Below are 55,222 nucleotides of genomic sequence, written 5' to 3'. Positions count from 1 at the left end.
GTCAACCTCTCCCCGACCCAGCTGCACCATCCCCGGCTGGTCGCCGAGACGGTCGACGTGCTGGAGCGGTCGGGGCTCGACCCCGGGGCGCTCTGCCTGGAGGTCACCGAGTCGGCGCTCATCGGCGCCGACGACGACCTGCTCAAGCCGCTGCGGCAACTGGCCGAGATGGGTGTCGACATAGCGCTCGACGACTTCGGCACGGGGTACTCCAACCTGGCGAATCTGCGTCGGCTGCCGGTGAGCGTGCTCAAGCTGGACCGTTCCTTCACCATGGGCATGCAGCAGCACCCGGCGGATCCGGTCGATCTGAAGATCGTCGAGGGCATCGTCTCGCTGGCGCACAGCCTGGACCTCGCGGTCACCGTGGAGGGCGTGGAGACCGGGGCGCAGGCGGAGCAGCTGCGGAAGCTGGGCTGCGACACGGCCCAGGGCTGGTACTACGCCCGGCCGGGTGCGCCGGACCGGATCCACTCGCTGCTGCTGGCCGACGCGGTGTGAGGGGGCGGGGTACGGGACCGTTCCCGTGCCCCGTACCCCGCCGCCGGGCGGGTTCAGGCCCGTCCGGCGGCGAGCAGCACCCTCTGCAGCTCACGTGCCGCACGCGGCGGAGCCACGTCGCTGCGGTGCGCGAGCGCGATGGTGCGCCGCAGGCCCGGCCGGGCCAGCGGTGTGGTCCGCAGGCCGTGGCCGGAGCGGACGGCGACCATGCTGGGCACCACCGCGATCCCGAGCCCGGCCCGGACGAAGCCGAGCACGGCGTCCATCTCCCCGCCCTCCACGGTGAACGACGGCTCGAATCCCTCCGCCCGGCAGGCGGCGACCGTCAGCTCCCGCAGGTCGTAGCCGTGCCGGAACATCACCAGGGGCGCGCCCTGGAGGTCGGCGATCCGTACACGCCCGCCCCGGCCGGGCCGCGGTGCCCCGGCCGACGACACCACGACCAGGTCCTCCTGGAGCAGCTCGACCGTCGTGAGCGCGGGGGACGCGGCGGGCAGCGGCAGCACCACCAGGGCCAGGTCCAGTGCGCCGCGTGCCAGCTCGCGGACCAGGTCGAGCGAGCCGCCCTCCTCCAGCAGCAGCTGGATGCCGGGATGCCGGTCGTGGAAGGCGCGCAGCACATCGGGGAGCAGACCGGTGCAGAGGCTGGGCGTGGCGCCGAGCCGGACCCGGCCCCGGCGCAGCTGGGCCAGCTCCTGCACCTCGTGGCGTGCGGTGTCCGCGTCCGCGAGGATGCGGCGGGCCAGCGGCAGCAGGGCCTCGCCCGCGTCGGTGAGCGTGATGTTGCCGCGCGCCCGGCTGAACAGCTCCGCCCCCAGCTCGCTCTCCAGCGCCCTGATCTGCTGGGAGAGCGAGGGCTGGGAGACATGCACCTCTTCGGCGGCGCGGGTGAAGTGACGGGCCTCGGCCACGGCCACGAAATACGTCAGCTGCTGGAACTGCACGAACCCATCCTAGCCCGCTCGATAGCCTCAGCCTATGGACATGAGCTGCTCCATGTCTTGGACTGATGAGGTGGATCGGTCCTAGCGTCGTGTCCATGGCATTGGCAACCCGAACGGACCGACGGCCGTCCATGACGCGTACGCTCTGGGACTCGTCCGTCGGCAAGAAGACGGTCATGGCCGTGAGCGGTCTGATCATGCTGCTCTACTTGGTCGTCCATATGATCGGCAACCTGAAGATCTTCTTCGGGTCCGGCGAGTTCAACCACTACGCGCACTGGCTGCGGACCATGGGCGAGCCCTTCCTCCACTACGAGTGGGCCCTGTGGATCGTGCGGGTCGTGCTCGTCGCCGCCGTGGTGCTGCACGCCACCTCCGCGTACCAGCTGAGCCGCCGCGACATCCGGGCGCGCCCCGCCTCGTACGTGCACCGCAAGCCACGCGCCGGTTACGCCACCCGCACCATGCGCTGGGGCGGGATCATCCTCGCCCTGTTCATCGTCTGGCACATCCTCGACCTGACGACGGGCACCGTGCACCCCGGCGGATTCCAGTCCGGGCACCCGTACCAGAACGTCATCGACACCTTCTCCACCTGGTACGGCAACACGATCTACATCGTCGCGATGCTCGCCCTCGGACTCCACGTCCAGCACGGCTTCTGGAGCGCCGCCCAGACCCTCGGCGCGGGCAACGCGGCCCGTGACCGCGCCCTGAAGGCCCTCGCCAACGCCCTCGCCCTGGTGCTGACGCTGGGCTTCATCTCCGTACCCGTCGCCGTCATGACCGGAGTCGTGAGCTGACATGACCGACCACCCGCACTACGCGCACTACGGGACCGGCGCGCCCGTCGTCGACACCAAGGCCCCCGAGGGACCCGTCGCCGAACGCTGGGACACCCGCCGCTTCCAGGCCAAACTGGTCAACCCGGCCAATCGCCGCAAGCACACCGTCATCGTCGTCGGCACCGGCCTCGCCGGCGGATCGGCCGGTGCGACCCTCGCCGAACAGGGCTACCACGTGGTCCAGTTCTGCTTCCAGGATTCGCCCCGTCGCGCCCACTCGGTCGCCGCCCAGGGTGGCATCAACGCCGCGAAGAACTACCGCAACGACGGCGACTCGATCCACCGGCTCTTCTACGACACCGTCAAGGGCGGCGACTTCCGCGCCCGCGAGTCCAATGTCCACCGGCTCGCCCAGATCTCCGTCGAGATCATCGACCAGTGCGTCGCCCAGGGCGTCCCCTTCGCCCGCGAGTACGGAGGCCTCCTCGACAACCGCTCCTTCGGTGGCGTCCAGGTCTCCCGCACCTTCTACGCCCGGGGCCAGACGGGACAACAGCTCCTGCTCGGCGCCTACCAGGCGCTGTCCCGGCAGATCGCCGCGGGCAACGTCGAACTGCACGCCCGTACCGAGATGCTCGACCTGATCGTCATCGACGGCAAGGCCCGCGGGATCGTCGCCCGCGACCTCGTCACCGGGAAGATCGACACCTACTTCGCCGACGCGGTCGTCCTGGCCAGCGGCGGCTACGGCAACGTCTTCTACCTGTCGACGAACGCCATGAACTCCAACGCCACCGCCATCTGGCGTGCCCACCGGCGCGGCGCGTACTTCGCCAACCCCTGCTTCACCCAGATCCACCCCACCTGCATCCCGCGCACCGGCGACCACCAGTCCAAGCTGACGCTGATGAGCGAGTCGCTGCGCAACGACGGCCGGATCTGGGTCCCGAAGGCCAAGGGCGACGACCGGCCCGCGAACGAGATCCCGGAGGGCGAGCGCGACTACTACCTGGAGCGTATCTACCCGGCCTTCGGCAACCTCGTGCCCCGGGACATCGCCTCCCGCGCCGCGAAGAACGTCTGCGACGAGGGACGCGGCGTCGGCCCCGGCGGACAGGGCGTCTACCTGGACTTCGCCGAGGCCATCCGGCGGATGGGCCGGGACAAGGTCGAGGAGAAGTACGGCAACCTCTTCGACATGTACGCGCGGATCACTGCGGAGAACCCGTACGAGACCCCGATGCGGATCTACCCGGCCGTGCACTACACGATGGGCGGTCTCTGGGTCGACTACGACCTCCAGACCACTGTCCCCGGCCTTTTCGCCATCGGCGAGGCCAACTTCTCCGACCACGGCGCCAACCGGCTCGGCGCCTCCGCGCTGATGCAGGGCCTCGCCGACGGCTACTTCGTCCTCCCGTCGACGATCAACGACTACCTGGCCCGCAATCCGCACCACGACGAGGTCGACGCCTCGCACCCCGCGGTCGAGGAGATCGTCGCCGACACCGAGGACCGGCTGAACCTGCTGCTCGCCGTCGACGGCGACCGCACCCCCGACTCCTTCCACCGCGAGATCGGTGAACTCATGTGGGAGCACTGCGGAATGGCCCGCACCGAGGAGGGGCTGCGCGAGGCGCTCGACCGGATCCCGCGGATCCGCGAGGAGTTCTGGCGCCGCATCAAGGTGCCCGGAACCGGCGACGAGTTCAACCAGTCGCTGGAGAAGGCCAACCGCATCGTCGACTACCTGGAGCTCGCCGAGCTCATGTGCCTGGACGCGCTGCACCGCGCCGAATCCTGCGGAGGCCACTTCCGCGAGGAGTCGCAGACCCCGGACGGCGAGGCCGCCCGCCGGGACGAGGAGTTCTCCTACGCCGCCGCCTGGGAGTTCACCGGCACCGGCGAGGCCCCCGTCCTGCACAAGGAAGACCTGGTCTTCGAGTACGTCCACCCCACCCAGCGGAGCTACGCATGAAGCTCACCCTGCGCGTCTGGCGCCAGAAGAACGCCGACGCACCCGGAGCCATGTCCACCTACGAGGTGGACGGCATCTCGCGGGACATGTCGTTCCTGGAGATGCTCGACACCCTCAACGAGGAACTCATCCTCGAAGGCGACGACCCCGTCGCCTTCGACCACGACTGCCGCGAGGGCATCTGCGGGGCCTGCAGTCTCGTCATCAACGGCGACGCCCACGGCCCCGAGCGCACCACCACCTGCCAGCTCCACATGCGGTCCTTCGAGGACGGCGACACCATCGACATCGAACCCTGGCGCGCCTCCGCCTTCCCGGTCGTCAAGGACCTGGTGGTGGACCGCTCCGCCTTCGACCGGATCATCCAGGCGGGCGGCTACATCTCCGCACCGACCGGCACCGCCCCCGAGGCGCACGCCACCCCGGTGCCCAAGCCGGACGCCGACTTCGCCTTCGAGCACGCCGAGTGCATCGGCTGCGGCGCCTGCGTGGCGGCCTGTCCCAACGGCTCGGCGATGCTCTTCACCTCGGCGAAGATCAACCACCTCAACGTCCTGCCGCAGGGCGCCCCGGAACGTGAGACCCGGGTCCTCGACATGGTCGACCGGATGGACAGCGAGGGCTTCGGCGGCTGCACGCTCACCGGCGAATGCGCCACCGCCTGCCCCAAGGGCATCCCGCTGCCCTCGATCTCGGCCATGAACAAGGAGTGGCTGCGGGCCGTCCGCAAGGTGCGCCGCTGAGGGCCGGGCGAGTTCCTGGTCCCGGAGGCCGCCCACCCCCGGGACCAGGAAGTCTCATCCGTTCCGGTGGATCAGGACGTCACGGAGATGTCGTCGCCGTAGACCGTGCCCTGTGCGTACCAGCCGTGCAGATAGACGGTCACCGTGCCCGTCGAACCGGTGGTGAACGCCACCGACTGCTTCGCGTAGCCGCTCGACGAACCCCAGACGCTCGCGGTCGCGTCGCCGCGCACCCCGAGGTATCCGTAGTTGCCCTGCACCCAACCGCTCAGGGTGTACTTGGTGTTGGGGGACAGGGTGAGGGTCTGCGCGCACTCGCCGGTCTGCGACGCGGTGGCCGCCGCGGCGAGCGCGTGCGAACCGCCGTGGACCGGTGTGGAGACGACCGCGCCACCGGCGTCGCACGTCCAGGGGCTCAGAGAGCCGGTCTCGAAGTCACCGTTCACCAGGGCACCGGTGCCGCCGCCCGGACCCGACACCGTCAGGGTGAAGGTCACCGCGTGGCTGAGGCTGCCCGAGGCGCCGGTCACATTGATCTTGTACGTGCCCGGAGCCGTGGACGCCGAGGTGACGACCGTCAGCTTCGACGCCTCGCCCGCGGTGACCGAGCTCGGGCTGAGCGTCGCCGTCACTCCGGCGGGCGCCCCGCTCGTCGTCAGCGCCACGGTCTTCGCGCTGCCGGAGGTGACCGCGGTGTTCACCGTCGCCGTGGCGGTGCCGCCGGGGGCGACCGTCGCCGAACCCGGGGCGACGGCCACCGAGTAGTCGTCGGTCACCGGACCGGTACCGCCGCCCGTGAACGGGGCGAACGTGTGGCTGAAGTACCAGGTGTCCTGCGCGATGCCGGAGCAGGTGTCGCTGCCCCCGGTACCGGGGCAGCCGCCGTTGTCGCGCTGGAGCGCCCAGAACGACAGGGTGCTGAGCCCCTTGGAGACGGCCCAGTCGTAGACCGAGGTGGCATCGGCCGTGGTGAACGTCTCGGCGGGGCCGTAGTCGTCGATGCCCGGCATCTCGATGACACCGGTCATGCCCCACAGCTGGGCGTCGCTCTTCAACGGATACAGGTCGGCGAGCTGGCCCTTGAGACCGGTGATCGCCGTCTGGGTGTCCTGCGCCATGTTGTGCGAGGCACCGTCGTAGTAGTCGAACGTCATCAGGTTCACGACATCGACCTTGGCGCCGTTGGACACGGCGTTCTCCAGCACCGCGAGACCGCTGTCGGCGAGGCCGCTCGTCGTGGTCGGCAGGGTGTACGAGATCTGCACCGAGCGCCCGTTGGCGGCCGCCCAGTCCTGGACCTTCTTGATCGCCTTGTTGCGGCGGTCGATGCCGGCGCTGTTCTCCAGCGAGTTGTCCTCGATGTCCATGTCGAGGCGTGACACGTCGTAGGTCGTGATGACCTTCTCGTAGGCCGCCGCGATGGAGTCGACGTTCGTACAGCTGTCGGCGATCTCGGTGCCGCCGTTGTCGGCCGTGTACCCGCCGAACGAGGGGATCACATCGCCGCCGCGCGAGCGCATGGTGGTGAAGTCGGCGCCGAACTCGGACTGGGCGATGGGCGTGCTCGAATCGCCGTTCCAGTAGGGGGTGCAGGAACCGCGGGCCTCCGTCTGGATGAAGGCCATGGTCAGGTACTTGGCGCCGGACGCCTGGGAGAGCGCGGCCGGGCTGTCGCCGTTCCACGCCTCGAAGTACGGGGCGAAGACGTGCGCGGGCAGGGGAGTGGCGGCGGCGGGGGCGGCCTGCGCCCCGGCGCCTGACCCGAGGACCAGGCCGGCGGACGCGACGGTCGTGGCCAGGGCGCTCAGGACTGTGCCGAGTGCTCGTGGACATCTCATGGGGGTGCTCCCAGCGGGTGAGACAACGGGCGGATCGCACGGCTCGGCCGCGCCCGCTCGGGGGCGCGGCCCGTTCCTGTGAAACCCGGCCGGGGGTCACACACCGCACGGTGTGGAGCGGCCGTGAGGCATGCCCATGATTGGTCTGGACCAGCTCGCGGTCAATGCTCTTTGCCGTTTCATTCCCCATTGCTTGCCTGATGCGGCAACTCGGCGTGGGTACGGGGAAGTTGATCCCGGACGGGCCGTCAGGGCCGACGCAGGGCCGCGGCCAGGTACGGCGCCGTACGGCTGCCCGCGGCCCGAGCCACCTCGGCGGGCGTTCCCGCCGTCATGATCCGGCCGCCCCGGTCACCGCCGCCGGGCCCGAGGTCGATCACCCAGTCGGCGCCCGCCACCACCGCCATGTCGTGCTCCACGACCACCACCGTGCTGCCCGCGTCGACGAGGCCGTGCAACTGCCGCATCAGCACCTCGACATCGGCGGGGTGCAGCCCCGTCGTCGGCTCGTCCAGCAGGTACAGGGTGTGGCCCCGGCGGGTGCGCTGGAGCTCGGCGGCGAGCTTGATCCGCTGGGCCTCGCCGCCCGACAGCTCCGTCGCGGGCTGCCCGAGCCGCAGATAGCCGAGCCCGACATCGAGCAGGGTCCGCAGGCTGCGTTCGGCGGCCGGTGTGTCCGCGAAGAACCCGGCCGCCGACTCCACCGTCAGATCCAGCACCTGCGCGATGTCCAGGCCGCGCAGCGTGACCTCCAGCGTGCGCGGGTTGTACCGCGCCCCGTGACAGTCCGGGCAGGGCGCGTACGTACTGGGCAGGAAGAGCAGCTCCACGGAGACGAACCCCTCCCCCTGGCAGGTCTCGCACCGCCCACCCGCCACGTTGAAGGAGAACCGCCCGGCCTTGTACCCGCGCTCCCGGGCCGTGTCCGTGGCGGCGAACAGCTTCCGTACCACGTCGAAGAGCCCGGTGTAGGTGGCGAGATTGGACCGGGGGGTACGGCCGATCGGCCGCTGGTCGACCTGTACGAGACGGTCCACCGCCGCCAGCCCCCGCGCCGACACGCACCAGGCGGTGGGCGGCTCGGCGGCCAGGTCCGCGGGGGCGGCGGCCTGACGGTCGGCGAGCACACCGGCCAGGACCTGACCGGCCAGCGTCGACTTCCCCGACCCCGAGACCCCCGTGACGGCCGTGAACACCCCGAGCGGGAAGGCGGCGTCCACGCCCCGTACATTGTGCCGGTCTACCCCGTCCAGCCGCAGCCACCCCGACGGCGCCCGCACCTCGCGTACCGGCGCGGGCCCTTCGTCGAAGAGGAAGCGCCGGGTGGCCGACTCCGCCACGCCCGCGAGCCCGGCCGGGGGGCCGCTGTGCAGCACCCGGCCCCCGTGCTCACCGGCCAGCGGCCCCACGTCCACCAGCCAGTCCGCCCGGCGCACCACATCCATCTGGTGTTCCACGACGAAGACCGAGTTCCCGGCCTCCTTGAGCCGCCCCAGCACCCCCAGCAGCGACTCGGTGTCCGCCGGATGGAGACCGGCCGACGGTTCGTCCAGCACATAGACGACCCCGAAGAGGCCCGAGCGCAGCTGGGTGGCGAGACGCAGCCGTTGCAGTTCGCCGGAGGACAGCGTCGGAGCCGTGCGGTCGAGGCTGAGATAGCCGAGACCCAGCTCGGTGACCGTCCCGATCCGGGCGAGCAGATCCGCCGTCAGCACCCGCGCCGTCTCGCTGCCGCCCGCCGTGCGCAGCAGCTCCGCGAGCGAGGTCAGCGGAAGCGCGGCCAGCTCCGCGATGGTGCGGCCGGCGAAGGTGACGGCCAGCGCCTCCGGGCGCAGCCGGCTGCCGTGGCAGGACGGGCAGGGGGCACTCGTCAGGAACCGTTCGGCCTTCGCCCGCAGGGTGCGGCTCCTGGAGTCCGCGAAGGTGTGCATCACATAGCGGCGGGCGCTCATGTACGTGCCCTGGTAGGGGCGTTGGATGCGTCCCGCCTCCCGCACCGGATGGACCGTCACCACCGGCTGCTCGTCGGTGAACAGGATCCACTCCCGCTCCTCGGCGCCCAGTTCGCGCCAGGGCCGGTCGGTGTCGTGGCCCAGCGCGTCCAGCACATCGCGCAGGTTCTTGCCCTGCCAGGCCCCCGGCCAGGCGGCGATCGCCCCGTCCCGGATCGACAGCGAGGGGTCGGGGACCAGCAGCTCCTCGGTGGTGCGGTGGACGAGGCCGAGCCCATGGCACCGCGGGCACGCCCCGGCCGCGGTGTTCGGTGAGAAGGCGTCGGAGTCCAGCGGTTCGGCGCCGGCCGGGTACTCACCGGCCCGCGAGAACAGCATCCGCAGGAAGTTGGAGAGGGTGGTGACCGTCCCGACGGACGAACGGGCGCCGGGCGCCGAGCGGCGCTGCTCCAGGGAGACGGCGGGCGGCAGCCCGGTGACCTCGCCGACCGCGGGCGCGCCGACCTGATGGATCAGCCGGCGGGCGTAGGGGGCGACGGACTCGAAGTAGCGGCGCTGGGCCTCGGCGTAGATCGTCCCGAACGCCAGGGAGGACTTCCCGGAGCCGGAGACGCCGGTGAAGACGGTGAGGGTGTCGCGCGGGATGTCGACCGAGACGTCCTGGAGATTGTGCTCACGGGCGCCGCGCACCCGGACGTACGGATCGTGGGGGGTGGACATGTGCGCGGGGACTCCGTACGGATCGGGGCAGGCCGTCGGCCGGGGGACAAACACTCCGATTCTAGGCACGGGGACGGCGGACACCGCCCAGGCCCGCGACGAGGGTGGGCCCCGCCCGGGTCCGCGACGACCGGAGGCCGGTCCTGGCGGACCGGCCTCGGGGATCAGTGCGGGCGCGGGCTCATCGGGAGGGGCGCAGGGCGCGCTTGATGGGCCTTCCCACGACGCTGCGGGCGCGCTGGTACGTGGAGCGCTGGGCGGGCAGCGAGGCGCTCTTCAGGAGCTTCCGCCTGAGCTGGGCGTTCTCGGTGGTGAGTTCGGCCAGCTGGGACTGGAGCCAGTTCAGCCGCGGTGCCATCGTGCCGGCGTCGGTGCCGACCCAGGGGCGGACGCCCGGAGGGAAGGCCAGCTTGCTCATCCGGGTCTCGAAGGCCGCGCCGCCGTCACCGTGGGTGAAGGTGTTCTCCAGGCCGTTCTTGTCGAGGAAGTTCATGAACCGGTCGAACCGTTCCTGGTGACCGCGCATCAGCGGCCCGAAGTCCGCCGAGGCGTAGAGATCGGCGGGGTCGAGGTCGGCCGGGACCTTGGTGAGCATCCGGTGGGGGATGTCGAAGTAGCGGCACAGCTCCAGCGTCCGGGAGTCGCCGCAGAGCACGGTGGCCGGCGTCCCGGCCAGCAGCGCCGCGATGTTGCCGTGGATCCGGGAGCCGAAGGAGAAGTCGAAGCCCCGCAGGTCGGCCATCCAGGTGACGGGGTCGATGTAGACCCGGACCTTGTCCTCCCTGTACATGGGGTGGTCGGGGTGGGTGGGGATGCCGGTGACCGCGGCGTTCGGATGGGACAGGTCGCGCCAGTGCAGCTGACGGGCGTCGGAGAGGTTCTGGCCGATGAACCGGAGGTGGGGGTAGCGCGCATGGGTGCGGTCGATGATCTGCCCGAGCTTGTGCTTGCGCACCGCGTCGTGCGATCCGTTGACGGCGATGCGCGACTCGGGGCCGAGCGTCCGGCCGTCCTCCCGGATGACGAGTCTGCTGCCGTGCAGGAACATCGACGGACAGCCGATGACCTCCACGTCGCGGAATCCCATGTCCCGGAGATACCGCTCGGTGAACTCCCCGCGCACGCCGATGGAGGCGCTGTGGTCGAGCACGGCGGAGACGAAGGCGTAGACCGAGGGCTGCATCGGCTTCAGCCGGTCCGCGGAGTAGTTGACGCCGGTCTGGGCGCCGACACCCGGGACGACCACCGGGATCTTCAGCTTCGAGATGAGCTGGGTGAGCCGCTTCAACTGCGGCTCGAAGGACGGCCGGAAGGCGTTGGCGAGCGGGATGACGAAGACGTCGTACTCGCTGTTGATGCGGTCGGCGTCGGCGACCTTGGTGGTGATGCCGTTCGACACCACCTCGGAACGTGGCGTCTCAAGGATCTTGTGAGCGGCGTCGCTGAAGATCAGGTTGCCCGAGTTGGTGGCGAACACGTCCTCGTGGAGAGCGCGCTCGACGGGGACGACGTCGTAGGGGCTCTTGCCTGAACGCAGGAGTATTCGCTTCACATGGTTAACGTTGGATGCCACAAACCTGAATATAGCTTTGCGAACGCTTTTGATTCCATGCACATCCTGTACAACCTTTTGCGATCTTCGCGGAACGCAAGCATCCGATCACCCATCCACGCGCGCGACCGGGCGCGCGCGGAGTGGTCAACGAGTACCGGGTGAGCCCCGTCGTCCGCCCCCGTACGCCCTCTTGAAGGCCGGGCGGCCCCGCCCGTACGCTGCCCCGGGCGCGCGGGCGCGCCGACCAGGGGAGGTGGAAGCACCGTCATGGCCGAGTCACTGTCCGAGGACGATGTCCTCGAAGCGATCGCCCGGCACATCGGCCGCCCGGGGCAGGGGCCGCAGTTGCGGCGGACCGGCGCCGACATCGCCCGGCTCCCGATGCTCGACCTGCGCGTCGTCCGCAGTGTGGAGACCCGCACCACCCGGCCGGAGACCAGGCCCGGCAGGTACGACATCTCGGGGCTGCCGACGTACGAGGGGAAGCTGCGCGACCATCCGGTCGAGCCGCCCAGGAACCCGGCCCGGCCGCGACGGGTGGAGCTGGTGCTCAGCGGCTCGGTGCGGACGGTGGACTGCGGCTGCGACGAGGGACGGCAGCCGTGCTCGCGCTGCCGGGCCAAGGGGAAACTCGGCTGCGACATCGGTCCGTCGTGTCCCGCCTGCAAAGGCGTGGAACCGTGCACCTGGTGCGACGGCACGGGCGAACGCCGCAAGGACCGGGCGACGCCCGGACCGGCGCGGGAGAAGAGTCCTTCCGAGCGGACCACCTGTCTGGAGTGCCGCAGACCCCGTACCGCCTGTCCGCGGTGCCGCGGCCGGGGCACCGAGCAGTGCCGGAGGTGCGACGACACGGGCTTCAGGGTCTGCCCGGTCTGCGCGGGCGAGCGGTCCACGCAGCACGCCCCGTGCGAGGGAACGGGTCTGATGACCCGGTGGACGGCCGGGTCGGTCGGACACGCCCCGGAGCGGAGCGCGGCCAGACTCCCCGACCCGGCTCCGCCGCTCCGGGTCCGGCAGCAGGCCGGGCGCAGTGGCGCGTGGGAACGGGCCACGCTGACCTCGGCCGACGAGCCGCTCCCCGATGCCCTGGACCCCGCCCATGTGAAGGTGGCCGCATCGGCGCTGGAGCCCCGGCCGGGCGAGGTGGCCCGACGGGTCGACATCGGGTGGCTGCCTCTCATGTCGGTCGCGGTCCCGGACGACCCCGACCACGTCTTCTACGTCTTCCCCGGCTCCGGCGGCCTGGAGGTGCTCCCGATCTGGTCCAGGCGCCGCTCCCTGCGGGTCGCCGCGGTGGTGGCCGGAGTGGTCGTGCTTCTGCTGCTGGTGGCGGCGCTGGTCTGATGTGATGGGGGCGTGAAGAGCGACCACCGGCCCCTGGCCGTATTCGACGTGGACGGCACGCTCGCGGACAGCGGCCACCGGCAGCACCACCTGGAGGGGCGGCGGCGCGACTGGAACGCCTTCTTCGCCGCGGCCGTCGACGACCCGCCGCTCCCCGAGGGCGTACGGCTGGCGCTGAGCAGCGCCGAGCAGTGCGAGATCAGATATCTCACCGGACGGCCCGAGCGGTGCCGCCGGGACACCGTCGCCTGGCTGGCGGAACACGGGCTGCCCGAGGGGCGGGTGTACATGCGCCGCAACGACGACCGCAGACCGGCCCGGCACACCAAGCTGGAGATCCTGCGGGGGCTGGGCCGGGAGCGTGAGGTGCGGATGCTGGTCGACGACGACGAACTCGTCTGCGACGCCGCTGAGCAGGCGGGTTTCGCCGTGGTGCGGGCCCGCTGGGCGAAGGCGTCGGCGGCGCTGCGGGACGCGCAGGAGCGCGAGGGCCGTACCTGAACCGGCCGGACCAGCACCTGAACCCGGCCGGATCAGCTCGTCTCGTCGAGCCGGAAGCCCACCTTCAGGCCCACCTGGTAGTGCTCGACCCGGCCGTCCTTGATCTCGCCGCGCACCTGTGTGATCTCGAACCAGTCGAGATTGTGCAACGTTTCCGAAGCTCTTGCGACGCCCCTGCGGATGGCATCGTCGACCCCTTCATGGGAGGTTCCCACGATTTCGGTGACCCGATAGGTGTGGTTTGACATCTTATGTCTCCTCTCGTCCCTACCACGGTGCCCCACCCGGCCCGAGTCCGCGAGGGATCGACGTGCAGAATGTGCAGTGAACGGGCCTTGACCAAATCATTGGTCCATACCAAAATCCAGCCACGCCCGTGCGAGCGCCGCCCGCAGTCCCCCACACCGGGTCCCTGAATTCAGTCGTGCCGTTTCGCAGAAGGTGAACCTGGTGAAGAACCGCATACTCGTCGGAGCCGTCGCGCTCGTTTCCACTTTTGCGCTGGGCGGATGCGGATTGGGGTCGGGCTCGGCCGCATCGAGCAGCAAGAAGGTCACGATCTGGCTGATGAAGGACAGTGTCTCCGCTGATTTCCTGAAGCGGTTCACCAAGGCTTATCAGGACGAGCACCCCTCCATCGAGCTGGAGTTCAAGTTCCAGAGCTGGAGCGGAATCGGTCCGAAGGTCATCGGCGCCCTCAAGGGCAAGGACACCCCCGATGTCATCGAGGTCGGCAACACCCAGGTCGCCCAGTACGCGGAGAGCGGCGGCCTGCGGGATCTCACCCTGGAGTCCGTACGCGACCTCGGCAGCGAGGAGTGGCTGCCGGGCCTCGCCGACCCGGGCAGCATCGACGGCATGCAGTACGGCATTCCCTGGTACGCGGCCAATCGCGTGGTGATCTACAACAAGGAACTCTTCGAGGACGCGGGCATCAAGAATCCGCCGAAGACCCGGGACGAGTGGATCGCCGACAGTCAACTCCTGAACCGGAACGGCAATCAGGGCATCTATCTCGCGGGCCAGAACTGGTATGTCCTCGCCGGATTCATCTGGGACGAGGGCGGCGAACTGGCCGAGGAGAAGGGCGGCGCGTGGGAAGGCGCCCTGGACAGTCCCGCCGCGATCCGGGGGATGAGCTTCTACAAGCAACTCCAGGCGCTCGGGGACGGTCCCAAGAACGCGGACGAGGAAAAGCCCCCGCAGGCCGATGTGTTCGCCGAAGGGAATGTCGCACAGATCATTTCGGTGCCCGGCAGCGTCGCGCAGATCGAGAAGAAGAATCCCGAACTCAAGGGAAAACTGGGCTACTTCCCGATTCCGGGCAAGACCGCGAAGGAGCCCGGAGCCGTCTTCACCGGCGGCTCCGACCTGATCGTTCCGGACAAGGCGGACCAGCGCGCCGAGGGCATCGAGGTGATCAAGGCACTCGCGGGGCGGAAGTGGCAGGAGGAGCTGGCCAGAACCATGAGCTACGTGCCCAACAAGCCCGGTCTCGCGAAGGTGATCGTGGGCCAGGAGGGCACCGCGGCGATGGCCCGTGGCGCCACGCAGGGCCGGGCGACGCCCAACTCGCCGCAGTGGGCGGACGTCGAGGCAGACAACCCGATCAAGCCGTACATGACGGCGGTGCTCGAAGGCGGTGACCCGCTCGCCGAGGCGAAGTCCGCCTCGGAGAAGATCACCTCCAAGCTCGCCGGCAGCTGACCCGCGCGACCCCCGCTCGGCAGCCGGGCGGGGGTCCGAGCCGGCCACCCCCGGGATTCAGCCTTCGCACATGTCGGCGCTCCCGGGCGGTCATGTCGAATCCAGCCGGTCGCGGAAGAAGTAAGGGGCCGGGCCTTCGCACACGGTGCGGGGCCCGGCGGCCGCCCTTGCCGATCCGTCCCCGGAGATTGTCATGAACGCGCTGCCCGCTACCCCTCTCCCCGCCGCCCCCGTCGTTCCCACGCAGCCCGTCACCCCCGCCACCCCGCACTACCGGGTGTCCCTCGCCGCCGACCAGGACGAGGTCCGCGCCGCCCAGCGGCTGCGCCACCTGGTCTTCGCCAATGAGTTCGGCGCCCGGATGGAAGGACCCGAACCCGGCCTGGACAGCGATGCGTTCGACGCGTACTGCGACCATCTGCTGGTCCGGGAGGAGGCCACCGGCGACATCGTCGCCACCTACCGGGTGCTGCCGCCCGACCGGGCGCGCATCGCCGGGCGCCTCTACGCGGAGAGCGAGTTCGACCTCGGCCGGCTCGGCCCGATCCGCGACGACCTGGTCGAGGTCGGCCGCTCCTGTGTCCACCCCGCCCACCGGGACGGCGCCGTCATCGCGCTGATCTGGGCCGGACTCGCCCGCTACATGGAACGCACCGGGCACAACTGGCTGGCCGGCTGCTGCTCGATCCCCCTCGGCGACGGCGGCATCGCGGCGGCCGGGGCATGGGAGACCGTACGGACCAAGTACCTGGCCCCCGAGGACCAGTGGGTCACCCCCCACCGCCTCTGGCAGCCCACCGGGGGAGGGGCGCCGGTACCCACCGGACTCGCCACGCTTCCGCCGCTGCTCCGGGGCTATCTGCGCCTCGGCGCCCGGGTGTGCGGGGCGCCCGCCCACGACCCCGACTTCAACGTCGCCGACCTGTACGTACTGCTCTCGCTGCGCCGCACCGACCCGCGCTACCTGCGCCACTTCCTCTCCCTCGCCCCGCTGCGATGAACCCCTGGCTGCCCACCGCACCCTGCACCCCACGCACCTGCGCCGGTCACGAGGGCCGGGTGCGCGGCCGGCCGGCCGCCGCGGCCCTGCTGCTCGCCGGGTGCGCGTGCATCCTGGCCGGTGCGCTGGGTGCCCCGCTCCTGCCACTGCTCGGCGCGGCCCGCAGGGAGCGGCTGATCAGGCGCTGGGCGTACGGGGTCGTGCGCGCCTTCGGGGTGCGGGTCCGGATCGTCGGCACACCCGGCACACCCGGCGCCCCCGACAGGACGCCCGGGACACCCGGCACGCTCGTCGTCGCGAACCACATCTCCTGGCTGGACATCCCGCTCGTCGCGGCCGTGTTCCCCGGCCGGATGCTGGCCAAGAGCGAGATCCGCGGCTGGCCGCTGCTCGGCCCGCTCGCCGCACGGGGCGGCACGCTCTTCGTCGAACGCGACCGCCTGCGCGCGCTGCCCGCGACCGTACGGACCATCGGTGCGGCGCTGCGCGGCGGATCACGCGTGGTCGTCTTCCCGGAGGGCACCACCTGGTGCGGGCGCGGCCCCGGTGGCCGGTTCGGCCCCGCCGTCTTCCAGGCCGCGATCGACGCGCACGCCACGGTCGTGCCGGTACGCATCACCTACCGCACGGCCCCGGCAGAACACACCACCCCGGCAGGACACAACGCGACGGCGGAGCACACCGCCCCGGCCGGTGCGGCCGCGTTCGTCGGCGACGATCCGCTCGTCGCCTCGCTGTGGCGGGTGGTGACGGCGGCGGGCCTGACCGCCGAGATCCGCGTCCTGCCGCCGATCCCGGCGGACGGCCCGCCGGACCGCCGCGCCCTGGCCCGCCGCGCTCAGACCGCCGTCGCCAACGACAGCGCGAACCGGCCGCCGGAATCCGTCCACCACTGATCCAGCCGCAGACCGGCCGTGTCCAGTTCCGCCCGGACCCCCTCCTGGCGGAACTTGGCCGACACCTCCGTGCGCATCTCCTCACCGGCCTCGAAACCCACCAGCAGATCCAGGGCCGGGATCTTCACGGTGTGCGCCCGGCGGGCCCGCAGTCGCATCTCGATCCATTCGTGCTCCGGATCCCAGAGCGCCACATGATCGAAACCGGCCGGGTCGAAGTCCGCGCCCAACTCCCGGTTCACGACCTTCAGTACGTTCCTGTTGAACTCGGCGGTCACCCCGGCCACGTCGTCGTACGCGGCGACCAGCACCTTCTCCTCCTTCACCAGATCGGTGCCGAGCAGCAGCGCGTCGCCGGGCGAGAGCAGCGACCGTACGGACTTCAGGAACGCCGCCCGCCCGTCGGGCAGCAGATTGCCGATCGTGCCGCCCAGGAACGCGATCAGCCTGGGCCCCGGCGTGCCCGGCAGTGCCAGCCCGCCCGTGAAATCGGCGATCAACGCGTGTACGGAGAGCTCGGGCCGCTCGGCGAGCAGGGCCTCGGCGGCGCCGCGCAGCGCGCTCTCGCTCACATCGACCGGAACATAGCTGTGCAGCGCGGGCAGCGCGTCCAGCAGGTGCCGGGTCTTCTCGGACGAACCGGACCCCAGCTCGATCAGGGTCCGCGCCCCGGACGCCCGCGCGATCTCGTCGGCGCGGCCGATCAGGATCTCCCGCTCGGCGCGGGTCGGGTAGTACTCGGGCAGCCGGGTGATCTCCTCGAACAGCTCACTGCCGTGCGCGTCGTAGAACCACTTGGGCGGCAGCGTCTTAGGATGCCGGGTCAGACCGTGCAGGACATCGGCGCGCAGCGCCGCGTCCGTCGCGTCCACCGGCAGGGTGCGGGTCAGCAGAAAGGGACTCACTCGGCGGGCTCCTTGAGCGGGGTCAGCAGAACGTCGGTGCGGGTCGCCGTCAGCAAGGTGCGGTCGGGGACCGTGCGCCAGCGCGGATCGTCGTCGTACGGCTCCGAGGCCACGACCGTGCGCAGGCCCGGTTCGGCGAGATAGGACAGGGTGTCGCCCCAGGCCGTCGCGATGATCGTCGAGCCGTCGGTCAGCAGCAGATTCAGCCGGGACCCCGGCGCCGCGCCCGCCACGTCGAGCACGGTGTCGGCGACGGCCTGCGGCAGTGCGTCGCCGTCGGTCAGCCGGTGCCGTACGAGGGCCCAGACGAGCGCCGAGTCGCAGCGCGCCGTGAGGGTGAGCAGTTCGGCCGGCGGCAGCGCGGCGGCCAGCGGCGCCACCGAGTGCGGCCAGCCCTTCACCGCACCGTTGTGGCTGAACAGCAGCGGCCCGGCGGCGAAGGGCGCGGCCGCCGCCTCGCCGTCGGCGCCCGCCTCGGTGGCGTCCCGGACGGCGGCGAGCAGCGCCGTGCTGCGCACCACCCTGGCCAGGTCGGCGAAGGTCTCGTCGCCCCAGACAGGGCCCCGGCGCCGGTAGCGTCCGGGCACCCGGTCACCTTCCGCGTACCAGCCGACGCCGAAACCGTCCGCGTTGACGGTTCCGTACCGCTGGTGCCGGGGCTCCCAGGACTGGCGCACCAGGGAGTGGGGCGGTCGTGTCAGCAGTTCACCGAGGGGCACCGGCGGTCCCAGATAGGCGATATGACGGCACATCAGGCATCCCTCGCGGTGCGGAACCCGGAGAAGATCTGACGCCGCACCGGCAGGTCCCAGTTGCGGAACGTCCCCCGGCAGACCACCGGGTCCACGGCGAACGAACCGCCGCGCAGCACCTTGTGGGCCGGGCCGAAGAACACCTCGGAGTACTCGCGGTACGGAAACGCCGAGAAGCCGGGATAGGGGAGGAAGTCGCTCGACGTCCACTCCCACACATCACCGATCAACTGCCGTGCGCCGCAAGGGGAACCGCCCCGCGGATACGCCCCCGCGGGCGCGGGCCGCAGATGGCGCTGACCCAGGTTCGCCAGTTCCGGCGCCGGGTCCTCGTCGCCCCAGGGATAGCGCCGGGAACGCCCCGAAGCCGGGTCGTGGCGCGCCGCCTTCTCCCACTCCGCCTCCGTGGGCAGCCGGCGCCCCGCCCAGCGGGCGAACGCGTCCGCCTCGTACCAGCTGACGTGGAGTACCGGTTCGCCGGCCGGCACCACCTCGGTGATGCCGAAGCGGCGGCGCAGCCACTGACCCGTGTCCTGGTGCCAGAACAGGGGAGCGGTCAGTTCGTGTTCCCGGACCATCGCCCACCCCTCGGGCGCCCACCAGCGCTGCTCGGTGTAGCCGCCGTCCTCGATGAACTCCTGGTACGCACCGCAGGTGACCGGGGTCGTGTCGATGAGGAAACCCGGTACGTCGCGCACGTGCGCCGGGCGTTCGTTGTCCAGGGCCCATGGCTCGGTGGACGTCCCCATGGTGAACGGGCCACCAGGGACCAGGACTTCGGCGGGGAGGTCCGCCGCGTCGGAGGCGGCGGGCGGCACGGGCGCGGTCAGCACGGCCGGTCCCGACCGGAGCTGATGAGTGATCAGCATCGTCTCGTCGTGCTGCTGTTCGTGCTGGGCGATCATGCCGAAGGCGAACCCGGACCGCACCAGCGGACGGCCGCCCTCCAGCGCGGTGCCGTCCAGGACGTCCAGGGCCCGGCCGCGCACCTCCGCGGCGTACGCCCGCGCCTCGGCGGGCGGCAGCAGGGGAAGCGAGGGACGGGCCGCCCGGGGATGCTCGAAGGCGTCGTACAGCCCGTCGATCTCCGGGCGCAGCGCCTCCCGCCCGGCCACTCCGCGCAACAGCCACAGCTCCTCCTGATTGCCGATGTGCGCGAGGTCCCACACCAGTGGGGACATCAACGGCGAGTGCTGGGCGGTCAGTTCGTCGTCGTCCACGCTGTCGGTGAGCAGCGCGGTGCGTTCCCGGGCGGTGAGCAGCGCGGCGAGGGCGCGCCGCCGCAGCGCCTCTGCGTCCACCTCGTGGGGCGCGGATCCGATGGGGGTGGGGGAGTCGGTCATGAGCAGGGCTCCTCGGAGTGGTGGCCCGGACCGCCGGGCGGAGCCGACGCGAGCAGCCCGGGGAGATCGTCGGCCGGACATCGGCCCCGGGCCACGAAGCGGTCGGTGAAGCCGGCCACGGCGTTCTGCACGGCGTCCGAGGCCCCCAGCCGGGGCAGTGCCGCCAGGGCGGCCTCGAAGCAGGTGACCGCCGCCGCCCCCAGCTCGGGATCGGTCAGGCCGTCGCGGGCGGCACGGACCCAGAGCGGATTGCGTGGCGCCGGCTCCGCCCCGGCCGTCTCGGCCAGTGGTTTCACGGTGCGGTACACGGTCTCGGCGGCCTCCGGGTCGTCGAACATGGCGGTGGTGACGGCGAGCGGCACCAGCCACCCGTCCGTACCGTGCTGGGCGTCGATCATGCGCAGCTCCAGATGACCGCGCGGGCGCACGGGCGGGAAGAGCGTGCTGATGTGGTAGTCGAGATCGGCGCGCACCGGTGGTCTGGGCGCGCCGGTGCGGATCCAGTCGCGGAACGTCAGCCCCCGAGGCACGGCCCACGGGCCCGCGTCCTTCCGGATGCACATCACCGGGGTGTCCAGCACATGTGCGGTCCAGTCGTCGCGCGGCGGCAGAAGGCCGGGCGGTGCCAGCGGCCGCCATGGGTCGAGGTCGGCCCAGAGCGACTGCCGGGCGGACCGCCACGGCGTCGGGCGGCCCAGCCGGATGGGCGAGTTCGCGAACGCCGCCACCAGGACCGCGCCCAGCAGATGACACAGCTGCCAGCGCCGCCCGTAGCCGAGCGGACCGGGTTCCTCCTCTCCGGCGTCCAGGCAGACCTGGACGGACGCGGTGGTGCACATCATGGCGCGGCCGGCCGGTCCCGACCGGTCGAGCGCGACCTCCATCGCGTCGTAACGGGGCTCGCGCAGCAGACGGCGCGGCGGGTGCCACGGGTCGACGCCGAGACCGACCGGTGCGAGCTCCACTCGGTCCAGGGCGTCACGTACGGCGGTGAGATCGGCGGCGGTGGCATCGACACACGCCATCAGGGAGTCGGCGGGGCGCGAGCTGAGCTCCAGCTGGCCGCCGGGTTCAAAGGTGAGCGCCGCGCTCAGGGGCAGGGCCCGCAGCAGGTCGGCGGCCGCTTCGAGACGGTGGTGCGGGACGGGGACGCGGGGATGATTCCGGTCGTGGATGAGCCATTCGAGTTCTACGCCGACCTTGCGGGGCGGTCCCGTCTTGAAACAGATGCAGCGCAGTAAATCCTCGGCCTCTCCCTCGCCCAGGGGCGGGGGCTGGCCGGGCGGACCGTGGTCCCCGGGGGTGTCGCACGACATGCCGGGCCTCCTTCTCTCGGTGCCTCCCCACCACCCAAACCCGTACGGATGGATCGCACAAGAGCGCCCCCGCGCGAGGAAAACCGGTTGCGCCCATCGAACGGGGGCGCCGAGCATGTCCCGTATGCACCACACGGGGGAGTACCGATGAGCGCACGGCTGCGCTCCATCGCGCGTGAGACCGAGGCCATCGTCGAGGCCGGCCACTACCGCACGCAGGACGGCCGGGAGGTGAGCATCGAGCGCGCGCTGACCGCCGCACTCTCGGCGACCAGGCTGTACGGACCGGAGCCGGTGCCGGTGCCGGTCGCCGCACTGGACTCCGACCGCACCCCGCGCGTCGAGGTCACCGCGGAGAGCAGCCTGCAGGCGGCGCTCCGGATGACCGGCGAGGCCCCTGGCAAGGTCGCCGTGCTGAACTACGCCTCGGCCCGCAACCCCGGCGGCGGATACCTCAACGGCGCACAGGCCCAGGAAGAGGCCCTGTGCCGGGGATCGGCCCTGTACGCCACCCTGCTGCGCGCCCCCGACTACTACGCCCACCACCGCGCCGAACGCAGCGCCTTCTACACCGACCGGGTGATTCACTCACCGGGCGTGCCGGTGTTCCGCGACGACCGGGGGCGGCTGCTCGACACCCCGTACACCGCGGGCTTCCTGACCTCCCCGGCGCCCAACGCCGGTGTCATCCACAGCCGCACCCCCGAGGAGGCCCACCGCATCCCCGCCGCGCTCGCGTCCCGGGCGGAGCGGGTGCTGGAGGTCGCGGCGGTGCGCGGGTACCGCAGGCTGGTGCTGGGCGCCTGGGGCTGCGGTGTGTTCCGCAACGATCCGGCGCGGGTGGCCGGTGTGTTCCGGGCGCTGCTCCTGGATGGCGGCAGGTTCGCCGGGCACTTCGAGCAGATCGTCTTCGGCATCCTCGACCGGGGCCCCGGATCCGTCACCCGTTCCGCCTTCGATCAGGTGTTCGGTGGAGAGGGGCCTCAGGACCCGACCTGACCGGCCCGGCCGGACTCGGTCGGGCCGAGCCGTTACCGCCAGTCGTAGAGCTCCCGCAGCCGGTCGGCGACCAGGTCGAACCTGTCCCGGTCCAGCGCGCACGCCTCACGCCGCATCCCGTCCTCGTGCAGCCGCAGCACCCGGTCCAGATCGACCCACGACGGACGGCCGGAGCTGTCCCAGGGACCGGCCCCGAGCGCCACCCACTCGCGGTCCTGGTCGTGCCGCTTGCTGGAGAGCTGCACGGCGAGCAGCGTGCCCGCCGCCTCGCGCGCCACCACCAGGACCGGCCGGTCCTTGCCGCGCCCGTCGTTCTCCTCGAACGGCACCCACGTCCAGACGATCTCCCCGGGGTCGGGGTCGCCGTCCCGGTCGGGGGCGTACGCGGTGCGGACCGGCCCCACGTCGCGCGGGTCGGCCTCCGCGGTGGCGGTCGGGCCGGAGCGGCCCGGGAAGTCCGCCGAGTGGTCGATGCTCTGTTCACGGTGCTGGATGGTCATCCCCACACCGTAGGACCTGTCCGGCCGATTCCGTGGAGCGGGGCCGGTGCCCGCCCCGGACGAGGGGTGCGCACCGGCCGCCGTCCGGACCGGTCAGGAGGACGAGCCGCCCTCCTGATCGTCCGTCACCGGAATCCGCTCGCGCGACGGTGGCGGGGTGGCCGGTGCCACTCCGTTCACCCGCGGCGCGGGTTCCGCCGGGCCGCCCTGACCCATCGTCGCCAGCAGCTGCCGGGCCAGCCCCAGGCCCGTGCCGCCCATGGTCAGCGCCTTCGCGAACATGTCCGACATGCCGTCGGCCCCGTTCAGCAGCACCATGTGGTCGACACTGCCGAAGGCCCCCGCGCCCGCCTGCACGATCTCCGGCCACTTCTCGGCCAGCTGCTGGGCGACGACCGCCTCCTGATTCTCCGCCAGGGCCGCGGCCCGCGCCTTGATGGCCTCCGCCTCGGCGAGACCCTTGGCGCGGGCCGACTCCGCCAGCGCCAGCCCCTTGGCGTGGGCGGCGGCGGCTTCCGCCTCGCCCGTCGCCCGGGTCGCCGTCGCGGAGGCGGCGCCGCGTGCCTTCGTCGCCTCGGCCTCGGCGAGTGCCGCCGTCTTCACCCGGTTGGCCTCCGCGACCGCGGCGAGCTCCGTCTCCCGCGCCTTCGCCTCGGCGGCCGAGATCCGGGCATCGCGCTCACCCTCGGCCAGCGTGCGCTTCTCGTACGCCTGGGCGTCCGCGGGCTTGCGCACATCGGCCTGGAGCTGCTGCTCGCGCCGCTGGGCCTCCAGTTCGGCGACCCTGGTCTCCTGGACCACGACCTCCTGCCGGGCCGCCGCGTCGGCCAGCGGACCCGCCTGCCGGGAGCTCGCCGCCGCCTTGTCGCGCTCGGCCTGGTACCCGGCCTGGAGGATCTCGCTGTCCCGGGTCGCCTCCGACATCCGGGCGGCGGCCTGCTGCTCCGCCTCGGTGGCCAGCCGGTTGGCCTCGGCCTGCGCGATCCGGGCGTCCCGCTGCACGGCCGCCGCGTGCGGCATCGCCAGGTTCTTGATGTAGCCCGTCGGGTCCTCGATCTCATGGATCTGGAGCGAGTCGACGATGAGCCCGAGCTTCTCCATCTCGGTACCGCACGCGGCCCGGGTCTGCCCGGTGAGCTTCTCCCGGTCCCGGATCATGTCCTCGACCGTCAACCCGCCCACGATGGACCGCAGATGACCCGCGAAGACGTTGTGCACCCGCTCCGCCATCAGCTTCTGCTGATCGAGGAAACGGCGGGCCGCGTTGGCGATCGACACGAAGTCGTCGCCCACCTTGAAGATGACGACGCCCCGCACCCGCAGGGGAATCCCCTGATGCGTGACGCAGTCGACGGACAGCTCGGTCTCGTTGAGATCGAGTGACATCTTCCGCACCGCCTGGACCCCGGGCAGGACGAGAGTGCCGTGACCGGTGACGATCCGGAACCCCATGCCCTGCCCCAGGCCCTCGGTCCGGTGCTTGGACCCCGAGATGACCAGTGCCTCGTTCGGCTCGGCCACCCGCCACATCAGTTTGAACAGACCGAACAGCACCATGATGGCGGCGAGTACGAGACCCGCCGTGACGCCGATGACCATCGGCATGCGCCCCCTTATCGCGGCACCCCGCCGGCGCCGCTGGACACGGGAGTCTTCTCCTGCTCGCGACGGTGCAGAAGACGCGTGCGGATCCTTGCCGAATTCTTGACGACGAATGCCGTCAAGAAGCCCGCGCGCGGGCCTCAACTCCCGTACGCGGGAGCCACATAGACCGTGCGCGGCGGCAGATGCTCGATCACCGTCACCACCGTGCCCACCTCGATGCGCTCCCGCGCCGAGGCCGGATGCGCGAGAAAGTGCTCGGCGCCGCCCCGGATCCGTACCATCACCTCGCCGACCAGCCCCGGCCCCACCGTTCCGGTCACCCGGCCGAGCAGCCCCACCATCGAGGATTCATCCATGCCCCGGAGCGTACCCACGCACCACGGGTCTGGAAGACTGCCCGACGCCATGAGCCAGTTACCGAACCAGCCCACCGAACGCCCCGTCCCCACCAGCGCCGACGTCGCACGGCGCGCCGGGGTCTCCAGGGCCACCGTCTCGTACGTGCTGAACAACAACGCCTCCGTACGGATCAGCGACACCACTCGTCGCCGGGTCAGGGAGGCCGCCACCGAACTGGGCTACGTGCCGCACGCCGCGGCCCGGAGCCTGCGCGCCGGACACACCCGCATGGTGCTGCTGCCCACCGTGAACCTCCCGGCCTCCCCGCTCCACCACCGCTTCTTCCACGAGCTGGAATCGGGGCTGCGCCGACTCGAATACACCGTCGTCCAGTACGGCAGCACCGGCCTGGACCCCGACGACGCACCCCGGGCCTGGGCCGAACTCCGCCCGGTCGCCGTCATCGCTCCCGGCACGATCGACCTCACCCCGAACGGGATATCCGTGCTCCGGCGGTCCGGGGCCAAGGCCGTGATCACCCTCGGCCCGCGGCCGGTGCCGGGCGCCCACGCACTGGTCATGGACCAGCGGGAGGTCGGCGCCTGCGCGGTGGGACATCTGCTGGAGAGCGGCCGGCGCCGCATCGGTGTGGTCATGCCCGAGGACCGCGGACCCGGCCTGTTCGCCGAACCCCGGCTGACCGGGGCCCGGCAGGCCGCCCTTCCCCACGGGGCCCGGGTGGAACCGCTGGCGCTGCGGTACGACGAGGAGTCGGCAGCCCGGCTGGCCGCCCGCTGGCGCACCCTGGACCTCGACGCCGTGTTCGCCTACAACGACGACTACGCGATGCTCCTGATGCGGGCCCTTCAGGACGCGGGCATCGACGTGCCCCGCGAGACCGCCGTGATCGGCGCCGACGACCTGATGCTGGGCAGGCTGCTGCGGCCCCGGCTCAGCACCGTACGTATGGAGCTGGCCACGGCGCAGCCACTGGCGGACCTGGTGGACCGGCTGGTGCGGGACCCCGGCGGCGCCCCGGAACACCACGACCTGCTGCGGGTCAGGGCCGTCCGGCGCGAGTCCGCCTGAGGCGCCGGGGCCGGACCCGACGGCCGGGCCGCACCGTGCGGCAGCGCGGCAACGTGCGGACCGCGTGCCGCTTGCCTAGCGTCATGACCATGAGCCATCCGCAGAGTTACGAGATCCTGCTGGTCCCCGGGTTCGCCGAGGACACCACCGACGCCCCCGAGTCCGGCGGCGCCATCCGCTCGGCGGTGGTGGCGGCCACCGGCGAGACGGGGGCATCCGGCTACCCCCGGTACGCCGGCGAAGGCATCGTCGCGGACATCGACCCCGCGACACGCTCGGTCGAGGCCCTGCTGGTCGACGGAGCCGAGCTGTCCTACGGCCTCTCGGCCCGGGTCAAGGAGCGGGACACCGCAACCGGCGCCGACAGCTGAAGCCGCCCCACGCTCCCGTACACGGTGAGGGCCCGGCCGACCGGCCGGGCCCTCACCGTCGCCACACGGAGCGCGCAGGCCCTATTCCTGCCCCTTCTGCTGCTCCTCGATGGACTTGCGGACCTCGTCCATGTCCAGCTTCCTCGCCTGCCCGATCACATCCTCAAGCGCCGCCTCCGGCAGCGCCCCGGGCTGCGCGAACACCGCCACGTTCTCCCGGACGATCATCAGCGTGGGAATGGACCGGATCTCGAAGGCCGCCGCCAGCTCCTGCTGCGCCTCCGTGTCGACCTTGGCGAAGACCAGGTCGTCATGGCGCTCCGAAGCCGCGTCGTAGACCGGCGCGAACTGCCGGCACGGGCCGCACCAGGAAGCCCAGAAGTCGATCAGGACGAAGTCGTTCCCACTGACGACCTGATCGAAGTTTTCCTTGGTGAGCTCAACGGTGCTCATGTGTTTGTTACCTCTTCCTGTGCCCGCTCGGACCTGTCCGGACAACGGTGCCTGCACCTGCCCTATTCCGCCTGCCCATGTGGCCGCCGCGCACACCCGCGACCAGACTGTTCCCATGACAGATGCTTCCCAGAACGCCGAGTACGACGTCGTGGTGATCGGAGCGGGTCCGGTGGGCGAGAACGTCGCCGACCGGGCGCGGGCCGCCGGGCTGAGCGCCGCGGTCGTCGAGGCGGAACTCGTCGGCGGCGAATGCTCCTACTGGGCCTGCATGCCCAGCAAGGCCCTGCTGCGCCCGGTGGTAGCCCGCGCCGACGCCCGCCGCGTCCCGGGCCTCAGCGACGCCGTCCAGGGGCCGCTGGACACCGCGGCGGTCCTCGCCCACCGCGACACCTACGCATCGCACTGGAAGGACGACGGCCAGGTCGCCTGGCTGGAGGGCATCGGCGCGGACCTCTACCGCGGCCGGGGCAGACTCACCGGCGTGAAGGCGGTGTCCGTCACCGCGCCCGACGGCACCGGGCACCGGCTCACCGCCCGCCACGCCGTCGCCGTCTGCACCGGCAGCCGCGCCGTCGTGCCCGACCTCCCCGGCGTCGACGGGGCCCGCCCCTGGACCAGCCGGGAGGCGACCAGCGCCAAGAAGGTGCCGGGCCGGCTCGTGATCGTCGGCGGCGGAGTGGTCGGGGTGGAGATGGCCACCGTCTGGCAGGCCCTCGGCGCCCGGGTGACGATGCTGATCCGCGGCAAGGGACTCCTGCCGAAGATGGAGCCCTTCGCCGGCGAACTGGTCGGTCAGGCCCTCACCGAGGCGGGCACCGACCTCCGCACCGGGGTCTCGGTCGCCGCCGTATGGCGCGCGGTCCCGGACGGCCCGGTCACCGTGGAGCTGGCGGGCGGTGGGCACGTCGAGGCCGACGAGATCCTCTTCGCCACCGGACGGGCCCCGCGCACCGACGACCTCGGACTGGAGACGGTGGGCCTGGCGTCCGGCTCCTGGCTCACCGTCGACGACAGCTGCCGTGTCGAGGGCACCAGCTGGCTCTACGCGGTCGGGGACGTCAACCACCGGGCGCTCCTCACCCACCAGGGGAAGTACCAGGCGCGCATCGCGGGCGCCGCGATCGCCGCCCGCGCCGCCGGCGTACCGCTGCTGGAGACCGACCGCTGGGGCGCCCACGCGGCCACCGCCGACCACGCGGCCGTCCCCCAGGTCGTCTTCACCGACCCGGAGGCCGCCTCGGTCGGCCTCACCCTCGCCGAGGCCGAGCAGGCCGGACACCGGGTACGCGCCGTCGACCACGACCTCGCCGCGGTGGCCGGCTCCGGCCTGTACGCGGACGGCTACCGGGGCCGCGCCCGGATGATCGTGGACCTCGACCGGGAGATCCTGCTCGGCGTCACCTTCGTCGGACCGGGCATCGGCGAGCTGCTGCACTCGGCGACGATCGCGGTCGCGGGCGAGGTCCCCATCGAGCGGCTCTGGCACGCCGTCCCCGCGTACCCGACGATCAGCGAGGTCTGGCTGCGGCTGCTGGAGGCGTACCGGGACGCGTAGGCACTCCGGGAGGGGCGGCATCCGTACCGGCCGTGAGGGCGGCCGCGAGCAGCGACTTCGTGTACGGGTGCCGCGGTGCGTCGAACACCTCCTCGGCCGTGCCCTCCTCCACCACCTCCGCGTCCTTCATCACCAGGACCCGGTCGCTGATCCGCCGGATCACCGACAGATCGTGCGAGACGAACAACAGGGCCGTGCCCAGGCGCTGCTGGACGTCGTCCAGCAGATCCAGGACCTGTGCCCGCACCGAGGCGTCGAGTGCCGAGACCGGCTCGTCGCACACCAGGACGCCGGGGGACGGGGCCAGGGCACGGGCGATGGCGACGCGTTGGCGCTGGCCGCCGGAGAGCTGGTCGGGGCGGCGGTGCAGATGTTCGGGGCCGAGACCCACCAGGCCCAGGAGTTCGCGGGTGCGGGCGGCCCGGTCCTCGTGGCGCGGGATGCCCTCGGCGATGATCCGGGACACCGTGAAGCGCGGATCGAAGGCGCTGTACGGGTCCTGGTGGATCAGCTGGATCCGGGCCCGGCGCGGCCGCCGCAGGCGTTCGGGCAGCTCGGACCACGGCTCGCCGTCCAGCCGCACGGTGCCGGAGTGCGGTCGCAGCAGACCGGTCGCGAGCCGGGCCACGGTGCTCTTGCCGGAGCCCGACTCACCGACCAGCCCGACCGTTTCACCCGCGCGCAGTGTGAAGGAGACCTCGCGGACCGCCGTGCGCGCCCCGTACGACAGCGACACCGCGTCCACCTCCAGCACGGTCCCGGTCCGCTTCGGGGCGCGCGGCGGGGAACGCAGCACGGACGCCGCCACCAGGGCGCGGGAGTACGGGTGCCGGGGCGCGGCGAGCAGTGCGGGCGTCGGCCCCGTCTCCACGACCTCGCCCCGTCTCAGCACCGCCGTGCGGTCCGCGATCCGCGCCACGACACCGAGGTCGTGACTGATCAGCAGCAGCCCCGTGCCGTCCTCCTTCGCCGTGGCGAGCAGATCGAGGATCTGCGCCTGCACGGTCACATCGAGGGCGGTGGTCGGCTCGTCCGCGATCAGCAGCCGGGGGCCGGCGGCCAGCGCCGAGGCGATCAGGGCCCGCTGCCGCAGCCCTCCGGAGAGCTCATGCGGATACTGCGTCGCCCGAGCCTCCGGATCGGGGACGCCCACCCGGCGCAGCAACTCGACGACCCGCGCACCGATCCGCGACCGCTCCGCCGTACCGTGCAGCCGCATCGGTTCCGCGATCTCGGCCCCGATCCGGCGCAGCGGGTCCAGCGACACCAGCGCGTCCTGGGCGACCAGCCCGACGACCCGGCCCCGCACGGAGCGCCATTCGCGCGCCCCGAACCCGGTCACGTCCCGCCCGTCCACCCGCAGGGTCCGCGCACTCGTCCGCGCCCCGGCACCGGCGAGCCCGAGCAGGGCACGCGCCACCGTGCTCTTGCCGGAGCCCGACTCCCCGACCAGGGCCAGGCATTCGCCCGCGGCGACGGAGAAGCTGACGTCCCGCACGGCATGGACCGGGGCCGCCCCCGCTCCACCGCGCCGCGGCCCGAAGCGCACATCGAGGTTCTCGACGGTCAGCAGCGCGCTCATGCCCCGGCCCCCTTCGGCGTACGGGACCGCAGCGACCGGACCAGTACCGTCACCGAGAGGACCACCGCGACGATCGCCAGCCCCGGGAAGGTCGCCGTCCACCACGCGGTCGCCAGGAACTCCCGGCCGTCCGACAGCATCGACCCCCACTCGGCGGCCGGTGGAGGGGTGCCGAGCCCCAGGAAGCTGAGCGCCGAACCGGAGATCACCGCCGTCCCGGTGCCGATGGTGGCCAGGACCAGCAGCGGCCCCGTCACATTGGGCAGCACATGCCGCAGCACGATCACCGGCCGCCGCACCCCCAGCACCACGGCCGCCTCCGCGTAGGGGGACCCGATGACCGGCAGCGCCTGGCCCCGCACCAGCCGCGCGTACGTGGGCACGGCCGCGATGCCGATCGCCACCAGCACGTTCGCCGTACCCGAACCCACGACCGTGACCACCAGCAGCGCCAGCAGCAGTTCGGGAAAGGCCAGCAGCACATCGAGACCACGCATCAGCGCCCGGTCGACCACGCGCGGACCCGTGGCCGCCAGCAGCCCGATGGCGAGGCCGGCCAGCACGCCGAGCGCGGTCGCACCGAGCCCGATCGCCAGCGACGGGCGCGCCCCGTACACCACCCGGGACAGCACATCGCGTCCCAGCTCGTCCGTGCCGAACGGGTGCCCGCCGCCGGGTGGCCGGAACGCCGACACCACATCCGTGTCGTTCGGCGGGTGCGGGGCGAGCAGCCCGGGGAAGACCACCGCCACGCCCAGCAGAACCAGCACCGCCGCGGCCACCGCCGGGGCCACCCGCCGGCCTACCCTCCCGCCGGCCGGCCCGCCCCATGTCCGCGCGACCACGCTCATACGCCCGCCCCTTCCGTACGCAGCCGCGGATCGATCACCAGATAGGCGAGATCCACCAGCAGGTTCACCACGACGAACGCCGCCGCGGACAACAGCACCAGCGCGGTGACCACGGGGATGTCCTTGGACGTCACCGCCGTCACCAGCACCCGGCCGAGGCCCGGCCGGGCGAACACCGTCTCGGTGAGCACCGCCCCGCCCAGCAGGCTGCCGACCACCCACCCGGACAACGTGGCCACGGGCAGCGCCGCATGACGCAGGGTGTGCCGCAGCAACACCGTCCGCTCGGTCGCGCCCCGGGCCCGAACCGTCAGCGCGAACGGCCTGGCCAGCGCCTCGTCGAGCTCTTGCCGCACGACCCGGGCCAGCACCCCGCCGATCGGCAGCGCGAGGGTGAGCGCGGGCAGGACCAACGCCGCCGGACCCTGATCGCCCGCCGCCGGAAGCAGCCGGAAGCGGTACGACAGGAACGTGAACGCCAGGATGCCGAGCCAGTACGACGGCACGGACACCGCGAGCAGCTCAAGACCCGAAGCCACCGCGCGGGCGGCCCGGCCCCGGCCCGCGGTGGCGACGGCCGCCACGAACGCGATCAGCAGCGCCAGCACCGTCGCCGCGAGCGCCAGCTCCACCGTGGGCCCGATCTGACCCGCCAGCACATCGCCGACCGGCAGACCCTGCTGGTACGAGCGGCCCAGATCACCGGTCAGCAGACCGGCCAGCTGCCGCAGATACTGCACCGGCAGCGGATCCCCGAGTCCGTAGTCGGCCCGGATCCGCTCACGCAGCTCGGGCGTAGCAGCCGTCGAGGGGCCGAGCACCGTGTCCACCACATCGCCCGGAACGAGGTGCAGCACCAGGAACGAGACGGTGGCCGCGCCCCACAGCACCAGCACCCCCGAGCCGAGCCGGCGCACCACGGGCACCGCCCACCGACGCATGACGGACATCAGCTGCCGTCCACCCACGCGCCCTGGAACAGCGGCCACGCAGAGGCGTCGAACGCCACGTCGTGCGCCCGGCCCCGGACCCCCAGCTGGCGGGTGCCGACGAAGGCGGGCAGCGCGTAGCCCTGCGCCACGATCCGCTCCTGCACCTTCGCGTACAGCGCCTCGCGCTCCTTGCGCCCGGTGGTCGCGGTCGCCGTGTCGAGCCAGCCGTCGATGCGTGGGTCGTGCAGCCGGGAGCCGTTCGCCCCGCCGTCCGCGAGCTGACTCCCGGAATGGAAGACCGTGCGCAGCAGGTCCGGGTCCGAGCCGCCCCAGGCGAAGGCGATGATGTCGTACTCCCCACGATCGCGCACAGGGGTGTAGCTGCCCGCGTCCAGCGGCTTGAGGACCAGCTCGATGCCCGCCTTCTTGAGGTCGTCCTGGACCGCGGTGTCGAAGGTGCGCCGCTCGGACTTGGTGTACGCCGGGACGTACAGCAGGGTCAGCCGGAACCGTCTGCCGTCCCTGGTCCGGTAGCCGTCGGCGTCACGGCCGGTCCAGCCGAGTCCGTCGAGCAGCGCGCCCGCCCGCGCCGGGTCGTGCTTCCAGCTGTTCTCCACGGCGGCGGCGTAGCCGGGTGTGGACGGGCTGAGCGGGCCCCAGGCCCGCCGGTACTGACCCGCGAAGACGGCCTTGGTGATGGCCTCCGTGTCGACGGCGTGCAGCACGGCGAGCCGGGCGTCCCGCTGGTCGAACGGGGCGCGTTCGGTGTTGAGAAAGTACGAGTAGACGATGCCGGGCGAGTCGTGGCTGCTGATGGAGAGGCCCGGCTGTGACTTCAGCGCGGCGATCCGGTTGGCCGGCAGGGCGTCGGCGACATCCGCCTGGCCGGAGGTCACCGCGCCGACCCGGGTGGCGTTCTCCGGCAGGAACGTGACGACCAGCCGCTCCAGATGGGCGGGACCGTCGTTCTTCGCGGAGGCGGGCGCCCACGCGTAGGAGGCGTTGCGGGCGAAGACGAGCCGCTGGCCCTTGACGCGCGAGACGAAGGTGAACGCCCCCGTGCCGACCGAGGCGCCACCACCCGCCGCCAGTTCGCCCGGCCGCTCACGCAGCGCCTCGGGCGAGTGGAAGCCGAGATACGTGGTCGACACGGCGTGCAGGAACGAGGCGTACGGCTTCTTCAGCCGGACCGTCACCGTGTGCCGGTCCACGACGTCCGTGCGCGCGTACGGGCCGATGAGCGTGGCCGCGTACTGGGACTTGGTGGCGGGGGCGACGATGTGGTCGAAGTTCGCCTTCACCGCCGCCGCGTCGAACGGAGTGCCGTCGGTGAACTCCACGTCGTCCCGGAGCCGGAAGGTGTACGCCCGCCCGTCGTCCGACACCTCCCACTCCCTGGCCAGCCACGGTTCAAAACCGCCGTCCTGGCGCTGCGCCACCAGGGAGTCGAAGACATTGCGCAGCAGCACCCCCACGATGTCGGCCGGGGAGACGTGCGGGTCGAAGTTGTCCGGCTCGACATCGGTGGCGAAGGTGAGCGTCCCGCCGTCGCGCGGCGCACCGCCCGCACCCGGGGAGGGCTCGGCCGTGGAGCAGGCGGTGAGGCCGGCCGCCGTCAGGGCACCGGCGGACAGCAGGAGGAAGGACCGGCGTGTGGGCACGGAAGCTCCGTTCAGAGAGGTGCGACAGAGGAGTGGGGAGTGAGGGGCGCGGAGTCAGCGGGGGAGCCGCACGGCGCGCCAGGCACGCACCGTGATGCGGTAGACCTCCCCGTGCTCCGCAGTCCGGGCGGCGGCGGCCCGGCCGACCGCGTCGAAGAACTCCGTCTGCCGGTCGTCGGGGAGCAGCCGGCTGAAGTACGTGCCGAACGTGGCGGCGTGGAAGTCCCGGTACTGCCGGGCATCGGCGGCCCGCACCGGCGCCGTCCGTTCGTGCGACTCCTCGATCGTGAAGTGCCGCTCCAGCAGGGCCCGTACGTCCTTCGCCGGCCGGGCCCGTACTCCCATCGGCACGACCCCGGACAGGTCGTCCGGGGCCCCGAGCGACCGCAGGGCGTCGACGGCGACGACATCCTCACCCCCGAGACCCGCACCGTCCGTCGCCGGGTGATGTGTCGTCAGGACGAAGGCGCCGCCGGGCGCCAGATGGGCGGCGATCCAGGCGAAGGCCCGGTCCTCGTCCGGGTGCAGCCAGTGCAGCACGGACGTCATGAACGCCACGTCGAACCGGTCGTCCAGGGCCGGCAGACTCAGCAGGTCCCCGGTCAGCAGCTCGGCCCGTCCGGCCAGGCGCACCCCGGCCTCGCGGACCCGGTGGCCGGAACCGTCGATCCCCACCGCGCGCGCCGCGTCCGGCCAGCGGTCCAGCGCCGCCTCCAGCAACGCCCCCGTCCCACAGCCCAGATCGAGGAGGGTGCGCGGAGTGCCCGGCGCGAGACCGAGGACCCAGCCATGGTCCTGCGCCTGCCGGATCCGGCTGACGTCGTCGTACCCGGAGAGGGTGCGGGCGCGGTCGAGTATGTCGTCGGTCATGTCGGAGCGGTCCCTTCACAGCGGGGCGTCGATGAGTGCCGCGATGCGCTCGCGCACCGCCGACAGATCGTGGTTGCGGTACAGGTTGATCCGGTTGCGCGCGAGGTCGCCCCGGTGCACGTACTCGTACAGGTCCTGCCGCTGCCCGAAGCTGTCGGCCGTCAGGTCCCAGGCGAGCCTGAACAGCCGGGACTTGTGCGCGGCGTCGATGCCTTTGCCGCGCATGTAGCGGTCCAGCAGCGGCCGCAGCTCGGCCGACCGCAGATCGTTCTCGGTGGGCTGCATCAGGATTCCCGACTGTCCGATGCCCCGTACGATCCCCACCGCGCGCCCGGCCACCTGCGCCGCCCACACCGCGGCGGCCGGTGTCGGCCCGGGGGCCAGCAGCCCGCTGTCGGTGCGGTACGCGGTGGCCTCCCCGGCATCCAGGAAGTGGTCGAGCACCTGGGCGTACCCGGCGAGTTCCCCCAGGTCCTCCTGGATGTTGCGGAACCCGTCGACCCCGATCGACTCCGCGAGCAGCGAGCCGACCCCCAGCAGGGTGCGCAGCCGCTCGCGGTAGCGGACCTGGCCGATGTACTGGCTCCACGCGTTGATCCGGCCGAGCCCCTCACGGGCCAGCGCGCCGTCGCCGAGCAGGAACACCCGGTCCCACGGCACGGTCACGTCGTCGAAGAACAGCATCGCGTCCTGTTCGTCGTACCGGCGCGCGAAGGGATGGGCATGCCCGTGCGGTTCGGTGCCGAACGGCTCGCGGCACAGGATGCGCAGCCCCGGCGCGTTCAGCGGCAGCGCGAACCACAGTACGAACTCCTCGGCGCCGCGCTGGGCGAACGAGGCCGAGAGGTAGACCAGCACCTCGTGGGCGAACGGTGCGAGCGTGGTGAGCTGTTTGGCCCCGCGGACCACGATCCCGGCGCTGTCCTCGCGCAGCACCCGCAGCGCGTGGTCCGGGTGGTCCACCGGACTGGCCGACCGGTCGATCTGCGGATCGCCCAGCGCGTGCGTCAGCAGCAGGTCGCGCGAGGCCGCGAAGCGGTGGTACGCCTGCGCGTTCGCGCCGAAACCGGGCCGGCTGGTCTCCAGCCGGTGCCGGAAGTCCAGCAGGCCGACGGCGATGGAGGACATGAAGGCGGGGGAGCGGCCGTGCTGGCCCCAGGACTCCCGCATCCACACCTCGGCACTGTCCCGGGCGGCCCTCAACTCCTCTGCGGTGCGCGGCGGATGGTAGCCGCGGCCGATACGCAGACCCGTTTCCGGGTCCTCGACGGTGAGGAGGTCGCGGTGGGCCGGGTCGTGCTGGAGGTCGAGCAGCCGGGAGAGCTCGGCGACCGGGGCGGCGAACGCCGGGTGCCCGGCCACGTTCTTGATCTCTTCGCCGTCCAGCCACACACTGCGACCGTCGTCGAGACCGGCCCGGAAACGTGCGCCGTCGAGTACGCCGAGCGGTTCGACGGCCGAGGTGAGAGAGGAGGTCATCGTCAGGTCCCTTGCTGATGCGGGAGAGGGGTCCGGGGCGGCGGTGTCCCGTGGTGTGTGAGATGGCTGAGGCCGCGATAGCGGCCGGCGTGGTGCACGAGCGGCGGACCGCTGCCGGTCCGCACCCCGACGACCTGGCCGATGAGCAGTGCGTGGTCCCCGCCCGGTGTCACGGTGACCAGCCGGCAGTCGAACCAGCTCAGGCAGTCGTCGAGGACGGGCGCACCGGTACGCTCCCGCCGCAGGCCCACCGGGGGCGGCTGGGCCCGGCCGCGCTCGGGCGCCGCGTAGTAGTCGGCGACCTCCTGCTGGTCGTGGCGCAGGACGTTCACCGACAGCACACCGGAGGCGCGCGCCGCCCAGATCAGCGGGCTGTGCCGGCCGATCGCCACGGCGATCAGCAGCGGGTCCAGGGAGAGCGAGGCGAAGGCGGAGACGGTCTTGGCGGGCGTGCCGTCCCGGTAGCGGGTGGCCACGACGGTCACCCCGGTGGGGAACGTCCGGGCGGCGGCCAGATACTCCTCCGCCGTCGGCTCGCGGCCGGTCGTGAGGCTCATCGCACCCTCACCCCGTAGGTGTCGAGCCAGCGGTCCACGGCCAGCAGGTGGTCCAGCCCACCGGTCGGGTGCGGTGCGGCACGCGGCCCCGGCAGCGGGGTTCCCGCCGCCAGATGCCGCTTGACCGCGTCCCGGTCCACCAGGTCGAAGACCGGGCCGTTCCGTTGCACGAGATCCTCGGCCAGTGCCCGGAGCGTCCGCCCGTACCCGGGCGCGGAACTGGCCGGGTAGCCGCTCTTGGGCCGGTGCAGCACGCTCGCGGGCAGCAGATCACCGACAGCCCGCCGCAGCAGCCCCTTGGGCACACCGCCCGCGTTCTTCTGCGACCAGGGCACGTTCCACAGGTACTCGACGAGCCGGTGGTCCGCGAACGGCACCCGCACCTCCAGGCTCGCCGCCATGCTCATCCGGTCCTTGCGGTCCAGCAGAGCGGGGAGCCAGCGGGTCAGGGCCAGATAGGAGATCTGCCGTGCACGCCGCTCCTGGCCCGATTCGCCCTCCAGATGCGGGACTTCGGCGAGCGCCTCGCCGAACCGCCGGGCGGCGTACTCCCCGGGCCGGACCCACTCCGCGACATCCGGCCGCAACAGGCCCGCCGGGGACGGCCCGCCGCCCAGCCAGGGGAAGGTGTCGAGCGGACGGTCGTGGTGGAAGTACGGATAGCCGCCGAACACCTCGTCGGCCACCTCCCCGGACAGCGCGACCGTGACATGCCGCCGCACCCCCTTGAACAGCAGGTACAGCGAGACGTCCGGCTCGCCCCAGCCGGGCCGGTCACGGGCCTGGAGCCCGATGGAGCGGTGCGCCAGCAGTTCGCTGCCCGGCACCGTCACCGCCGTGTGCGTGGTGGCGAGCCGGTCCGCCAGCTCCTGGATGTACGGCGCGTCGCTGTCCCGGTTCCAGTCGCCCAGCCGCTCGGGCTGCTCGTCCGGCGGGAAGTCCACCGAGAACGTCGCCACCTTGTCGCCGTCCGCGTCGTCCGCCGCCAGCGCGGTCAGCGTGGAGGAGTCGAGCCCGCCGGAGAGCAGCAGCCCCAGAGGAACGTCGCTCACCAGCTGGCGTTGCACGGCGTCGGTCAGCAGCTCGCGCACCCGGGCAGCGGTGGTGTCGAGGTCGTCGGTGTGCGGCCGGGTCTCCAGGGTCCAGTACGCCCGCTCGCTCACGCCCGCCGGACCGAACCGCACGGTGTGCCCTGGGCGTACCGTCCGCAGCCCCCGGAACACGGTGTGGCCCGGTGTCGGCGCGGACGGCACCGCGAACAGCTCGGCCAGCCCCTCAGCGTCCGTCTCGGCGGTGAAGAGCGGGTTGGCCAGGACGGCCTTCGGTTCCGAACCGAACAGCAGATGGCGGTCACCTGCCGTCCAGTACAGCGGTTTCACCCCGAGCCGGTCACGGACCAGCAGCAGCTCCTGCCGGGAGACGTCCCAGACGGCGTACGCGAACATCCCGGTCAGCCGGGGCACCGCGGCCTCGCCCCACTGGAGGTGGGCCCGCAGCACCACCTCGGTGTCCGAGCCGGTACGGAAGCGGTGCCCCAGCGCGGTGAGTTCGGCCCGCAGCTCCCGGAAGTTGTAGACCTCGCCGCTGTAGGTGATCGCGGCCAGCACCCGGCCGTCGCCGTCGCGGGCCTCCATCGGCTGGCTGCCGCCCTCGATGTCGATGACGGCGAGCCGGCGGTGGCCGAGAGCGGCATGCTCGGAGAGCCAGACGTCTCCGGCGTCGGGGCCGCGCAGCACCATCGTGTCGGTCATCGCCCGCACGGTCCGCGCCTCGGTCCGCAGATCGCGGTCCCGGTCGACCCACCCGGCTATGCCGCACATTGCGCCTCCCAGATGCAACCGGGGCCATCGGGGCCCTCGGTGAGTTCATGGCGTGCGGCAAATCCCTTGGCGGCGATGTTGGCGCCGGTGGCGTGCACGCAGTACTCGCAGGGCGACGCGAGCGTCAGCCGCACACCTCGGGCGCGTGCCTGCTCGCGGTAGTCCCAGATGGCACAGTGCGAGATCTCCAGCGCGGCGCGCTCGGCGCCGTCCGCGACGATGCGGTAGCGCGATCCGTACAACTCGGCCTGGCGGGCCACCCGGAGGACCGGGTCCAGCGCGCCGCGGCCGTGACCGGCTTCGACATAGCGGTGGACCTCGGCGCCGGCCCGTGCCCAGGCGGCCAGCTCACCGTGCCCGTACCGGGAGACCAGGAACCGTTCCATCAGGGCCTGGGCACGGAAGAAGACACGCTGCCAGTCGTCGGTGCCGGCATCGGTATCGGCGCCCCGGCCCGGCAGGTCGGCGAAGATCTCCGAACGCACCGCGATCCAGTCGTCGATGTCCTGGCCGCCGCGGGTCTCGGTGAGATACCGCGTCAGGCCTGCCTCGGCCTCGAAGAGGCGCTGCCGCCACAGTGCGGCGCGCTCCGACGGGCTCATGTCGGTGGAGTACTTCTGCTTCATGAGCAGCTCTTTCGACCGGAGAAGAAGGACTTCGGAAAGATTGAATTCAAAATTCCTGACGCAGAATAGGAATGCCGGTTCGATTCCGTCAATGGCAATTTTCGAGGCGGTGCACCGGCCATCCTGTGACTGCGAATAACAGCATCCGCAATGAATTCCAGAGGAGCCGCAGACTGTTTATCCTGGCCCGATGGCGCTGTTCGAGGGATTCGATTCGCTGACCGTCGCCGGGGCCGACGGCGGCCCCGTGCACGTCCGCAGGGCGGGCGAAGGGCCACCGCTCCTGCTGCTGCACGGATTTCCGCAGACGCACGCGATGTGGCATGCCGTCGCACCCCTGCTGACCACGGAGTTCACCGTCGTGGCCACCGACCTGCGGGGGTACGGGGAGAGTCGGCGGGCCGTCCGGACCGGCGAGGGCCCGTCGCCGTACGGCAAACGCGCCATGGCCGACGACCTGGTCCGGGTCATGGGCGAGCTGGGCTTCGACCGCTTCGACGTCGCGGGCCACGACCGGGGCGCCCGGTGCGCCTACCGGCTGGCCCTGGACCATCCGGAGCGCGTCGGCCGGCTCGCGGTGCTCGACATCGTGCCGACGGCGGACGCGCTGGACGCGGTGGACGCGCCGGGAGCCAGACAGCTGTGGCGCTGGTTCCTCCTGGCCCAGCCGTACCCGGTCGCGGAGCGGATGATCGCGGGCGCCCCGGAGACGTTCCTCTTCGGGGCACACACCGCGCTGTTCGCGCCCGAGGCGCTCGCCGCCTACCGGGCCGCCGCCGCGGACCCGGCCGTCGTGCACGCGATGTGCGAGGACTACCGGGCGATGTTCGGCCCCGACCTGGAACACGACCGGGCGGACCTGCGGGCCGGGCGGCGGATCGAGGCTCCGGTGCTCGCCCTGTGGGGCAGGCGGTCGCACACCGAACAGCGCCATGACGTACTCGCCGTCTGGCGGCGGTGGGCGCACGACGTGCGGGGCAGGGCGCTGGACTGCGGGCACTTCCTGCCCGAGGAAGCGCCCGCCGAGACCTACGCGGAGCTGCGCTCCTTCTTCGCCGAGGCCGCCACCGGATGACCGGCGGCCGCCCGGTCCCGCCCGATCCGGACCACCTCCGCACCCGCGCCCCGGCTCTCCCGCACCAGCCGGGCCACCAGCTCACGGTCGGCGGGGCCGACCGGCGCCTGCACCACGATCAGCGCCTCCGGGTCGTCGACCGGCCGCATCGCCGAGAACAGCAGGTCCAGCCCGCCGTGGCGGGGCAGCAGCACGGAGATCCGGCGGGCCGTCAGATCGCCGACGCCCTGGCACTCCCACCACTCGGCCAGCTCGGGGAAGTCCGCGCGCAGGGTCGCGTAGATCTCCTGGGTACGGCGGTCGGTCGCGGCGAGCCGCGCGGTCTGCCCCCGGAAATGGGCCAGCACGGCACGGGCCAGCGGCTCCCAGTCCAGCAGCGTGGAACGGAACGCGGGACTGCCGGCCACGCACCACATCAGATTGCGGCGCCCGGCCGGGATCGCGGCCGGATCGGACCACACGGCGGCGTACGCCTCGTTCCACGCCGTGATGTCGAAGCGCGAGTCCAGCAGCACCGCCGGGCTGTTCTCCCAGGTGTCCAGCAGGCACTGCACCCGGGCGGCCACCTCGTCGTGTCCCGCGCCGTCCGGGGCGGGCGGCAGCAGCCCCGACAGGGCCAGGACATGGCGGTACGACACCGCGTTCAGCCCGAGCGTACGGGCCACCGCCTCCAGCACCTTCCGGGACGGGATCACCCGGCCCTGCTCCAGCCAGGTGTACCAGGCGAGCCCGACGCCCGAGAGCGCGGCGACCTCCTCGCGGCGCAGACCGGGCGTACGGCGCCGGCCGGTGTCGGGCAGGCCGACGTCCCGCGGCGAGCGCCGCTCGCGGTGGGCGCGGAGGAACGCCCCCAGCTCCTTGGAATTGGCGAACTGGCGGCTCTCGCCGATCTCTTCGCCCTGGTGCGCTTTCGCGTGTGCGGAGGAGTCCGAAGAGGTGTCCGCGGAAGCATTCGCGGAGGTTTTCACGGAAGCGTTCGCGGACGTGCTCGCGGATCGGTTCACAGACGTATTCAGGGATGTATTCACGGATGTGCTCATGGAAAACGGCCTTCCGGATCGTCGCGACGACTGCGGGGTCAGTGGATTCGCTGTTGTGCGCCCCTACATCGCCGACACCGTCCGCACGGCCCGGAATTCATGACTCCGTCGCCCGGCTGCATGCCGCCCCCGATTCTCCGCGATCCTGCGGTTTTCAAGGACCAGCTTAACCGGGCCCGCTCCACCCCTGTCCGGTTTCTCGGCAGTTGTCCGTCAGGCGAGATGTTGCGTTAAGAATTCCGCAACAGAGCGGGCCGCCACCACCGCCTCCGGCAGCCGTTCCACGGACAACTGCCAGCAGTGCGTCGTCCCGTCCCACATCTCCACCCGGCACTCCCCGCCCGCGGCCGTCATCCGCGCCCCGAAGCGCTCCGCGTCGTCCGACAACACCTCCGCACGGCTCGCCTGGAGCAGCACGGGCGGCAGCGCGGCCAGCGCCGCCGCCTCGGCGAACAGCGGCGACGCGGCAGGGGTCCGGGGGTCGGCGCCCGCGAGGTACAGGGTGGCGGAGTGGAGCAGCGAGGTCCGGTCGAGCACCGGATCGGTGGCCGCGCACCGCTCGAACGCGGGGGACTCCAGGGTGAGGTCCAGCCACGGCGACAGCCCCACCGCGGCGGCCGGCATCGGCAGCCCGGCCCGCTGCGCCGCCAGGAGCACGGAGAGCGCCAGACCTCCGCCGGCCGACTCGCCCAGGACCGCGATCCGCTCGGCGGGTACTCCGTCCGCCAGCAGTTCCGCATACGCGCCGAGCCCGTCCTCCACGGCGGCGGGGAACGGATGCGCGGGCGCCAACCGGTAGGCGGGCAACACCACTTCGCAACCGGTGAGACGGGAGAGGTGTGCGGCGAGCGGGCGGCTCAGCTCCGGCGCACCGGCCCGGTAGCCGCCCCCGTGCAGCTGCAACAGCACGGGCCGGTCGCCCCCGACGGGCGGCCGGACACGCAAAACCGGCCGCCCGCCCAGGAGATGGGGGGCGGTCATGCCCGGAGCTCCGCGAGCAGTCCGGCCAGCGCCTCCGGCCGCCCGTACAGCTCGGGCGTCGGCGCGACGTAGAGCAGGAGCGTCGTCACCCCGGGATGCAGGTAGCGGCTGATCCGCTCGCGCAGTGCGGCGGGTTCGCCGTGCAGCCACAACGCGTCGACGAGCCCGTCGGGCAGCGCGGCGGCGGCCCCGCGACGGTCCCCGGCCCGATGGGCTTCGTAGGACTCCTTGAGCAACTCCCCGCGCCCCAGCCACTCGTGGAACGCGTGGTAGGGCTTCTGATTGAGGATCCAGCCGAGGAAGCCGCGGCCCGCGTTCCTGGCATACTCCGCGTCGCGCGTCGGGCAGACGAAGAGCTTCACCACGGTCTCCCGCTCGGGCAGCGGCCGGCCGTCCACACCGTCGACACCCCCTTCCGCCCGCCCGGCGGCGATCACCCTCGGCACGTCCTCGGCGGTGAGGAGATTGACGACCGCCCCGTCCCCGTCCCCGTACGCCACCCCGAGCATCCGCGGCCGCAACGCCCCGACCAGCACCTTCGGCGGTCTGGACGGGGTGAAGCCGAGACTGAAACCGGGGGCCGAGAGCGTCTCGTACGCATCGCCCACCGGCTCGCCGTGCAGTGCCCGCTTCAGGAACCGGACCGTGTCCCGGACCCTGGCGAGCGGCCGGTCGTGCGCCCCGCCGTTGAGCGCCGTCGTATGGGCGGGTACGGAGGCGCCGATACCCAACAGGACCTCGCCACGGGCCAGTTCGGAGAGTGTCGCCGCGGTCTGCGCGAGGATGCCGGGGCCGCGTGTGAAGACCGGCACCACGCCCGTACCCAGACGGAGTCCCGGCTGCCAGGCCGCCGCCGCGGCCAGCGGTGTGAAGGCGTCGATCCCCCCGCCCTCCCCGGTCCACACATCGGTGAAGCCGAGATCGGGGAGCGCCTCGACGGTGCGACGGTGATCGGCCAGGGCATGGGCGGGCAGAGGCAGATTGATGCCCCAGCGGACGGCGTTCATTGGCGTACGTACTCCTGTTCGTGACGGATCTCAGGTTGCGGCGGGCCGGGGCGACGGGCGCCCGCGAGGCACCGGCGTCCGGCCGCGCAGCCGACGCAGCGGCCGTTCGACCAGGTAGTGGCTGAGCGCGGCACATCCGACGGAGAGCACCACGGTGACCGGGAAGAGCACCAGGAAGTCCGCCGAGCCGGCCCGCTCCCCGGTCGTGCGGAGCCAGGCCTCGACCACGACCATGTGCCACAGGAACAGCCCGTACGAGATCTGCCCGAGCCAGGCGGGCAGCGGACGGGACAGCAGCCGGGCGGGTGTCGCCCGTTCCGGCCGGGCGGGCCCCAGGGCCAGCGGCACCACCAGCCCCACCGCGACGACGAGATACAACGCGTGCTCCAGCAGCGCCTGGCCCACCGTCGGGTAGCGCAGCGTCGAGCCGGTGAGCGGTGTCGACACCAGGACGTACGCGCCGAGCGCCACGCCCCAGCACAGCCACGGCCTGCGGGCGAGGGCGGGCGGTTCGGTGGTCCGGGCGGCGACGACCGCCAGCGCCATGCCCGTCGCGAAGTACCCGGCGTACTCGGGCAGCCACAGCTGGGCCGGCGGATAGGGCCCGGCCGACGGCACATGGGTGAGTACCACGGAGAGCAGGGTCACCGCCTCGACCGCGCCGAGCACACCGAGCACCACCCCCGTCCTGCCCCGCCGCAGCAGGGGGTGGAGCGCGGCGGCCAGCAGCGGCAGCACGGCGTAGAACGACACCTCGGTCGCCAGGCTCCAGGTCTGCGGCAGACCGGCCGGGATCGGGTCGGAGCCGTAGATGTGCAGCAGCAGGAAGGTCCGCAGCGCGGGCAGCGGCGCGGCGAGGGTGTCCCGGCCGAACCACACGAGCGCCACCAGGGCCACCAGCCAGTAGGCGGGCAGGATGCGCACCGCCCGGTGGCGGAGGTAACGGCCGGTGGAGGGGCGCGGAGCGCCGTCGCGGGCCGCGTCGGCGAACGGGCGGTAGAGCAGCAGCCCGGACAGGACGAAGAAGATCGGCACTCCCACGGTGAAGCGGGAGATGACCGGTCCGAGCGGTCCGGCCTGCCCGATGCCGAGCCAGCTGGAGGCGACCTGACCGGTGTAGATGCCCACATGCAGCGCGATCACCAGCAGCGCGGCCACGGCACGCAGCCCGTCGAGCGCGAGGGCACGCTCGCGCCCGGTGTCAGGCACGCCCATCGGCCGCCGCCTCCTTCGGGCCGGAACCGGCCGGAGCGGAACCGGTCTTCGCGGCCCCGTCGTCCCGGGCCGTCTCCGGGCGCAGGCGGCCCACCAGCGGCAGCGCGGTCAGCCCGGCCAGCACGGCGAGTCCGCCGCCGACGACGGCGGTGCCGGTGTCCGCGTGCGCGAAGGTCCCCGCCACCGCGACGCCGACCGCCGTACCCGCGTACAGCGTCGCGCTGTTCCAGGAACTGGACGTCGCGCCCAGCTCCGGCCGGGAGGAGACCAGCAGCGTCTGGACGAGCGTGCCGAACGCCCCGCTCGCGAAGAACCACACCAGCACCGCCGCGTAGGCCAGCACCGAGTTCACCCCGAGCGCGGCCAGCACCGCTCCACCGCCCAGCAGCAGGCACCACACCGGGATCCACCACGCGTCCCCGGAGCCGCGCTCGCGCGCCCGGTCCCCGATCCGGCCCGCGGCCAGGGAGCCCAGCGCGCTGCCGGCCCCGACCAGGATGCCGAGCAGACCCAGTTCGTCGACGGAGAGGCCGAAGCGGTCGTGGAGCGCCGAGCCGAGGAAGGTGTACGCCCCGAGGTTCGCGGCCTGCAGCAGGAAGACGACGATCAGGGTGTGCCGCAGTACCCCGTCGCGCCAGACGGAGAACACCGCGGTGAACCGCAGCGGCGCCGCCTCGGTCCCTTCGGCCGGCCGGGACTTGAGCTGGGCGAGCAGCAGGGGCGCCGACGCCGCGGTCAGCGCGGTGAGCGCCCAGAACGAGGCCCGCCAGCCGCCCCAGCCCGCCAGGAAGCTGCCGGCCGGAACGCCCAGCACCTGCCCGGCGGAGAAGAGCGCCATCCCCAGCCCGACGGCCCGGCCGCGGACCGGGGCCGGTGCCGTCTCCGCGATATGGGCCCAGATCGAGGGTCCGGCCAGTGCCGCGCCCAGCGCCCCCAGGACGCGGGCGACGACGAGCACGGTCAGATTCCCGGCGACCGCCGCGAGGGCATTGCCGAGCAGGAACAGCAGCGTGCCCGCGAGCACGGTCGGCCGTCGGCCGAAACGGTCGGACACCGCCCCGAGGAACGGTGCGGTCAGGGCGTACACCAGGGTGTACGCGGTGACCGTGCTCGCCGCGGCGGCCACCGAGACCCCGACCGAATCGGCGATGGTCGGCAGCAGCGGCGAGACCAGGAAGGTCTCGGTGCCGATCAGGAACAGCAGCAGATACACACCCGTGTACGTCGCCCACGGCACCCGGGCGGGTGGCGACTGGGCGGGCGGTGCCTCGTCGGCGACGGGTGGGGTGGACTCGGGCACGGCATTCCTCTCGCCGGACGGCGTCTGACGAGGCGATCGTTCCGCCGCGGGCGCCGGGCAGCCAGATCCCGAATCATGCTGGTACTGGCACACACAGGCTGCGGCGCAGCGCCGCGAGGAACCGCCCGGCGAGGACGGGGTGTCCGGCGGGCCCCGGATGCAGCCGGTCCAGGCCCTCGGGCTCCAGCAGCAGTCCGGCCTCGCGCGGGCCGAAGACATCGAGACCGTCGATGTAGTGGAGGTTCGGGTCGCCGTGGCGGCGCAGGAGTTCGACCGCCTCGCGGGTGCGGGTGCGGCAGTCCCGGACGGTCAGGCCGGAGGGCCCGGCGACGGTCTCGCGGTCCGGCGCGATGATCGTCGACATCAGGGCGAACGGCGTCGTGGGATGCCGCTCGCGGACCGTGGCCACGAAACCGACGAGGGCCGAGGTGAAGGCGGCCGGGCTGTGACTCCCGAGTGCCTGGATGTTGATGCCGACGCAGGCCGTGAGCAGTTCGGCGGGCAGATCGCGCATGAGCCGGGCCGTCATCGGCTGGAGGCAGCACGCCGCGCCGAGCGCGATGGACGTCAGATCGAGCCCGGCCCGCCCGGCCACCAGCGCGGGCCAGGCCCTGGCGGGCGAACGGGCGCCCCTGCCCTGCGAGACGGAGCTGCCGTAGTGGACCCAGCGGGGCCGTTCGCGGTCGTCGTACGCGACCGTCGCCGACCGGTCGACGAGGAGCGCCCGCAGCCGGAACTGGTGGTACACGGGGAGCCACAGCTCGACGGTGGTCATCCGCCCCGGCAGGCCGGACACCAGGAACTCGGCGTCCTGCCCGTCGCAGCGGAGCTCCACGGTGTCGGTGATCCTGCCCTCCCGCACCACGTCCAGGCGGGGCCGCTCCTGCGGCCCGTTGAGCCGTGGTGCGGGATCGGCCCGGTAGCGGCAGCCGATCTCCCGGCTGTCGGTCCGCAGGGTGATGCGGACACCGGCGGGCATCGCGGCCCGCCCGATCCCGCCCTCCGGCAGATGCAGTTCCGCTTCCTGGTGGGGCACCCGCCAGGGTGCGACCCAGCCCGGTCCGTGCTGCAACGAGACCGCTCCGCGAAATCGCAGCACGGGATCGTCCCCGGCCACCACACGTTTCACCGGCATGTGCGCCACCTCCCCGAATCGGTCGCCATCCTCGGCGTACGGGGTGGCCGCAACCAGTCGTTGCGGATGCTGTGATCAGGACTCACCGGCAGGAGCGGCGGACCGGGGCCGGCCGAACGGTCAGGCGGGAGGCCGGAGATCGCTGGTGGTGACCCGCACATGGTCGACGACGAGCTGCTGCGGGAAGGAGGTGCTGCCGTCCGGGTCGCCCGGCCAGTAGCCGCCGACCGCGAGGTTGAGGATCAGGAAGAAGGGCTTGTCGAACACCCAGGTGTTGCCGCCGAGATCGGCGGGCGTACGGCGCTGATAGACGTTTCCGTCCACCGACCAGGTCACCGAGCCGGGCGCCCAGTCGACGGCGAAGGTGTGGAAGTCGTCGGCGAACGCCTGGCCGTTGGGCAGGGTGTAGGCGGCGCCGATGCCGCCGGAGCCGGAGTAGCCCGGACCGTGCAACGTGCCGTGGACCGTGGACGGTTCGAAGCCGACGTTCTCCATGACATCGATCTCGCCCGAGTTCGGCCAGCCGACCTGGCCGATGTCGTCGCCCAGCATCCAGAAGGCCGGCCACATGCCCTGACCGCGCGGCACCTTCATCCTGGCCTCGACGTGTCCGTACGTCTGGGTGAACTTGCCGGAGGTGTTCAGCCGTGCCGAGGTGTACTCGCACGTCCCGTACCAGCACTGGTAGTTGTTCGGGTTCTCGCGGCGTGCGGTGATGACCAGATGGCCCTGGCCGTCGAGCGCCGCGTTGCTGTTGCCGGCCGTGTAGTACTGCCGTTCGTGGTTGTTGACGTTGTCGCCGGTCTCGATCTGCCACTTGGCGCCGTCCACGGCGGCGCCCGCGGGGCCGTCGAAGTCGTCGGTGAACGTCGCGGCCGCGGCCCGCGGCGCGGGTACCCCGGCCGCGAGACCGGAGGAGGCCGGGACGAGGGCGAGCGCGGACAGCGCGCAGATCGCGGAGAACAGCAGGCGGCGGGGGAGACGGGGGTGGGGAGAGGTCATGGGGGGTCCTTCCCGTGCGGAACTGAACGGTCGGGCTGTGCCATGCGTATGACGAGCGCCCGTTGTGGGGGAGCAGGGAGAGGTTTTGGTTCCGTATGCGATTGAAGAAGTGAACCAACACCGTGTCAAGACCTTGGTACAGACCACACTTCTTGCATTCACCCGTTCGTGGAACGTCCCGTGCCACGACCCCGGGGGCACCCCGTCCCGGCCGCCGGGCGCTGTGTCGTACGCGGCCGTGCCGACGCACCCGGGCGGCGATGCCGGCGAGGTCAGTCGCCCGGCGCGGAGGAGAGCGGCTGTCCGCACCGCAGGTTCCACCGGCCGGACCGGCCGCTGAGCCCGGTCAGGGTGAGCGGGGCGACATCCAGCCGCCAGAACGCCTCCGGCGGCAGGGCGAGCGCCCCGACGATCACCGCCCGTACCACCGCGGGCTCGACCACGCCCAGCACACGGTGGCCCTTCCGGCCGCCCTCGACGGACTCCAGCGATGCGAGCCAGCGCCGGGCCCGGGAGCAGAGCTCCAGGAGGGACTCGCCGCCGTGGGGAGCGGCCGAAGGGTCGGTCAGCCACGCCGACACGGCCTCCGGTTCGGCCGCGCTCACCGCCGCCAGCCGCCGGCCGCTCCACCGGCCCATGTCCCAGCCGCCGAGGGCCGGTTCCGGACCGGCGCGCAGGCCCAGCGCGTCGGCGGTCCCGGCGCACCGCTCGGACGGCCCGCGCAGCTGCCGGTCGGCGACGGGCACCGCCGGTGCGGCGGCCCTGGCCCGGCGGGTCCCGGCCGCGTCGAGCGGCGCGTCGCCGTCGAAACGCGCCTCGCGCAGCGCGGTGTTGAGCGCCGGTGAGATCAACATCACGTGCACCGTCATGAACCGGTCAACTCCCTGAACTCTGGCCCCCTGGGTGTGCCCACCATGGCATCCGGGTGGTCCGGACCGCCGTCGGCACCATGGCGGCGCTTCTCCCCGAGCGGTATGGTCACGGCGAACATGACGTAGGTGTGACGGAAGTCCGGTGAGAATCCGGCACGGTCGCGCCACTGTGAACCCGTACCTGTGCGGGAAGTCAGACCCAGCACCCACGTCTCAGGCACCACGATCGGGACGCGTGTTCCCACTGGAGGTTCTGCCATGGCACAGAGTGCTGCCCCCGCCACCGTCGTACCGGCCATCACCCCCATTTCCCTGAAGGCCATCGCTCCCTGGGCGGTCTTCTTCGGCATCCTCATGCTCGTCCTGCTGTACTTCGTCGGCGCCGAGCAGGGTGCCACCGCGGTCATCTCCGGCGAAGGTGTCCACGAGTGGGTCCACGACGGCCGCCACCTCCTCGGTTTCCCCTGCCACTGACGTACCGTCCGATCCAGGGGAAGCCCCATGAACTCCATATCTGTCAGAGCCCTCTTGGTCCGCGGCATGCTGGCCGGCCTCGCCGCGGGCGTGCTCGCCCTGCTCGTCGCCTACTTTCTCGGTGAGTCGCGCGTGGACGCGGCCATCGCTCTGGAGGAGGCGCACAGCCACCACCACGACGGCGGCGAGGAACTGGTCAGCCGCACCATGCAGTCCACCGCCGGTCTCGCCACCGGGGTGCTCGTCTTCGGTGTGGCGGTCGGCGGTATCGCCGCCCTCGTGTTCTGCTACGCCCTCGGCCGGATCGGCAGATTCGGCCCGCGGGCCACGGCCGCGCTGATCGCCGGCGCGGCCCTGCTGGCGGTGTACGTCGTGCCGTTCCTGAAGTACCCGGCCAACCCGCCGGCCGTCGGCAACCCCGACACCATCGGCAGGCGTACTGCCCTGTTCTTCCTGATGGTCGCCCTGAGCGTGCTGCTGGCCGTCGCCGCGGTCATCCTCGGCAGGCGCCTGGCTCCCCGTCTGGGCAACTGGAACGCGACGGTCGCGGCATCCGCCGCCTACGTCCTGCTGATCGGGGTCTCCTACGTGTTCCTGCCCTCGTACAACGAGGTCGGCAAGGACTTCCCGGCAGCCCTGCTGTGGGAGTTCCGCCTGAGCACCCTCGCCGTGCAGGCCACCCTCTGGGCGACGTTCGGCCTCGTCTTCGGCGCCCTGACGGAACGGCTGCTCGCACCGGGCACCGGCACCGTCGCGGCCGGGAAGAGCGCGGCGAACCGGGCGGCCGCTGCGGCGGGCTGACCGGCTCGACATCCGCGAACAGGCTGATGACCGGAACCCCGCCGGGATCTCCCGGCGGGGTTCCGGCGTTCCACCGCGCGCCCCGCGGCAGACGGCGGTTCGACGACAGGCCCCAGCCGCGGGTCCCGGTGGAACGCCGGCTCACTCCTCGGCCCGCGGGTCCAGGTCGATCCGGTAGTACGCCAGCTTCTCGTCCTCCTCCATCAGACGCATGCCGACGGCCTCCATCACGCGCCGGGAGGCGGTGTTGCCCGGATCGGCGTCCCCGTGCACCCGGCGCACCCCCTGATCGCGGGCGAACCGCAGCAGGGCGCGCAGTGCCTCGGAGGCGTAACCCGTCCCCCGGGCCGAGGGAACGAGGCCGTAACCGATCGTGACGGCCCCCGTCGTGTCCGGCGGGCCGTGGAATCCCAGCCCGCCGATCACCTCTCCGTCCTCGCGGCGGCGTATCTCGTACGAACCGAAGGGGCTGGGGTCGCCGCTCCGCGCGCAGGTGTCGAGGAAGCGCTCGGCCGCGGCCCGCTCGCCGGGGGAGGGGTAGCCGGGCGCCCAGTGCGCCCCCTCCCCGGGCGTGCCCGCGACCACGCGCAGGGCGTCGGAGGCGTTCATCGGGTGGAGCAGGAGGCGCGGGGTATCGAGGTCGGTCATGAGCGAGTGGAGTATCACGCGGGAGGGGCGGACGGCATCCGAATATGAAGGTATCAACGCTAACAGTGTAGTGTTAGCGTTGATTACACCAGGTCGGTTCCTCGCCGGCCGTCCGAGAGGGGAGCACCGTCATGGGCGAGCAGCCCGTCACCGAGCGCGAGCGTCGGGTGGCGATCGTCACCGGAGGATCGCGGGGCATCGGCCGCGCGAGCGCCCAGCGGCTCGCGGCCGACGGATTCGCCGTCGTCATCAACTACGCGGGCCACCATGCCGAGGCCGAGTCGGCGGTGGCGGCGATCACCGAGGCGGGTGGGCAGGCGGTCGCCTTCCGTGCCGACGTGGCCGACGAGGTCGCGGTCCCGGCCCTCTTCGACCTGGCGGAGCAGACCTTCGGTGGGGTCGACGTGGTGGTGCACGCGGCCGGTGTGATGACCCTGGCCCCGCTGGCCGACATCGATCTGGACGCGCTGGACCGGATGCACCGCACCAACATCCGCGGGACGTTCGTCGTCGACCAGCAGGCGGCCCGCCGCCTGCGCAGGGGCGGGGCGATCATCAACTTCTCCAGCTCCGTGCTGTCGCTGGCCCTGCCGGGCTACAGCGCCTACGCGGCGACCAAGGGCGCCGTCGAGGCCATGACGCTGGTACTGGCCCGGGAGCTGCGCGGCCGGGACATCACGGTCAACGCCGTGGCACCCGGACCGACGGCCACCGACATGTTCCTCGACGGCAAGGACGAGGAGACCGTCGCGAGGATGGCGGCTCAGGCACCGCTGGAACGGCTGGGCACCCCGCAGGACATCGCCGAGGTGGTCTCCTTCCTCGCCGGTCCGGCCCGCTGGGTCAACGGCCAGGTGCTGCGCGCCAACGGCGGCATCGTCTGAACCGCCCCGCCGGGCCGCCCGGACCTCGATCCCACCGGGGCGCGCTTGATAGCGTCCGTGCGATGAGCACACGAGCACGCATCCTCGATGTGGCGGCGCGGCTGGTCGCGGAGTCGCCGGACGGGGACATCTCCACCCGGGCCGTGTGCGAGGCCGCGCAGGTGGGTGCCCCGGCCCTGTACCGCCACTTCGGCGACAAGGAGGGCCTGCTGTCGGCGGTGGTGGACCACGGCTTCGACGCGTACCTCGCGACGAAACGGGGGCGCGGCGAGGGTGCGGACCCGATCGACGACCTGCGCAAGGGCTGGGACGGCCATGTGGAGTTCGCCCTGCGGAACCCGAATCTGTACCGGCTGATGAACTCGCCCGCCATGCGCACCCCGCCCGCCTCGGCCCTGGAATCCCACCGGATCCTCACCGGGGACCTGGAGCGGGCCGCGGCCGTCGGCAAACTGCGCCTGGCCCCCGAACTGGCGGCCCGGATGGTGATGTCGGCCAATGTGGGCGTGGCGCTGATGCTGGTCGCGCGCCCCGCTACCTTCGCCGACGCCGGGATGTCGCACCGGGTACGCGACGCCGTGCACGCCGCCGTCCTCACCCCGGAGGCGTTCCGCGCATCCCGGGGAGAGGACGCGGCGGACGGCCCGCGCGGCCCCGGCGGCACCGTGCCCGCCACATCCGAACCGTCCGTGCCGTCCGCCGCGGCCCGGCTGAACGCGCTGCTGCGGCGGTCACCCGACCCGTCGCTCAGCGCGGCCGAGGGCGCTCTCCTGACGGAATGGCTGGACCGCCTGTCGAACGCCCCGCGCGCGCACTGAGAAACCCCGTCGGGATCTTCCCGGGCGTCGAGGACGTCCCGGGCTCACCCGGCGGCAGGCCCCTGGGGGGCCGTCCGGCCCGGGATGGGCTCGAAGTCGCCGGAGAGGGCCGCCGCCATCCGCAGATGCCCGGCCGCCTCGGCGCCCCGCCCCTGGCGTTCGAGCGTGCGGCCGAGCATCAGCCGCGCGTAGTGCTCCACCGGATCGCGCTCCAGCACCGCGCGCAGTTCCGCCTCCGCCTTGCCGAGCCGCGCCGAGTGGTAGTAGGTCCGGGCCAGCAGCAGGCGGGGGGACACCTGCTCCGGGACCTCCTCGACCAGCCCTTCCAGGATCCGGGCCGCCGTCATGTACTCCTTCGCCTCGAAGAACATCTGCGCACGGTCCCAGCGGTCGGCAGCCGTGCCGAACTCGAAGTAGGTGTCGCTCACTTGACCTCCTCTGTCGTGGGTCGTCCCCGGATCGTGCCCGGCTCCGTCCAGCCTCCGGCCCGGCTGCCGCCCGGCCGTCCCGCAGTCTCCCCAACATGGCTCAGTGGTTGAATATTCCACTAAATTGTCGGCGTGGGTACCGTCGCCCCGGCCCCGCCCGCGAATAGGTTGAGCGCCATGAGCAATCTCGATCGCCAGGCCGCACTCTCCGTCTGCGGGGGACGTGGCTTCGTCGTCGCCGAGCCCGTACGTGAACTCCTCACTCCCCGCCGTGTCCGACTGGGCGAGTCCACCGAGGTCCGCAGGCTGCTGCCCAACCTGGGCCGCCGGATGATCGGTGCCTGGACCTTCGTCGATCATTACGGCCCCGACGACATCGCGGGCGAACCCGGGATGCAGGTGCCGCCCCACCCCCACATGGGCCTGCAGACGGTCAGCTGGCTGCACGACGGCGAGGTCCTGCACCGGGACAGCCTCGGCAGTCTCCGCACGATCCGGCCGCGCGAACTGGGGCTGATGACCTCCGGCCGGGCGATCAGCCACTCCGAGGAGAGCCCGAGGTCCCATACGCGGCTGCTGCACGGCGCCCAGCTCTGGGTCGCCCTGCCGGACGCCCACCGCCACGTCGAACCCCACTTCCAGCACCACACCGACCTGCCGACCGTCTCGGCCCCGGGTGTCACCGCCACCCTGATCCTGGGTGAACTCGACGGCACCGCCTCGCCCGGCACCGCGTACACCCCGATCGTCGGCGCCGACATCGCGCTGACCTCCGGTGCCGAGGCCCGGCTGCCGCTCGAACCGGACTTCGAGTATGCGGTGCTCTCCATGTCCGGCCGGGCCGACGTCGACGGCGTACCCGTGCTTCCCGGCTCCATGCTCTACCTCGGCTGCGGCCGCACCGGACTCCCCCTGCGCGCGGACACCGACGCGGGCCTGATGCTCCTGGGCGGCGAGCCGTTCGAGGAGGAGATCGTCATGTGGTGGAACTTCATCGGGCGTTCCCAGGAGGAGATCGAGGAGGCCAGGCGGGGCTGGATGGAGAGCTCCCGTTTCGGTGAGGTGAAGGGCTACGACGGCGACCGGCTGCCCGCTCCCGAACTGCCGCCCGTCGCCCTGAAACCGCGAGGACGGGTGCGCTGACCCGAGACGTACGGCCCGCGTTGTAGGGTTCCGTGCATGTTTTCCGCCGCTGTGCCTCCCCGACTCGGCGGACTCTGGCGGTCGACGGAGTCGGGTGTCGCCTACGCCCCGCAGCGACCGGCCGAGCTCCGACGGGTGCGGAACCGGGCCGCGCTGCTCATCGTGCTGGCGTGCCTGATGGCGGTCGCCGCGGTCGCCATGTGCGGTACCGCGGCGGCACATTGGGGCGACACGTACATCGAGATGCCCCATCGCTCCGGCGAGCCCGAACGGTCCCGCCCGATCGTGGTGCTGGGGCTCGGCCTGCTGCTGCTCGTGTCCGCCGCGCTGGCCGTGATCGGTGCGCGCATCCTGCGCAGACCGAGGAAGCCGACCGTCGAGCTGACCCCGACGGCGGTGCGATCCCACATGTACGGCGCCGTCGAGGTGCCGTGGGACGAGGTCATCGGGGCCCGGGTGGCGGAGGGGCCGCGCATCGATCTCGCCCGTCCGGCGAGCGCCTACCGGATCACGGGGCGGGAACGCCGCGAGGACACCGAGGCATCGCTCCGCCTCTACGCCCCGTCCTCCGAGCTGCTCCCGCTCCTGGCGTGGCTGCGGGAACACCCCGAGGCCCGTACGACGGTTCTCGCCCCGTGGTCGGACCGGCTGGCCGTCAGGAACGACGACGAGGAGAAATGATGCGTCCCCTGGAAAGGCGGTCGTTCACCGTGGGTGACGGTGTCGAGGTACCCGTTCCCGCACTCGGTGAGGTCTGGGCCGTCGGCGCGGTCATCCTCGACCGGGACGGCGCGGCCTTCGCGCAGAAACGGAGCCCGGACCGCCGCCTCTTTCCCGGCACATGGGACATCGTGGGCGGCCACGTCGAGGCCGGTGAGTCCCTCCTGGACGCCCTCGCCCGGGAGATCGAGGAGGAGACCGGCTGGCGCCTGCGCCATGTACGGCGGTTCCTCGGCACCAGCACCTGGACCGGCGACGACGGCGCCGGACTCCGCCACGAGGCCGACTACCTCGTGGAGGTCGACGGAGACCTGGACCACCCGGCCCTCGAACGGTCCAAGCACTCCGCCTACGACTGGTTCGGCCCCGACGGCTTCGCCCGCCTGAAGGACAACCGCGCCCCCGGGGAGTTCCTGATCCACGACCTGATCGCCCGCGCCGTGCGGGAGTACCCGGGCGGGGGCTAGGGCCTCACGCCACGGTCGGTGTCCGCGTCGGTGCCGGGCCGGGAGCGACGCGCAGGTGCCCGGTGCGGCGCAGGCCGGTCAGGGTGGCGGCACAGGCGAGGCCGAGCGCGGACAGCGCGGTCCAGGGCAACCAGGGGACGTGGGCGCGGTCGGCCAGGTCGAACAAGCCGCCCACGGCGAGGTTCCCGGCCGCGACGGCGATGCCGGCCACGGTGCTGTAGGCCCCGTAATAGGTGCCCACCAGACGCTGCCCCGAGAGGCGGACCAGGGTGTCCATCTCGAACGGATACAGCAGCGCGGCCCCCACGGCCAACAGCGCGGCGCACGCCACCAGCCCCCCGAGCCCGAGCGCGGCGCTCAGTCCATGGACGCGGTGGTGCGGGCCCGGCAGCAGGGGCAGGAAGGCGGCGCCCATGACGGCCAGGCCGAGCGCGATCGCCTTCGGCGGGTCCAGCCGGTCCCGGGCCCAGTCCGTCAGCCGGAGCTGACCGGCGACCGCGACCAGGGCGGAGACGGCGAAGACGACACCCATCGCGGTCCCGTTGTGCTCGTCCAGCAGGGTCCGGGCCTGGAGCGGCAGGGCGAGGTACGTCTGGAAGGCCAGCAGGTAGGAGCCGGCCATCGCGACGGAGAACAGGACGAAAGGCCGGTTGCGGAGAATCGTCCGCCAGTCCGTGGCGATGCCCCGCCACCCGCTCGTACGCTCCGGGTCCGGTGCCGGACGCCGGGCCGGGAGGGCACGGGCCTGGACGATCGCCAGGACCCCGAACACAGCCGCGGAGGCGGCGCACACCACCCGGAAGTCGAGGGTGAGCAGGGCGAGTCCGGCGAGCGGGCCCAGCAGGATGCCCGCCTGGTAGAAGACGTTGAAGACGGCGAACGCCTCCACCCGGCGCTCCCCGGCGCCCTGGGCGACATAGGCGCGGACGGCGGGGTTGAACAGGGCCCCGGCGAACCCGGTCGCGGCGGAGGCGACGACCAGCGCGGGCACGGTGCCGGCGAGGGCCAGCAGCACGAACGCTCCGGTCCGCAACGCGCAGCCGGCCAGGATCATGGGCTTGTAGCCGATCCGGTCGGCCAGGGTCCCGCCGAGCCAGAACATGCCCTGCTGGGAGAGGTTGCGTACGCCCAGGACGA

The 55,222-nt window shown here is 72.3% G+C and carries 54 protein-coding genes (2 of these 54 cut by a window edge); 21 read left to right on the top strand and 33 right to left on the bottom strand.

Annotated elements, in window-relative coordinates:
• Positions 1-501: the 3' portion of a putative bifunctional diguanylate cyclase/phosphodiesterase gene (locus GA0115234_RS26625; RefSeq protein WP_093546576.1), read on the top strand. 1,674 nt of this gene lie to the left of the window's left edge; the window shows 501 of its 2,175 coding nt (coding positions 1,675-2,175); its start codon lies beyond the left edge, outside the window; it ends in the stop codon at positions 499-501.
• A 53-nt stretch (positions 502-554) separates the two neighbouring features.
• Here the strand turns inward: GA0115234_RS26625 and GA0115234_RS26620 are convergent, their stop codons facing one another.
• Positions 555-1,445 carry a LysR family transcriptional regulator gene (locus GA0115234_RS26620; RefSeq protein ID WP_093546571.1) on the bottom strand — a complete coding sequence of 297 codons (891 nt, stop codon included), beginning with the start codon at positions 1,443-1,445 and terminating at the stop codon, positions 555-557.
• A 95-nt stretch (positions 1,446-1,540) separates the two neighbouring features.
• On the opposite strand from GA0115234_RS26620, the gene GA0115234_RS26615 reads away from it, so the two are divergent.
• The 3 genes from GA0115234_RS26615 to GA0115234_RS26605 are packed head-to-tail and all read left to right on the top strand — an operon-like array spanning position 1,541 to position 4,951.
• Positions 1,541-2,248, top strand: coding sequence for a succinate dehydrogenase (locus GA0115234_RS26615; protein WP_093546568.1), 708 nt, complete (start codon positions 1,541-1,543; stop codon positions 2,246-2,248).
• A 1-nt stretch (position 2,249) separates the two neighbouring features.
• Complete coding sequence (locus tag GA0115234_RS26610) at positions 2,250-4,208, top strand: fumarate reductase/succinate dehydrogenase flavoprotein subunit (RefSeq protein ID WP_093546565.1); 1,959 nt, start codon at positions 2,250-2,252, stop codon at positions 4,206-4,208.
• Positions 4,205-4,951: a succinate dehydrogenase/fumarate reductase iron-sulfur subunit gene (locus tag GA0115234_RS26605; protein WP_093546562.1), complete on the top strand. Its 747-nt coding sequence runs from the start codon at positions 4,205-4,207 to the stop codon at positions 4,949-4,951. Before GA0115234_RS26610 ends, GA0115234_RS26605 begins: the two co-directional genes overlap by 4 nt.
• 71 nt (positions 4,952-5,022) lie before the next feature.
• On the opposite strand, the gene GA0115234_RS26600 is transcribed toward GA0115234_RS26605, so the two are convergent.
• From GA0115234_RS26600 to GA0115234_RS26590, 3 genes are all read right to left on the bottom strand, one after another.
• Entirely contained in the window at positions 5,023-6,789 is a 1,767-nt protein-coding gene (locus GA0115234_RS26600) for a glycosyl hydrolase family 18 protein (RefSeq protein WP_176729281.1), read from the bottom strand.
• Between the two features lie 248 nt (positions 6,790-7,037).
• A complete protein-coding gene (locus GA0115234_RS26595; RefSeq protein WP_093546559.1) occupies positions 7,038-9,461 on the bottom strand; it encodes an excinuclease ABC subunit UvrA in 2,424 nt (807 codons plus the stop codon).
• A 181-nt stretch (positions 9,462-9,642) separates the two neighbouring features.
• Complete coding sequence (locus tag GA0115234_RS26590; RefSeq protein ID WP_256088821.1) at positions 9,643-11,034, bottom strand: polysaccharide pyruvyl transferase family protein; 1,392 nt, start codon at positions 11,032-11,034, stop codon at positions 9,643-9,645.
• 249 nt (positions 11,035-11,283) lie between these two features.
• Between GA0115234_RS26590 and GA0115234_RS26585 the strand changes: the two genes are divergently transcribed.
• Both GA0115234_RS26585 and GA0115234_RS26580 read left to right on the top strand, forming a co-directional pair.
• The gene (locus GA0115234_RS26585) at positions 11,284-12,363 is read left to right on the top strand and encodes a hypothetical protein (protein WP_093546554.1); all 1,080 of its coding nucleotides are present in this window, start codon (positions 11,284-11,286) and stop codon (positions 12,361-12,363) included.
• A 12-nt stretch (positions 12,364-12,375) separates the two neighbouring features.
• Positions 12,376-12,864, top strand: a complete 489-nt coding sequence (locus GA0115234_RS26580) for a phosphatase domain-containing protein (protein ID WP_093546551.1) — start codon at positions 12,376-12,378, stop codon at positions 12,862-12,864.
• A gap of 32 nt (positions 12,865-12,896) precedes the next feature.
• On the opposite strand, the gene GA0115234_RS26575 is transcribed toward GA0115234_RS26580, so the two are convergent.
• The gene (locus tag GA0115234_RS26575; protein ID WP_093546549.1) at positions 12,897-13,112 is read right to left on the bottom strand and encodes a dodecin; all 216 of its coding nucleotides are present in this window, start codon (positions 13,110-13,112) and stop codon (positions 12,897-12,899) included.
• 202 nt (positions 13,113-13,314) lie between these two features.
• On the opposite strand from GA0115234_RS26575, the gene GA0115234_RS26570 reads away from it, so the two are divergent.
• The 3 genes from GA0115234_RS26570 to GA0115234_RS26560 all read left to right on the top strand — a co-directional run bounded on the left by GA0115234_RS26570 (position 13,315) and on the right by GA0115234_RS26560 (position 16,467).
• The gene (locus tag GA0115234_RS26570; protein WP_093546835.1) at positions 13,315-14,571 is read left to right on the top strand and encodes an extracellular solute-binding protein; all 1,257 of its coding nucleotides are present in this window, start codon (positions 13,315-13,317) and stop codon (positions 14,569-14,571) included.
• A 193-nt stretch (positions 14,572-14,764) separates the two neighbouring features.
• Positions 14,765-15,571, top strand: a complete 807-nt coding sequence (locus tag GA0115234_RS26565; RefSeq protein WP_093546546.1) for a GNAT family N-acetyltransferase — start codon at positions 14,765-14,767, stop codon at positions 15,569-15,571.
• Positions 15,568-16,467, top strand: coding sequence for a lysophospholipid acyltransferase family protein (locus GA0115234_RS26560; protein ID WP_093546543.1), 900 nt, complete (start codon positions 15,568-15,570; stop codon positions 16,465-16,467). The genes GA0115234_RS26565 and GA0115234_RS26560 overlap by 4 nt, the downstream gene beginning before the upstream one ends.
• Here the strand turns inward: GA0115234_RS26560 and egtD are convergent.
• From egtD to egtA, 4 genes are read right to left on the bottom strand one after another with little or no spacing between them, the layout of a single operon-like run.
• On the bottom strand, positions 16,410-17,372 hold the full coding sequence (gene egtD / locus GA0115234_RS26555; RefSeq protein ID WP_093546540.1) for an L-histidine N(alpha)-methyltransferase: 963 nt from the start codon (positions 17,370-17,372) through the stop codon (positions 16,410-16,412). The two genes, GA0115234_RS26560 and egtD, sit on opposite strands and share 58 nt — an antisense overlap.
• Entirely contained in the window at positions 17,369-18,124 is a 756-nt protein-coding gene (gene egtC / locus GA0115234_RS26550; RefSeq protein ID WP_093546537.1) for an ergothioneine biosynthesis protein EgtC, read from the bottom strand. The genes egtD and egtC overlap by 4 nt, the downstream gene beginning before the upstream one ends.
• Positions 18,124-19,467: an ergothioneine biosynthesis protein EgtB gene (egtB, locus tag GA0115234_RS26545; protein ID WP_093546534.1), complete on the bottom strand. Its 1,344-nt coding sequence runs from the start codon at positions 19,465-19,467 to the stop codon at positions 18,124-18,126. The genes egtC and egtB overlap by 1 nt, the downstream gene beginning before the upstream one ends.
• The gene (gene egtA / locus GA0115234_RS26540) at positions 19,464-20,783 is read right to left on the bottom strand and encodes an ergothioneine biosynthesis glutamate--cysteine ligase EgtA (RefSeq protein WP_093546531.1); all 1,320 of its coding nucleotides are present in this window, start codon (positions 20,781-20,783) and stop codon (positions 19,464-19,466) included. The genes egtB and egtA overlap by 4 nt, the downstream gene beginning before the upstream one ends.
• A 147-nt stretch (positions 20,784-20,930) precedes the next feature.
• Here egtA and GA0115234_RS26535 point away from each other — a divergent pair, with 147 nt between their 5' ends.
• Positions 20,931-21,782, top strand: coding sequence for a TIGR02452 family protein (locus GA0115234_RS26535; RefSeq protein WP_093546528.1), 852 nt, complete (start codon positions 20,931-20,933; stop codon positions 21,780-21,782).
• A gap of 32 nt (positions 21,783-21,814) precedes the next feature.
• Here the strand turns inward: GA0115234_RS26535 and GA0115234_RS26530 are convergent, their stop codons facing one another.
• From GA0115234_RS26530 to GA0115234_RS26520, 3 genes are all read right to left on the bottom strand, one after another.
• The gene (locus GA0115234_RS26530; RefSeq protein WP_093546525.1) at positions 21,815-22,282 is read right to left on the bottom strand and encodes a type II toxin-antitoxin system PemK/MazF family toxin; all 468 of its coding nucleotides are present in this window, start codon (positions 22,280-22,282) and stop codon (positions 21,815-21,817) included.
• A 93-nt stretch (positions 22,283-22,375) separates the two neighbouring features.
• Positions 22,376-23,887 (bottom strand): flotillin family protein, encoded by a 1,512-nt coding sequence (locus GA0115234_RS26525; RefSeq protein WP_093546522.1) that lies wholly within the window; start codon positions 23,885-23,887, stop codon positions 22,376-22,378.
• Positions 23,888-24,024: 137 nt separating this feature from the next.
• Complete coding sequence (locus GA0115234_RS26520) at positions 24,025-24,243, bottom strand: hypothetical protein (protein ID WP_093546518.1); 219 nt, start codon at positions 24,241-24,243, stop codon at positions 24,025-24,027.
• Positions 24,244-24,292: 49 nt separating this feature from the next.
• On the opposite strand from GA0115234_RS26520, the gene GA0115234_RS26515 reads away from it, so the two are divergent.
• Both GA0115234_RS26515 and GA0115234_RS26510 read left to right on the top strand, forming a co-directional pair.
• Positions 24,293-25,315, top strand: coding sequence for a LacI family DNA-binding transcriptional regulator (locus GA0115234_RS26515; RefSeq protein WP_093546515.1), 1,023 nt, complete (start codon positions 24,293-24,295; stop codon positions 25,313-25,315).
• Between the two features lie 89 nt (positions 25,316-25,404).
• Positions 25,405-25,686: a hypothetical protein gene (locus GA0115234_RS26510; RefSeq protein ID WP_176729280.1), complete on the top strand. Its 282-nt coding sequence runs from the start codon at positions 25,405-25,407 to the stop codon at positions 25,684-25,686.
• An 81-nt stretch (positions 25,687-25,767) separates the two neighbouring features.
• On the opposite strand, the gene trxA is transcribed toward GA0115234_RS26510, so the two are convergent.
• Positions 25,768-26,139, bottom strand: coding sequence for a thioredoxin (trxA, locus tag GA0115234_RS26505; protein WP_093546509.1), 372 nt, complete (start codon positions 26,137-26,139; stop codon positions 25,768-25,770).
• Between the two features lie 115 nt (positions 26,140-26,254).
• Between trxA and GA0115234_RS26500 the strand changes: the two genes are divergently transcribed.
• Positions 26,255-27,697 carry a dihydrolipoyl dehydrogenase family protein gene (locus GA0115234_RS26500; protein ID WP_093546506.1) on the top strand — a complete coding sequence of 481 codons (1,443 nt, stop codon included), beginning with the start codon at positions 26,255-26,257 and terminating at the stop codon, positions 27,695-27,697.
• Here the strand turns inward: GA0115234_RS26500 and GA0115234_RS26495 are convergent.
• From GA0115234_RS26495 to GA0115234_RS26455, 9 genes are read right to left on the bottom strand one after another with little or no spacing between them, the layout of a single operon-like run.
• A complete protein-coding gene (locus GA0115234_RS26495; protein ID WP_093546503.1) occupies positions 27,651-29,279 on the bottom strand; it encodes a dipeptide ABC transporter ATP-binding protein in 1,629 nt (542 codons plus the stop codon). The genes GA0115234_RS26500 and GA0115234_RS26495 overlap by 47 nt on opposite strands.
• Entirely contained in the window at positions 29,276-30,073 is a 798-nt protein-coding gene (locus GA0115234_RS26490; RefSeq protein ID WP_202554188.1) for an ABC transporter permease, read from the bottom strand. Before GA0115234_RS26490 ends, GA0115234_RS26495 begins: the two co-directional genes overlap by 4 nt.
• 53 nt (positions 30,074-30,126) lie before the next feature.
• Positions 30,127-31,080 carry an ABC transporter permease gene (locus tag GA0115234_RS26485; protein WP_237541757.1) on the bottom strand — a complete coding sequence of 318 codons (954 nt, stop codon included), beginning with the start codon at positions 31,078-31,080 and terminating at the stop codon, positions 30,127-30,129.
• Complete coding sequence (locus GA0115234_RS26480) at positions 31,080-32,723, bottom strand: ABC transporter substrate-binding protein (RefSeq protein WP_107405815.1); 1,644 nt, start codon at positions 32,721-32,723, stop codon at positions 31,080-31,082. The genes GA0115234_RS26485 and GA0115234_RS26480 overlap by 1 nt, the downstream gene beginning before the upstream one ends.
• A gap of 54 nt (positions 32,724-32,777) precedes the next feature.
• Positions 32,778-33,593, bottom strand: coding sequence for a class I SAM-dependent methyltransferase (locus GA0115234_RS26475; RefSeq protein ID WP_093546494.1), 816 nt, complete (start codon positions 33,591-33,593; stop codon positions 32,778-32,780).
• Positions 33,594-33,608: 15 nt separating this feature from the next.
• Positions 33,609-35,072 carry a 4-hydroxyphenylacetate 3-hydroxylase family protein gene (locus GA0115234_RS26470; protein ID WP_093546491.1) on the bottom strand — a complete coding sequence of 488 codons (1,464 nt, stop codon included), beginning with the start codon at positions 35,070-35,072 and terminating at the stop codon, positions 33,609-33,611.
• A gap of 2 nt (positions 35,073-35,074) precedes the next feature.
• Positions 35,075-35,629, bottom strand: a complete 555-nt coding sequence (locus GA0115234_RS26465; protein ID WP_093546488.1) for a flavin reductase family protein — start codon at positions 35,627-35,629, stop codon at positions 35,075-35,077.
• The gene (gene asnB / locus GA0115234_RS26460) at positions 35,626-37,449 is read right to left on the bottom strand and encodes an asparagine synthase (glutamine-hydrolyzing) (protein ID WP_093546485.1); all 1,824 of its coding nucleotides are present in this window, start codon (positions 37,447-37,449) and stop codon (positions 35,626-35,628) included. Before asnB ends, GA0115234_RS26465 begins: the two co-directional genes overlap by 4 nt.
• Positions 37,437-38,075 (bottom strand): hypothetical protein, encoded by a 639-nt coding sequence (locus GA0115234_RS26455; RefSeq protein WP_093546482.1) that lies wholly within the window; start codon positions 38,073-38,075, stop codon positions 37,437-37,439. The genes asnB and GA0115234_RS26455 overlap by 13 nt, the downstream gene beginning before the upstream one ends.
• Positions 38,076-38,265: 190 nt before the next feature.
• Between GA0115234_RS26455 and GA0115234_RS26450 the strand changes: the two genes are divergently transcribed.
• The gene (locus tag GA0115234_RS26450) at positions 38,266-39,150 is read left to right on the top strand and encodes an alpha/beta fold hydrolase (RefSeq protein WP_093546479.1); all 885 of its coding nucleotides are present in this window, start codon (positions 38,266-38,268) and stop codon (positions 39,148-39,150) included.
• Here GA0115234_RS26450 and GA0115234_RS26445 read toward each other — a convergent pair.
• From GA0115234_RS26445 to GA0115234_RS26410, 8 genes are all read right to left on the bottom strand, one after another.
• Positions 39,105-40,118, bottom strand: a complete 1,014-nt coding sequence (locus GA0115234_RS26445; RefSeq protein ID WP_256088820.1) for a helix-turn-helix domain-containing protein — start codon at positions 40,116-40,118, stop codon at positions 39,105-39,107. The genes GA0115234_RS26450 and GA0115234_RS26445 overlap by 46 nt on opposite strands.
• A gap of 285 nt (positions 40,119-40,403) precedes the next feature.
• Positions 40,404-41,171: an alpha/beta hydrolase gene (locus GA0115234_RS26440; protein WP_093546473.1), complete on the bottom strand. Its 768-nt coding sequence runs from the start codon at positions 41,169-41,171 to the stop codon at positions 40,404-40,406.
• The gene (locus tag GA0115234_RS26435) at positions 41,168-42,178 is read right to left on the bottom strand and encodes an LLM class F420-dependent oxidoreductase (protein WP_202554187.1); all 1,011 of its coding nucleotides are present in this window, start codon (positions 42,176-42,178) and stop codon (positions 41,168-41,170) included. Before GA0115234_RS26435 ends, GA0115234_RS26440 begins: the two co-directional genes overlap by 4 nt.
• A 30-nt stretch (positions 42,179-42,208) precedes the next feature.
• Positions 42,209-43,393, bottom strand: coding sequence for an acyltransferase family protein (locus GA0115234_RS26430; RefSeq protein ID WP_093546471.1), 1,185 nt, complete (start codon positions 43,391-43,393; stop codon positions 42,209-42,211).
• A complete protein-coding gene (locus tag GA0115234_RS26425; RefSeq protein ID WP_161275666.1) occupies positions 43,380-44,693 on the bottom strand; it encodes an MFS transporter in 1,314 nt (437 codons plus the stop codon). Before GA0115234_RS26425 ends, GA0115234_RS26430 begins: the two co-directional genes overlap by 14 nt.
• A gap of 73 nt (positions 44,694-44,766) precedes the next feature.
• Positions 44,767-45,828, bottom strand: coding sequence for a GDSL-type esterase/lipase family protein (locus GA0115234_RS26420; protein ID WP_093546465.1), 1,062 nt, complete (start codon positions 45,826-45,828; stop codon positions 44,767-44,769).
• 120 nt (positions 45,829-45,948) lie between these two features.
• On the bottom strand, positions 45,949-46,830 hold the full coding sequence (locus GA0115234_RS26415) for a glycoside hydrolase family 16 protein (protein ID WP_093546462.1): 882 nt from the start codon (positions 46,828-46,830) through the stop codon (positions 45,949-45,951).
• A gap of 272 nt (positions 46,831-47,102) precedes the next feature.
• Positions 47,103-47,699: a histidine phosphatase family protein gene (locus tag GA0115234_RS26410; RefSeq protein ID WP_093546459.1), complete on the bottom strand. Its 597-nt coding sequence runs from the start codon at positions 47,697-47,699 to the stop codon at positions 47,103-47,105.
• A 261-nt stretch (positions 47,700-47,960) separates the two neighbouring features.
• On the opposite strand from GA0115234_RS26410, the gene GA0115234_RS26405 reads away from it, so the two are divergent.
• Positions 47,961-48,176: a CbtB domain-containing protein gene (locus tag GA0115234_RS26405; RefSeq protein WP_093546456.1), complete on the top strand. Its 216-nt coding sequence runs from the start codon at positions 47,961-47,963 to the stop codon at positions 48,174-48,176.
• A 27-nt stretch (positions 48,177-48,203) separates the two neighbouring features.
• Entirely contained in the window at positions 48,204-48,977 is a 774-nt protein-coding gene (locus GA0115234_RS26400; RefSeq protein ID WP_093546453.1) for a CbtA family protein, read from the top strand.
• A gap of 141 nt (positions 48,978-49,118) precedes the next feature.
• On the opposite strand, the gene GA0115234_RS26395 is transcribed toward GA0115234_RS26400, so the two are convergent.
• A complete protein-coding gene (locus GA0115234_RS26395) occupies positions 49,119-49,625 on the bottom strand; it encodes a GNAT family N-acetyltransferase (RefSeq protein ID WP_093546826.1) in 507 nt (168 codons plus the stop codon).
• A gap of 131 nt (positions 49,626-49,756) precedes the next feature.
• Between GA0115234_RS26395 and GA0115234_RS26390 the strand changes: the two genes are divergently transcribed.
• Positions 49,757-50,509: an SDR family oxidoreductase gene (locus GA0115234_RS26390; RefSeq protein ID WP_093546450.1), complete on the top strand. Its 753-nt coding sequence runs from the start codon at positions 49,757-49,759 to the stop codon at positions 50,507-50,509.
• 62 nt (positions 50,510-50,571) lie between these two features.
• Positions 50,572-51,327 (top strand): TetR/AcrR family transcriptional regulator, encoded by a 756-nt coding sequence (locus GA0115234_RS26385; RefSeq protein WP_093546447.1) that lies wholly within the window; start codon positions 50,572-50,574, stop codon positions 51,325-51,327.
• A gap of 44 nt (positions 51,328-51,371) precedes the next feature.
• On the opposite strand, the gene GA0115234_RS26380 is transcribed toward GA0115234_RS26385, so the two are convergent.
• The gene (locus GA0115234_RS26380; protein WP_093546443.1) at positions 51,372-51,755 is read right to left on the bottom strand and encodes a tetratricopeptide repeat protein; all 384 of its coding nucleotides are present in this window, start codon (positions 51,753-51,755) and stop codon (positions 51,372-51,374) included.
• 177 nt (positions 51,756-51,932) lie between these two features.
• Between GA0115234_RS26380 and GA0115234_RS26375 the strand changes: the two genes are divergently transcribed.
• The 3 genes from GA0115234_RS26375 to GA0115234_RS26365 are packed head-to-tail and all read left to right on the top strand — an operon-like array spanning position 51,933 to position 54,085.
• Positions 51,933-52,898 carry a pirin family protein gene (locus GA0115234_RS26375; protein ID WP_093546440.1) on the top strand — a complete coding sequence of 322 codons (966 nt, stop codon included), beginning with the start codon at positions 51,933-51,935 and terminating at the stop codon, positions 52,896-52,898.
• A gap of 36 nt (positions 52,899-52,934) precedes the next feature.
• Positions 52,935-53,579 (top strand): PH domain-containing protein, encoded by a 645-nt coding sequence (locus GA0115234_RS26370; RefSeq protein WP_141718484.1) that lies wholly within the window; start codon positions 52,935-52,937, stop codon positions 53,577-53,579.
• On the top strand, positions 53,579-54,085 hold the full coding sequence (locus GA0115234_RS26365; protein WP_093546434.1) for an NUDIX hydrolase: 507 nt from the start codon (positions 53,579-53,581) through the stop codon (positions 54,083-54,085). The genes GA0115234_RS26370 and GA0115234_RS26365 overlap by 1 nt, the downstream gene beginning before the upstream one ends.
• A gap of 4 nt (positions 54,086-54,089) precedes the next feature.
• Here GA0115234_RS26365 and GA0115234_RS26360 read toward each other — a convergent pair whose 3' ends face one another.
• On the bottom strand, positions 54,090-55,222 hold the 3' portion of the coding sequence (locus GA0115234_RS26360; protein ID WP_093546431.1) for an MDR family MFS transporter. The gene runs 157 nt beyond the window's last position; the window shows 1,133 of its 1,290 coding nt (coding positions 158-1,290); the start codon falls outside the window, past its right edge; it ends in the stop codon at positions 54,090-54,092.

Source organism: Streptomyces sp. DvalAA-43 (assembly GCF_900091725.1).
In the GTDB taxonomy this organism is placed as follows: Bacteria; Actinomycetota; Actinomycetes; order Streptomycetales; family Streptomycetaceae; genus Streptomyces; species Streptomyces pulveraceus.
This window is presented reverse-complemented; position numbering and strand designations above follow the sequence as displayed.

What these genes read in the sequence shown, in the direction of transcription:
- GA0115234_RS26615 (WP_093546568.1), top strand. Translation starts at nt 1,541, where the DNA reads ATGGCATTGGCAACCCGAACGGACCGACGGCCGTCCATGACGCGTACG.
- GA0115234_RS26610 (WP_093546565.1), top strand. Translation starts at nt 2,250, where the DNA reads ATGACCGACCACCCGCACTACGCGCACTACGGGACCGGCGCGCCCGTC.
- GA0115234_RS26605 (WP_093546562.1), top strand. Translation starts at nt 4,205, where the DNA reads ATGAAGCTCACCCTGCGCGTCTGGCGCCAGAAGAACGCCGACGCACCC.
- GA0115234_RS26600 (WP_176729281.1), bottom strand. Translation starts at nt 6,789, where the DNA reads ATGAGATGTCCACGAGCACTCGGCACAGTCCTGAGCGCCCTGGCCACG.
- GA0115234_RS26595 (WP_093546559.1), bottom strand. Translation starts at nt 9,461, where the DNA reads ATGTCCACCCCCCACGATCCGTACGTCCGGGTGCGCGGCGCCCGTGAG.
- GA0115234_RS26585 (WP_093546554.1), top strand. Translation starts at nt 11,284, where the DNA reads ATGGCCGAGTCACTGTCCGAGGACGATGTCCTCGAAGCGATCGCCCGG.
- GA0115234_RS26575 (WP_093546549.1), bottom strand. Translation starts at nt 13,112, where the DNA reads ATGTCAAACCACACCTATCGGGTCACCGAAATCGTGGGAACCTCCCAT.
- GA0115234_RS26565 (WP_093546546.1), top strand. Translation starts at nt 14,765, where the DNA reads ATGAACGCGCTGCCCGCTACCCCTCTCCCCGCCGCCCCCGTCGTTCCC.
- GA0115234_RS26560 (WP_093546543.1), top strand. Translation starts at nt 15,568, where the DNA reads ATGAACCCCTGGCTGCCCACCGCACCCTGCACCCCACGCACCTGCGCC.
- egtC (WP_093546537.1), bottom strand. Translation starts at nt 18,124, where the DNA reads ATGTGCCGTCATATCGCCTATCTGGGACCGCCGGTGCCCCTCGGTGAA.
- egtB (WP_093546534.1), bottom strand. Translation starts at nt 19,467, where the DNA reads ATGACCGACTCCCCCACCCCCATCGGATCCGCGCCCCACGAGGTGGAC.
- egtA (WP_093546531.1), bottom strand. Translation starts at nt 20,783, where the DNA reads ATGTCGTGCGACACCCCCGGGGACCACGGTCCGCCCGGCCAGCCCCCG.
- GA0115234_RS26535 (WP_093546528.1), top strand. Translation starts at nt 20,931, where the DNA reads ATGAGCGCACGGCTGCGCTCCATCGCGCGTGAGACCGAGGCCATCGTC.
- GA0115234_RS26530 (WP_093546525.1), bottom strand. Translation starts at nt 22,282, where the DNA reads ATGACCATCCAGCACCGTGAACAGAGCATCGACCACTCGGCGGACTTC.
- GA0115234_RS26525 (WP_093546522.1), bottom strand. Translation starts at nt 23,887, where the DNA reads ATGCCGATGGTCATCGGCGTCACGGCGGGTCTCGTACTCGCCGCCATC.
- GA0115234_RS26520 (WP_093546518.1), bottom strand. Translation starts at nt 24,243, where the DNA reads ATGGATGAATCCTCGATGGTGGGGCTGCTCGGCCGGGTGACCGGAACG.
- GA0115234_RS26515 (WP_093546515.1), top strand. Translation starts at nt 24,293, where the DNA reads ATGAGCCAGTTACCGAACCAGCCCACCGAACGCCCCGTCCCCACCAGC.
- GA0115234_RS26510 (WP_176729280.1), top strand. Translation starts at nt 25,405, where the DNA reads ATGAGCCATCCGCAGAGTTACGAGATCCTGCTGGTCCCCGGGTTCGCC.
- trxA (WP_093546509.1), bottom strand. Translation starts at nt 26,139, where the DNA reads ATGAGCACCGTTGAGCTCACCAAGGAAAACTTCGATCAGGTCGTCAGT.
- GA0115234_RS26500 (WP_093546506.1), top strand. Translation starts at nt 26,255, where the DNA reads ATGACAGATGCTTCCCAGAACGCCGAGTACGACGTCGTGGTGATCGGA.
- GA0115234_RS26495 (WP_093546503.1), bottom strand. Translation starts at nt 29,279, where the DNA reads ATGAGCGCGCTGCTGACCGTCGAGAACCTCGATGTGCGCTTCGGGCCG.
- GA0115234_RS26485 (WP_237541757.1), bottom strand. Translation starts at nt 31,080, where the DNA reads ATGTCCGTCATGCGTCGGTGGGCGGTGCCCGTGGTGCGCCGGCTCGGC.
- GA0115234_RS26475 (WP_093546494.1), bottom strand. Translation starts at nt 33,593, where the DNA reads ATGACCGACGACATACTCGACCGCGCCCGCACCCTCTCCGGGTACGAC.
- GA0115234_RS26470 (WP_093546491.1), bottom strand. Translation starts at nt 35,072, where the DNA reads ATGACCTCCTCTCTCACCTCGGCCGTCGAACCGCTCGGCGTACTCGAC.
- GA0115234_RS26465 (WP_093546488.1), bottom strand. Translation starts at nt 35,629, where the DNA reads ATGAGCCTCACGACCGGCCGCGAGCCGACGGCGGAGGAGTATCTGGCC.
- asnB (WP_093546485.1), bottom strand. Translation starts at nt 37,449, where the DNA reads ATGTGCGGCATAGCCGGGTGGGTCGACCGGGACCGCGATCTGCGGACC.
- GA0115234_RS26455 (WP_093546482.1), bottom strand. Translation starts at nt 38,075, where the DNA reads ATGAAGCAGAAGTACTCCACCGACATGAGCCCGTCGGAGCGCGCCGCA.
- GA0115234_RS26450 (WP_093546479.1), top strand. Translation starts at nt 38,266, where the DNA reads ATGGCGCTGTTCGAGGGATTCGATTCGCTGACCGTCGCCGGGGCCGAC.
- GA0115234_RS26440 (WP_093546473.1), bottom strand. Translation starts at nt 41,171, where the DNA reads ATGACCGCCCCCCATCTCCTGGGCGGGCGGCCGGTTTTGCGTGTCCGG.
- GA0115234_RS26435 (WP_202554187.1), bottom strand. Translation starts at nt 42,178, where the DNA reads ATGAACGCCGTCCGCTGGGGCATCAATCTGCCTCTGCCCGCCCATGCC.
- GA0115234_RS26430 (WP_093546471.1), bottom strand. Translation starts at nt 43,393, where the DNA reads ATGGGCGTGCCTGACACCGGGCGCGAGCGTGCCCTCGCGCTCGACGGG.
- GA0115234_RS26420 (WP_093546465.1), bottom strand. Translation starts at nt 45,828, where the DNA reads ATGCCGGTGAAACGTGTGGTGGCCGGGGACGATCCCGTGCTGCGATTT.
- GA0115234_RS26415 (WP_093546462.1), bottom strand. Translation starts at nt 46,830, where the DNA reads ATGACCTCTCCCCACCCCCGTCTCCCCCGCCGCCTGCTGTTCTCCGCG.
- GA0115234_RS26410 (WP_093546459.1), bottom strand. Translation starts at nt 47,699, where the DNA reads ATGACGGTGCACGTGATGTTGATCTCACCGGCGCTCAACACCGCGCTG.
- GA0115234_RS26405 (WP_093546456.1), top strand. Translation starts at nt 47,961, where the DNA reads ATGGCACAGAGTGCTGCCCCCGCCACCGTCGTACCGGCCATCACCCCC.
- GA0115234_RS26400 (WP_093546453.1), top strand. Translation starts at nt 48,204, where the DNA reads ATGAACTCCATATCTGTCAGAGCCCTCTTGGTCCGCGGCATGCTGGCC.
- GA0115234_RS26395 (WP_093546826.1), bottom strand. Translation starts at nt 49,625, where the DNA reads ATGACCGACCTCGATACCCCGCGCCTCCTGCTCCACCCGATGAACGCC.
- GA0115234_RS26390 (WP_093546450.1), top strand. Translation starts at nt 49,757, where the DNA reads ATGGGCGAGCAGCCCGTCACCGAGCGCGAGCGTCGGGTGGCGATCGTC.
- GA0115234_RS26385 (WP_093546447.1), top strand. Translation starts at nt 50,572, where the DNA reads ATGAGCACACGAGCACGCATCCTCGATGTGGCGGCGCGGCTGGTCGCG.
- GA0115234_RS26375 (WP_093546440.1), top strand. Translation starts at nt 51,933, where the DNA reads ATGAGCAATCTCGATCGCCAGGCCGCACTCTCCGTCTGCGGGGGACGT.
- GA0115234_RS26370 (WP_141718484.1), top strand. Translation starts at nt 52,935, where the DNA reads ATGTTTTCCGCCGCTGTGCCTCCCCGACTCGGCGGACTCTGGCGGTCG.
- GA0115234_RS26365 (WP_093546434.1), top strand. Translation starts at nt 53,579, where the DNA reads ATGCGTCCCCTGGAAAGGCGGTCGTTCACCGTGGGTGACGGTGTCGAG.